62 protein-coding genes (1 of these 62 only partly in view) are annotated in these 54,261 nt (G+C 59.7%); 33 read left to right on the plus strand and 29 right to left on the minus strand.

The genetic code is table 11. The features are described from left to right. Nucleotides 1–576 precede the first annotated feature (576 nt). Nucleotides 577–2,349 carry an SLC13 family permease gene (locus NP503_RS29540; RefSeq protein WP_127266849.1) on the plus strand — a complete coding sequence of 591 codons (1,773 nt, stop codon included), beginning with the start codon at nt 577–579 and terminating at the stop codon, nt 2,347–2,349. A 413-nt stretch (nt 2,350–2,762) separates the two neighbouring features. On the opposite strand, the gene NP503_RS29545 is transcribed toward NP503_RS29540, so the two are convergent. Then, the gene (locus tag NP503_RS29545) at nt 2,763–2,981 is read right to left on the minus strand and encodes a hypothetical protein (protein ID WP_127266848.1); all 219 of its coding nucleotides are present in this window, start codon (nt 2,979–2,981) and stop codon (nt 2,763–2,765) included. Nucleotides 2,982–3,038: 57 nt separating this feature from the next. Further along, complete coding sequence (locus tag NP503_RS29550; protein WP_127266847.1) at nt 3,039–3,416, minus strand: low affinity iron permease family protein; 378 nt, start codon at nt 3,414–3,416, stop codon at nt 3,039–3,041. Between the two features lie 422 nt (nt 3,417–3,838). Between NP503_RS29550 and NP503_RS29555 the strand changes: the two genes are divergently transcribed. Beyond that, entirely contained in the window at nt 3,839–4,138 is a 300-nt protein-coding gene (locus tag NP503_RS29555) for a DUF1236 domain-containing protein (protein ID WP_127266845.1), read from the plus strand. Between the two features lie 189 nt (nt 4,139–4,327). Here NP503_RS29555 and NP503_RS29560 read toward each other — a convergent pair whose 3' ends face one another. Next, nucleotides 4,328–4,645: a helix-turn-helix transcriptional regulator gene (locus tag NP503_RS29560; RefSeq protein ID WP_164748698.1), complete on the minus strand. Its 318-nt coding sequence runs from the start codon at nt 4,643–4,645 to the stop codon at nt 4,328–4,330. Between the two features lie 787 nt (nt 4,646–5,432). Further along, nucleotides 5,433–6,014, minus strand: a complete 582-nt coding sequence (locus tag NP503_RS29565) for an amino acid synthesis family protein (protein ID WP_127266844.1) — start codon at nt 6,012–6,014, stop codon at nt 5,433–5,435. Between the two features lie 163 nt (nt 6,015–6,177). On the opposite strand from NP503_RS29565, the gene NP503_RS29570 reads away from it, so the two are divergent. The 8 genes from NP503_RS29570 to NP503_RS29605 all read left to right on the plus strand — a co-directional run bounded on the left by NP503_RS29570 (nt 6,178) and on the right by NP503_RS29605 (nt 15,464). Next, entirely contained in the window at nt 6,178–7,971 is a 1,794-nt protein-coding gene (locus NP503_RS29570) for a helix-turn-helix domain-containing protein (RefSeq protein WP_127266843.1), read from the plus strand. 176 nt (nt 7,972–8,147) lie between these two features. Continuing rightward, nucleotides 8,148–9,125 carry a flavin reductase family protein gene (locus NP503_RS29575; protein ID WP_127266842.1) on the plus strand — a complete coding sequence of 326 codons (978 nt, stop codon included), beginning with the start codon at nt 8,148–8,150 and terminating at the stop codon, nt 9,123–9,125. A 22-nt stretch (nt 9,126–9,147) separates the two neighbouring features. Further along, nucleotides 9,148–10,659 (plus strand): aldehyde dehydrogenase, encoded by a 1,512-nt coding sequence (locus NP503_RS29580; RefSeq protein WP_127270401.1) that lies wholly within the window; start codon nt 9,148–9,150, stop codon nt 10,657–10,659. Between the two features lie 27 nt (nt 10,660–10,686). Next, the gene (locus tag NP503_RS29585; protein WP_127270402.1) at nt 10,687–11,763 is read left to right on the plus strand and encodes an LLM class flavin-dependent oxidoreductase; all 1,077 of its coding nucleotides are present in this window, start codon (nt 10,687–10,689) and stop codon (nt 11,761–11,763) included. Nucleotides 11,764–11,765: 2 nt separating this feature from the next. Further along, complete coding sequence (locus NP503_RS29590) at nt 11,766–12,590, plus strand: alpha/beta fold hydrolase (RefSeq protein ID WP_127270407.1); 825 nt, start codon at nt 11,766–11,768, stop codon at nt 12,588–12,590. A 269-nt stretch (nt 12,591–12,859) separates the two neighbouring features. After that, nucleotides 12,860–13,693: a transporter substrate-binding domain-containing protein gene (locus NP503_RS29595; protein WP_127270403.1), complete on the plus strand. Its 834-nt coding sequence runs from the start codon at nt 12,860–12,862 to the stop codon at nt 13,691–13,693. Nucleotides 13,694–13,749: 56 nt separating this feature from the next. Next, a complete protein-coding gene (locus tag NP503_RS29600) occupies nt 13,750–14,724 on the plus strand; it encodes an amino acid ABC transporter permease (protein WP_127266450.1) in 975 nt (324 codons plus the stop codon). Further along, on the plus strand, nt 14,721–15,464 hold the full coding sequence (locus NP503_RS29605) for an amino acid ABC transporter ATP-binding protein (protein WP_127266451.1): 744 nt from the start codon (nt 14,721–14,723) through the stop codon (nt 15,462–15,464). Before NP503_RS29600 ends, NP503_RS29605 begins: the two co-directional genes overlap by 4 nt. On the opposite strand, the gene NP503_RS29610 is transcribed toward NP503_RS29605, so the two are convergent. Further along, on the minus strand, nt 15,461–15,658 hold the full coding sequence (locus NP503_RS29610; protein ID WP_127266452.1) for a hypothetical protein: 198 nt from the start codon (nt 15,656–15,658) through the stop codon (nt 15,461–15,463). The two genes, NP503_RS29605 and NP503_RS29610, sit on opposite strands and share 4 nt — an antisense overlap. A 602-nt stretch (nt 15,659–16,260) precedes the next feature. Between NP503_RS29610 and NP503_RS29615 the strand changes: the two genes are divergently transcribed. From NP503_RS29615 to NP503_RS29630, 4 genes are all read left to right on the plus strand, one after another. After that, a complete protein-coding gene (locus NP503_RS29615; protein ID WP_127266453.1) occupies nt 16,261–17,193 on the plus strand; it encodes a lipid kinase in 933 nt (310 codons plus the stop codon). 164 nt (nt 17,194–17,357) lie between these two features. After that, a complete protein-coding gene (locus NP503_RS29620) occupies nt 17,358–17,534 on the plus strand; it encodes a hypothetical protein (RefSeq protein ID WP_127270404.1) in 177 nt (58 codons plus the stop codon). Beyond that, complete coding sequence (locus tag NP503_RS29625) at nt 17,531–18,772, plus strand: hypothetical protein (protein WP_127266455.1); 1,242 nt, start codon at nt 17,531–17,533, stop codon at nt 18,770–18,772. The genes NP503_RS29620 and NP503_RS29625 overlap by 4 nt, the downstream gene beginning before the upstream one ends. Beyond that, complete coding sequence (locus NP503_RS29630) at nt 18,759–19,382, plus strand: hypothetical protein (RefSeq protein WP_127266456.1); 624 nt, start codon at nt 18,759–18,761, stop codon at nt 19,380–19,382. The genes NP503_RS29625 and NP503_RS29630 overlap by 14 nt, the downstream gene beginning before the upstream one ends. A gap of 4 nt (nt 19,383–19,386) precedes the next feature. Here the strand turns inward: NP503_RS29630 and NP503_RS29635 are convergent, their stop codons facing one another. The 3 genes from NP503_RS29635 to NP503_RS29645 are packed head-to-tail and all read right to left on the minus strand — an operon-like array spanning nt 19,387 to nt 21,533. Continuing rightward, nucleotides 19,387–19,851 carry a GtrA family protein gene (locus tag NP503_RS29635; RefSeq protein WP_127266457.1) on the minus strand — a complete coding sequence of 155 codons (465 nt, stop codon included), beginning with the start codon at nt 19,849–19,851 and terminating at the stop codon, nt 19,387–19,389. Beyond that, nucleotides 19,829–20,521, minus strand: a complete 693-nt coding sequence (locus tag NP503_RS29640) for a class I SAM-dependent methyltransferase (protein ID WP_127266458.1) — start codon at nt 20,519–20,521, stop codon at nt 19,829–19,831. The genes NP503_RS29635 and NP503_RS29640 overlap by 23 nt, the downstream gene beginning before the upstream one ends. After that, nucleotides 20,496–21,533 (minus strand): glycosyltransferase family 2 protein, encoded by a 1,038-nt coding sequence (locus tag NP503_RS29645; RefSeq protein WP_127372400.1) that lies wholly within the window; start codon nt 21,531–21,533, stop codon nt 20,496–20,498. Before NP503_RS29645 ends, NP503_RS29640 begins: the two co-directional genes overlap by 26 nt. Before the next feature lie 285 nt (nt 21,534–21,818). Between NP503_RS29645 and NP503_RS29650 the strand changes: the two genes are divergently transcribed. After that, nucleotides 21,819–22,250, plus strand: coding sequence for a hypothetical protein (locus tag NP503_RS29650; protein WP_127266459.1), 432 nt, complete (start codon nt 21,819–21,821; stop codon nt 22,248–22,250). Between the two features lie 258 nt (nt 22,251–22,508). Here NP503_RS29650 and NP503_RS29655 read toward each other — a convergent pair whose 3' ends face one another. Beyond that, on the minus strand, nt 22,509–23,006 hold the full coding sequence (locus NP503_RS29655; protein WP_127266460.1) for a metallophosphoesterase family protein: 498 nt from the start codon (nt 23,004–23,006) through the stop codon (nt 22,509–22,511). A gap of 39 nt (nt 23,007–23,045) precedes the next feature. Then, complete coding sequence (locus tag NP503_RS29660) at nt 23,046–23,351, minus strand: hypothetical protein (RefSeq protein ID WP_236383244.1); 306 nt, start codon at nt 23,349–23,351, stop codon at nt 23,046–23,048. Nucleotides 23,352–23,805: 454 nt separating this feature from the next. On the opposite strand from NP503_RS29660, the gene NP503_RS29665 reads away from it, so the two are divergent. Both NP503_RS29665 and NP503_RS29670 read left to right on the plus strand, forming a co-directional pair. After that, nucleotides 23,806–24,114, plus strand: coding sequence for a hypothetical protein (locus NP503_RS29665; RefSeq protein WP_127266462.1), 309 nt, complete (start codon nt 23,806–23,808; stop codon nt 24,112–24,114). Nucleotides 24,115–24,155: 41 nt separating this feature from the next. Beyond that, nucleotides 24,156–25,001 carry an SIR2 family protein gene (locus NP503_RS29670; RefSeq protein ID WP_127266463.1) on the plus strand — a complete coding sequence of 282 codons (846 nt, stop codon included), beginning with the start codon at nt 24,156–24,158 and terminating at the stop codon, nt 24,999–25,001. A gap of 245 nt (nt 25,002–25,246) precedes the next feature. Here the strand turns inward: NP503_RS29670 and NP503_RS29675 are convergent, their stop codons facing one another. Continuing rightward, nucleotides 25,247–25,756 carry a ferritin-like domain-containing protein gene (locus NP503_RS29675; protein ID WP_127266464.1) on the minus strand — a complete coding sequence of 170 codons (510 nt, stop codon included), beginning with the start codon at nt 25,754–25,756 and terminating at the stop codon, nt 25,247–25,249. A gap of 909 nt (nt 25,757–26,665) precedes the next feature. Here NP503_RS29675 and NP503_RS29680 point away from each other — a divergent pair. From NP503_RS29680 to NP503_RS29695, 4 genes are all read left to right on the plus strand, one after another. Further along, nucleotides 26,666–26,959: a DUF768 domain-containing protein gene (locus tag NP503_RS29680; RefSeq protein WP_127266465.1), complete on the plus strand. Its 294-nt coding sequence runs from the start codon at nt 26,666–26,668 to the stop codon at nt 26,957–26,959. Between the two features lie 684 nt (nt 26,960–27,643). Next, the gene (locus NP503_RS29685; protein ID WP_127266466.1) at nt 27,644–27,844 is read left to right on the plus strand and encodes a hypothetical protein; all 201 of its coding nucleotides are present in this window, start codon (nt 27,644–27,646) and stop codon (nt 27,842–27,844) included. Between the two features lie 9 nt (nt 27,845–27,853). Next, a complete protein-coding gene (locus NP503_RS29690; protein ID WP_127266467.1) occupies nt 27,854–28,075 on the plus strand; it encodes a hypothetical protein in 222 nt (73 codons plus the stop codon). A gap of 256 nt (nt 28,076–28,331) precedes the next feature. Continuing rightward, a complete protein-coding gene (locus NP503_RS29695; RefSeq protein WP_127266468.1) occupies nt 28,332–28,565 on the plus strand; it encodes a hypothetical protein in 234 nt (77 codons plus the stop codon). A 122-nt stretch (nt 28,566–28,687) separates the two neighbouring features. On the opposite strand, the gene NP503_RS29700 is transcribed toward NP503_RS29695, so the two are convergent. The 3 genes from NP503_RS29700 to NP503_RS29710 all read right to left on the minus strand — a co-directional run bounded on the left by NP503_RS29700 (nt 28,688) and on the right by NP503_RS29710 (nt 30,959). Next, a complete protein-coding gene (locus tag NP503_RS29700) occupies nt 28,688–30,076 on the minus strand; it encodes a phosphatidylserine/phosphatidylglycerophosphate/cardiolipin synthase family protein (protein WP_127266487.1) in 1,389 nt (462 codons plus the stop codon). Next, a complete protein-coding gene (locus tag NP503_RS29705) occupies nt 30,021–30,347 on the minus strand; it encodes a low affinity iron permease family protein (RefSeq protein ID WP_127266486.1) in 327 nt (108 codons plus the stop codon). The genes NP503_RS29700 and NP503_RS29705 overlap by 56 nt, the downstream gene beginning before the upstream one ends. A gap of 297 nt (nt 30,348–30,644) precedes the next feature. Beyond that, nucleotides 30,645–30,959 carry a hypothetical protein gene (locus NP503_RS29710; protein WP_245456750.1) on the minus strand — a complete coding sequence of 105 codons (315 nt, stop codon included), beginning with the start codon at nt 30,957–30,959 and terminating at the stop codon, nt 30,645–30,647. 191 nt (nt 30,960–31,150) lie between these two features. On the opposite strand from NP503_RS29710, the gene NP503_RS29715 reads away from it, so the two are divergent. From NP503_RS29715 to NP503_RS29725, 3 genes are all read left to right on the plus strand, one after another. Then, the gene (locus NP503_RS29715; RefSeq protein WP_127266469.1) at nt 31,151–31,399 is read left to right on the plus strand and encodes a hypothetical protein; all 249 of its coding nucleotides are present in this window, start codon (nt 31,151–31,153) and stop codon (nt 31,397–31,399) included. A gap of 110 nt (nt 31,400–31,509) precedes the next feature. Next, nucleotides 31,510–31,794 carry a hypothetical protein gene (locus tag NP503_RS29720; RefSeq protein WP_127266470.1) on the plus strand — a complete coding sequence of 95 codons (285 nt, stop codon included), beginning with the start codon at nt 31,510–31,512 and terminating at the stop codon, nt 31,792–31,794. Nucleotides 31,795–31,891: 97 nt separating this feature from the next. Continuing rightward, a complete protein-coding gene (locus tag NP503_RS29725; RefSeq protein ID WP_127266471.1) occupies nt 31,892–32,848 on the plus strand; it encodes an NAD(P)/FAD-dependent oxidoreductase in 957 nt (318 codons plus the stop codon). 796 nt (nt 32,849–33,644) lie between these two features. Here the strand turns inward: NP503_RS29725 and NP503_RS29730 are convergent. The 3 genes from NP503_RS29730 to NP503_RS29740 all read right to left on the minus strand — a co-directional run bounded on the left by NP503_RS29730 (nt 33,645) and on the right by NP503_RS29740 (nt 35,091). Then, nucleotides 33,645–33,887 (minus strand): hypothetical protein, encoded by a 243-nt coding sequence (locus NP503_RS29730; RefSeq protein ID WP_164748697.1) that lies wholly within the window; start codon nt 33,885–33,887, stop codon nt 33,645–33,647. A 213-nt stretch (nt 33,888–34,100) separates the two neighbouring features. Beyond that, a complete protein-coding gene (locus NP503_RS29735; protein WP_127266472.1) occupies nt 34,101–34,337 on the minus strand; it encodes a hypothetical protein in 237 nt (78 codons plus the stop codon). Between the two features lie 19 nt (nt 34,338–34,356). Next, on the minus strand, nt 34,357–35,091 hold the full coding sequence (locus NP503_RS29740; protein ID WP_127266473.1) for a Crp/Fnr family transcriptional regulator: 735 nt from the start codon (nt 35,089–35,091) through the stop codon (nt 34,357–34,359). 1,114 nt (nt 35,092–36,205) lie between these two features. Here NP503_RS29740 and NP503_RS29745 point away from each other — a divergent pair. The 4 genes from NP503_RS29745 (at nt 36,206) to NP503_RS29760 (ending at nt 38,773) form a co-directional block, all read left to right on the plus strand. Then, complete coding sequence (locus NP503_RS29745; RefSeq protein ID WP_127266474.1) at nt 36,206–36,511, plus strand: hypothetical protein; 306 nt, start codon at nt 36,206–36,208, stop codon at nt 36,509–36,511. Nucleotides 36,512–36,851: 340 nt separating this feature from the next. Then, entirely contained in the window at nt 36,852–37,025 is a 174-nt protein-coding gene (locus NP503_RS29750; RefSeq protein WP_127266475.1) for a hypothetical protein, read from the plus strand. A gap of 139 nt (nt 37,026–37,164) precedes the next feature. Next, nucleotides 37,165–37,374, plus strand: a complete 210-nt coding sequence (locus tag NP503_RS29755) for a hypothetical protein (protein WP_127266476.1) — start codon at nt 37,165–37,167, stop codon at nt 37,372–37,374. A gap of 574 nt (nt 37,375–37,948) precedes the next feature. Then, nucleotides 37,949–38,773 (plus strand): Ku protein, encoded by an 825-nt coding sequence (locus NP503_RS29760; protein WP_127266477.1) that lies wholly within the window; start codon nt 37,949–37,951, stop codon nt 38,771–38,773. A gap of 150 nt (nt 38,774–38,923) precedes the next feature. Here NP503_RS29760 and NP503_RS29765 read toward each other — a convergent pair whose 3' ends face one another. Continuing rightward, nucleotides 38,924–39,304, minus strand: a complete 381-nt coding sequence (locus tag NP503_RS29765; RefSeq protein ID WP_164748699.1) for a hypothetical protein — start codon at nt 39,302–39,304, stop codon at nt 38,924–38,926. 465 nt (nt 39,305–39,769) lie between these two features. On the opposite strand from NP503_RS29765, the gene NP503_RS29770 reads away from it, so the two are divergent. Next, nucleotides 39,770–40,936, plus strand: coding sequence for a beta-glucosidase (locus NP503_RS29770; protein WP_127266478.1), 1,167 nt, complete (start codon nt 39,770–39,772; stop codon nt 40,934–40,936). A 75-nt stretch (nt 40,937–41,011) separates the two neighbouring features. On the opposite strand, the gene glf is transcribed toward NP503_RS29770, so the two are convergent. After that, nucleotides 41,012–42,154, minus strand: a complete 1,143-nt coding sequence (gene glf, locus NP503_RS29775) for a UDP-galactopyranose mutase (RefSeq protein WP_127266479.1) — start codon at nt 42,152–42,154, stop codon at nt 41,012–41,014. A gap of 2 nt (nt 42,155–42,156) precedes the next feature. Next, nucleotides 42,157–43,329 (minus strand): glycosyltransferase, encoded by a 1,173-nt coding sequence (locus NP503_RS29780; RefSeq protein ID WP_127266480.1) that lies wholly within the window; start codon nt 43,327–43,329, stop codon nt 42,157–42,159. A 356-nt stretch (nt 43,330–43,685) separates the two neighbouring features. Here NP503_RS29780 and NP503_RS29785 point away from each other — a divergent pair, with 356 nt between their 5' ends. The 4 genes from NP503_RS29785 (at nt 43,686) to NP503_RS29800 (ending at nt 46,987) form a co-directional block, all read left to right on the plus strand. Next, the gene (locus NP503_RS29785; RefSeq protein ID WP_164748700.1) at nt 43,686–44,603 is read left to right on the plus strand and encodes a hypothetical protein; all 918 of its coding nucleotides are present in this window, start codon (nt 43,686–43,688) and stop codon (nt 44,601–44,603) included. Between the two features lie 552 nt (nt 44,604–45,155). Continuing rightward, a complete protein-coding gene (locus NP503_RS29790) occupies nt 45,156–45,764 on the plus strand; it encodes a hypothetical protein (protein ID WP_127266481.1) in 609 nt (202 codons plus the stop codon). Between the two features lie 51 nt (nt 45,765–45,815). Further along, a complete protein-coding gene (locus tag NP503_RS29795; protein WP_236383248.1) occupies nt 45,816–46,151 on the plus strand; it encodes a phage holin family protein in 336 nt (111 codons plus the stop codon). Next, a complete protein-coding gene (locus tag NP503_RS29800; RefSeq protein ID WP_127270405.1) occupies nt 46,148–46,987 on the plus strand; it encodes a DUF3618 domain-containing protein in 840 nt (279 codons plus the stop codon). The genes NP503_RS29795 and NP503_RS29800 overlap by 4 nt, the downstream gene beginning before the upstream one ends. 78 nt (nt 46,988–47,065) lie before the next feature. Here the strand turns inward: NP503_RS29800 and NP503_RS29805 are convergent, their stop codons facing one another. The 9 genes in view from NP503_RS29805 to NP503_RS29845 are tightly spaced (at most 16 nt apart) and all read right to left on the minus strand, a layout consistent with a single transcriptional unit that may run on beyond the window. After that, nucleotides 47,066–47,482: a cytochrome c family protein gene (locus tag NP503_RS29805; RefSeq protein ID WP_127268124.1), complete on the minus strand. Its 417-nt coding sequence runs from the start codon at nt 47,480–47,482 to the stop codon at nt 47,066–47,068. Then, nucleotides 47,463–48,341 carry a cytochrome c oxidase assembly protein gene (locus tag NP503_RS29810; RefSeq protein ID WP_127268123.1) on the minus strand — a complete coding sequence of 293 codons (879 nt, stop codon included), beginning with the start codon at nt 48,339–48,341 and terminating at the stop codon, nt 47,463–47,465. The genes NP503_RS29805 and NP503_RS29810 overlap by 20 nt, the downstream gene beginning before the upstream one ends. Next, complete coding sequence (locus NP503_RS29815; RefSeq protein WP_236383249.1) at nt 48,338–48,664, minus strand: hypothetical protein; 327 nt, start codon at nt 48,662–48,664, stop codon at nt 48,338–48,340. Before NP503_RS29815 ends, NP503_RS29810 begins: the two co-directional genes overlap by 4 nt. A gap of 16 nt (nt 48,665–48,680) precedes the next feature. Beyond that, nucleotides 48,681–49,286, minus strand: coding sequence for a cytochrome c oxidase subunit 3 (locus tag NP503_RS29820; RefSeq protein ID WP_127268121.1), 606 nt, complete (start codon nt 49,284–49,286; stop codon nt 48,681–48,683). Next, nucleotides 49,283–51,253, minus strand: a complete 1,971-nt coding sequence (ctaD, locus tag NP503_RS29825) for a cytochrome c oxidase subunit I (RefSeq protein ID WP_127268120.1) — start codon at nt 51,251–51,253, stop codon at nt 49,283–49,285. Before ctaD ends, NP503_RS29820 begins: the two co-directional genes overlap by 4 nt. Further along, nucleotides 51,250–52,263 (minus strand): cytochrome c oxidase subunit II, encoded by a 1,014-nt coding sequence (gene coxB / locus NP503_RS29830; RefSeq protein ID WP_236383250.1) that lies wholly within the window; start codon nt 52,261–52,263, stop codon nt 51,250–51,252. Before coxB ends, ctaD begins: the two co-directional genes overlap by 4 nt. Continuing rightward, a complete protein-coding gene (locus tag NP503_RS29835) occupies nt 52,260–52,793 on the minus strand; it encodes a c-type cytochrome (RefSeq protein WP_127268117.1) in 534 nt (177 codons plus the stop codon). Before NP503_RS29835 ends, coxB begins: the two co-directional genes overlap by 4 nt. Continuing rightward, the gene (locus NP503_RS29840; RefSeq protein ID WP_127268116.1) at nt 52,790–53,659 is read right to left on the minus strand and encodes a substrate-binding domain-containing protein; all 870 of its coding nucleotides are present in this window, start codon (nt 53,657–53,659) and stop codon (nt 52,790–52,792) included. Before NP503_RS29840 ends, NP503_RS29835 begins: the two co-directional genes overlap by 4 nt. Next, nucleotides 53,640–54,261 carry the 3' portion of a methanol/ethanol family PQQ-dependent dehydrogenase gene (locus NP503_RS29845; protein WP_127271841.1) on the minus strand. Its footprint extends 1,259 nt past the window's final position, so the window shows 622 of its 1,881 coding nt (coding positions 1,260–1,881); its start codon lies off the right edge, out of view — the gene reads right to left on this strand; it ends in the stop codon at nt 53,640–53,642. Before NP503_RS29845 ends, NP503_RS29840 begins: the two co-directional genes overlap by 20 nt.

Consider the following 54,261-nt stretch of genomic DNA (forward strand, 5'->3'; position numbering starts at 1 on the left):
CAGCCCCACAGATTGCGCTTTATCCGGGCATGCCGGCGTCAGTCATGATCGTCACCGAGGAACGCACCGCGCTCGACTATGTGCTAGGTCCGTTGGTTGTGTCGTTCCACTCCGCCTTTCGCCAGAAGTAACTGAGTCCGTAATCTCTCCGCGATGCCATTCGACAGATGGTCGGGCCTGCAAAGCCGAGACAGGAGCTGCCCGGAATCTGGAGGGTCTCCGCATTCCCATCCGACCTGTGCATTTCTGGCACCTCTATATGTTCCATCCAAGCCAGCCAGAGACGCCGACCCTAACTGACGAATTTCTGCTATCGCTTGTCATTTGCCAGAAGTCGCCGTTCCGCTCCCGTCCCACAAATGCCTGTCAGCAATGCGTCTCAAATCGGTCGTAAGGTCAGTTTTGCCATTGCCTGAAAGTTGACGATCGCAGGCATCTGCGCTGGAAGCCGTGGGCCAGCGGCCATCGCCCGATGGCATTCAGGATCGTGCTGGCAAAGCCGCAATCAGCAAAGCAACAAAAGGGGCGGTTTGGCCGTTCTGATCAGTCGCATTGGCGGCTGGGGCATTCGAAGACATGACGACGCCGCAAATTTTGTCATTTGCCGTAACCTTCGTGATGATGGCAGCGTTCGTGTGGGGTCGCTATCGTTATGATCTGGTCGCGGCCGCGGCACTGTTGCTTGCTCTCGCGGTTGGCATCGTGCCTTTTGACGAGGCCTTCAGCGGGTTCAGCGACGATATCGTGGTCATTGTCGGCAGTGCTCTGCTGGTGAGCGCAGGGATAGCACGCTCGGGTATCATGGAGGCCGCCATCAAGCGCTTTGCTCCGAAATTATCGGGAGTTCGGTCGCAACTGGCGCTGCTGGTGATCTTGGTCACGATTCTCTCTGCCTTTGTAAAGAATATCGGGGCGCTCGCTATCATGATTCCGATCGCCTTCCAGTTCGCGCGCCGGTCTAACATTTCACCCTCGACATTCCTGATGCCTATGGCGTTCGGATCACTGCTCGGCGGTCTCATGACGCAGGTGGGAACATCTCCCAACATCGTTGTGTCCCGAGTACGAGAGGAGCTGACCGGAACCGCCTTCACAATGTTCGACTTCACACCTGTTGGAGCTGGCATAGCCGCTGCCGGAACGATCTTCCTGCTGTTTTTCTATTGGTTGTTGCCGGTGCGCGAAAAGCTTGGCGGATCACTGAACGAAGCCCTCGACATCAAGAACTACCTTACAGAGGCTCGAATTGTCGCCGACTCCACGGTGCTCGGGAAAACCGTCGCAGACCTCATGAAGCTCGCCGGCGGCGATGCAATCGTGACGTCGATTCTGCGCAATCGCACGATGCGGATGACGCCACTGCCCGACGCGATCCTCAAGGTGAATGACATCCTGTTGCTCGAAGGCGACCCAGAAGCGCTGGATCGCCTTGTCTCCCAGGGCAGGCTCAGCGTGACCGGGGATAGGGTCGCTGGTGACGACACCACCAACGAAATGGTCGCTATCGAAGCCGTAATCGGTGAAAGCTCCTCTTTGATCGGCTGGACCGCCCAGCGCCTTGCCCTTTACGATCGCTTCAATGTCAACCTCCTGGCTGTCAGCCGTCGCGGGGAGCGCCTCGACCGCAGGCTGGCCGAAGTCGAGCTGAGGCTCGGGGACGTTGTCGTTTTGCGGGGCAGTGCAGCCAGGATGCCCGAGATACTTCGTGAACTCGGCTGCTTACCGCTGGCAGAAAGGGCTATCCTTCTTGGTAGCGTCCGCAAGGGTATCGTGCCGGTAGTAATCCTTGCTCTCGCCATGGTGGCGACGGCGTTTGGGCTGCTGCCAGTCTCCGTCGCCTTCTTCGCGGCCGCTGTCGCGATTGTGCTTTTCAAGGTCATTCCGCTCCGCGACGTATACCAATCGCTCGATGGGCCTATCCTCGTGATGCTGGCCGTTCTCATTCCAGTGAGCGATTCGCTGCGCAGTACAGGGGCGACGGGAGTAGTTGCCGGCGAGCTTGCTAGGCTGGGGACACTCCTTCCGGCGTCCGGCGCACTGATGCTCATCCTTGTCGCCGCCATGGCCGTTACGCCATTCCTCAACAATGCCGCCACCGTCCTTGTCATGGCGCCTATCGCCGCCGAGTTTGCTGGTGATCTGGGCTACCGGCCGGAAGCATTTTTGATGGCTGTCGCCATTGGCGCCGGCTGTGACTTTCTCACCCCGATCGGACATCAGTGCAACACGCTTGTCATGGGGCCGGGTGGCTACCGCTTCAGCGACTATCCCCGTCTGGGACTGCCCCTATCTTTTCTCGTAGTCATTGTTGCCGTGCCGATGCTTATGATCGTTTGGCCAGTGGACTGACATCCGATATTCGGATGCCCTCCTTGGAAATCCCACATGACACTACATTCGTGAATGAGGTCTCCGCCGCGCAACTGAGGGCGAAAAATCCAACGGTGAAAAGTTCGGTGTGCGATCCGGCAAAGAGCCTGAAGCAGACGCCCGGTCAGAAAAGCACCACAAAGGCGGAAAGACGTAGGTCGCGCCCAGACTCCGCCTAACCGGCATGCCGGCGGGTCGACATGCTTAACCTCCGCCAAGTGATCGCGCGAACGGCCAAAGCACCCGCCGCTGCTCGTTTCTGAGGGTTAAACTTATGAAAGCCCGCCGCCCCATTTGCGAAGCGGCGGGCTTCATCCGCCCCAACTTGTCAATGCAACTTTGGTGCCAAACCTTTTTGGCTCTCTATAGGACAATGGGCTGTCCGACAGCGATCAAACAGACATCCAAAATGCCAGCAGCAGGGCGCATAAGGATGAGACGAGGGCAGCGGTGGCAAAAAGCACGCCCTGCCAATCTGGCGGTGGATCGGACACCAACTTGTCGGGGGGCGGATGATTGTCATTCATGAAAAGCAATTTTGCAACGCCAAGTTTGGTCCCGTAAGCCTTCAGGTTGTCGGCGGAAATGGCCGCCGCCCTACCGAAGGCCAAAGAAACTCAAAATTGCCAAGACGACGACCACCGCACCGACGAGCCAAATGATATTGTTCATGATCTCTCTCCTGTTGCTTTCGAAAGTTCGCGCCTGGCAGCGCCGATCGTTCGGGACGCCTCTGCTTCGAGTTCTACAAGCTTCTCCCTGATCTCCTCCGGCTCGGCGTGCTCCAATCCGACAACGTCATTTCTGGTTTCATTCAGTGAAACGATGATCTCATCGAGTTTGGCGTGAATGGCGGCGGTGTCGCGATAGCCTTGTAGAAGGACAACACCAGTGATCACGATGGCGGCAACCGACAGGGCGTAGGTAACCGCACTTGTCAGACCAAAGGGCACCAGGGCGGTGCACAAAACCATTGCTATGAGAATGACATAGAAGCCCGGCGGCCGAGATAGGAAGTCGGAGGCCGCGAAAAGGAACCGATTCATATCCGGGCCAAAGTCATCAAGGCGACCAGTGCGGTAATCGCCACACAAATAGGCACTGCTGCCAGTAAGCCTGCCTCTAAGATCCGACTCTCTTTGTCGCGCAACATCAGGTCACCTACTCCAAGTTAAAGATATAGGTTCGCGAGCAGCTGGGCGGCTCGCGAACCTGCTATCGGCGTCGTGCTTGGCCAGCACTTTTATCCATCTGCTTTCTCCCAAGTTCGAGAGACAACAGCCGCGGGAGGCAGGCGTTCCAGTCGCTGTCTCTGACAGGACCAATGCGTGTTCTAGGACCAGACTTAGGCCCCAAAGGGACTAGACCTAAGTACCTAAGGCGGAACGTCTAGGGCGGCTCCATGTTCAAGTTGTCGGGCGGCGCGGGACGATGATCGTGTTGCGCCAGTCCCTACGGGAGTGCAGATATGAACATGCTTCTAAAGAACACCGCAGCAGCGATGTTGCTCTTGGCTGGGATCGGCTCAGCCGCCGCGGACGACATCATTATCCAGCCGGAACAAGACACCGTCATCCGCGAATATGTGAAGCAGCAGCCCCTGGCGTCGGTCAAGCTCCCCGGCGTGGAACTGAATGTCGGGACAGCTCTGCCGGACACGGTTGAGATCCATGAGGTTCCCAACGTCAAATACCGCTATGTGGTGGTCGACAACCGCACGGTGCTGGTGGACCCAGGCACCCGAAAAATCATCAAGGTTTACGACTGAACGAACCAATTCAGCCCCGCCGCCATCGCTGGCGGCGGGGCTGAAGCGTATAAATCTCCACATCCGGACGAAGATGAGGAGCCTTAAAGTCGCGACATCGCAAGCGCTCTTGGCACGCCTCTCCGGCACGAATGCGGGAAGCACGTTAGAGCGAAGGCCGAGAGGAAACCTCTCCAAAGGTCTCGGGCTTTATGGATGATGGTCGCGGCCAGGCAGAGTTTTCCTCTCAGCAAGCCAGTCCAGGAGTTCAAGGACCTTCAGGGCACGATCTGTGCACGAGTAATACGCTTTTTGACGCTCCTGCCTCCGGGTGACCAGCCCAAATTCTCGCATTATGCTAAGATGTTGGGAGAGTGCGGAGTTGCTAAGCCCTAATCGCGACGCCAGATCAGAAACGGATATTTCTCCGTCGGCAAGAATGATTAGAGCGAGAAGGCGCTTTTCATTAGCCATGGCAGCGAGCAGCTCGGCGGACGGCGCATAAATGCTGGGCTTTTCGGGATCCATGATGTCTCCCTCACTCACGCGTCGAGCGGGCCTCGCGCAGGCCGAATGTAAAGAACTCGCCTCCCATTTACCGCAGCGGCGGGCCAAGGATGACGTGCCCGGATCGTCGGGCGCTCCGGCGCGTCAGAACTATTAGCGTAGCTTAATGTTCCGTCAGAAGGGCGTCGCTGTCTGACGGTCGGCGTCGGCGGCTAAGCGCCTTAGCTCCTGGATCGCCCCTTCTTCGAAGCCTGGGAACCTTTGGCTTCGGCAGCAAGGCGTTGTTCTCGAAGTCGCGCAGTCTTTAAAAAACGCGCCTCTCTCTCGGCCGCGTTATCAACTTTTGCCTCGCGGTCTGCGCGATCCAATCGGTCATTTGTCGATGCTTCGCTGGGACACTTTGGCCTCCTACCAGAAGACCGTTGAATTTACTTTTCGCTAAATTGTTCCCGCCAATTCGGCGACTGCCTTCCTGACGCTTGCGCACCAACAAAGCGAAAGCCCGCCACCGGCGTAGCGGGCTCTTGAAGAGGCAGGCAATTGGAGGGTACTGGCAAACTAGCTACCGCCATAGTTCCGGCATCAAAGGTGCCGGATCGCAACGCCGCATGTCGACAGCATCGATGGCCGGAGATGAACGGCAAGGACGCCTGTGCAGTTCGCCAAGCACCTTCGGGTCCGGAGAGCCTGCACTGCAGCCTAGCAAGCTCTTCGAAATAGGCCGCGAGATCGTCATCAGCATTCGCCGGCTCTGAACATTGGTGATGCTGTGGTACCCACGGTGATGTTGTGGAACCCAGCGCAAGCCTCACATCGCTGCTTCCTGCTCCATCTCTTTCATGTCCTGAAAGCGGTCCGCAATCCGTGGGTGAACCCGGCCGCCGTCCGCAGCACCGATGGCCACGACAATCTCGTCGGCAGCCGGGCCGTCGGCGATCTGGAAGTTGGCGGTGATGAAATGCGAGCGGCGACCGTTCTCGCTCTTGTGCATCATCGGCAGCGATAGCAGCGCGCCCGGCGCGTTGCGGGTGTTACAGAATTCGAGATAGGTCGTGCCGCCGACGGCGTCGCGGAAGACATTGCCGAAGCGCAGCGTATGGATCATGGCGGAGGCATGCTCGATCTCGCCGGCGGTTCCGACGGCGGCCGCCTTGCCGTAGCTTTCGATGCGTTCCGCCTGCATCAATCCAATCAGGCGGCTCGTGAGTTCCTGCCCCAGCCGGGGCGCTATGGCGACAATCTCCGGCCGCAAATGCTCGACGAAGCCGCGCCCGGCCCATGGATTGCGCAGGACGGCTGCCACCACGATCGACGTTACCGGCCTTGCACCCGCTTTGCCGCCTTCGATGTGCACTTCCTCGATGAAGGTGCTGACTTTTCGCAATTCCATGATTTGGCCTCCCCAGGTGGAAGCTCAAGATAATGCACGCCAACCGTCGGGTATTCCTCCGGTTCGTAGGAAGAAACGGCGTGCGTCCCGCTTGGAAGCGGTGTAGCGTTCGTATATCCGCGACGGCTTAAATTCGCCCTTCGCGAGCGGCGGAAGATCAGGCGTGGACCACGAATCGCAAATTCTCTCCTTGCGGGACGCCGCCAGCCTCATCAATTCGGGCGGCGATCTCCAGTCCGTGCTGCGCCATCTCGTGCTGGCGGCCTGTCGTCATGCCCAATGGACTTTAGGCTCGATCATGGGCATCGACGCCGCCCACGGCCACGCCTATGTCATCGTGCGCCACGACCCGACGCTCATTCACCGCACGTTGCCGGACCGTTGGGAGCTGGCCACCAGTCCCTCGATCGTCGCGCTCAACCGCAACGAGCCGGTCTACATCAGGGACGCGCGCGTATCGGAGGAGTTCCCGGGCTACCGCCGAGAAGCCTTCGAGCGCGACTACCGCAGTGTTCTGGTCATGCCGATGAACTGCGTCGACGAAGACGGCCGGCCGATGGTGCTGACCGTCGTTTCGCGCGAGATCACCGAAGTGACGGCGCAGGATATCGCCTTCATCGGCATGATCGTGCATCTGGGTGAGATCGCGGTCGAGAAGCAGCATCGGCTGCGCCAGGAGAAGCAGGCCGGCGAGCGTCTGCAGCGCGCCCTATCGGCGCACACCTCGCTTCTGCAGCAAGCCTTGTCGGACGGATCGGTGGCCTCGCTCGCCGAAAAGGTCAGCGAGCTGCTACCCAATCCTGTGGTGGTGATCGATTTCCATGCCAATCTGGTTGTCGCCGGCCGTTCCCCGAGCGAGGCGCATTTCGACGCCGCCTCCTGGCAGCAGGCGGTGAGCGGAACGCTCAGCCGGCAGATCTTCAAGATAGCGCGCGGCGTGTCCGACGGGCGTCACACCGAGACGCTGTTCGTCGATGACGGCAAGCGACAGCTCAAGCTTTCGGTGCGCATCGAGCCGCTTAGCATCGACGCCGAAGTGGTTGGCGCACTGATGATTTTCCCGACGCCTCACGAGTCTGGTCAACTCGATCAGATGCTGCTCGACAGCACCAAATTCGCACTCAGCGTGCAGATGATGCGCAGCTTCGTGCGCTTCCGTTTCGAGACGCGCTCGCTGACCGAGCTTTTCCTGGAGGTGGCGGAGCGCCGCTGGCGCGACGAGGCCGATATCGTCAGTCGCGCCCGCCGGCTGGGGCTCGACTTGACCGTTGCACAGAAGATGATCGTCGTCGACCTCGCCGAACAGGACGGTGCCATCGGCCTTGCCGATCCGCATCACGAGGTCATGCGTCTGCTGCAGCAGGCCGGCATTGCCGGCACGGCAATCGCGGTGGAGGATGGGCTTGTCTGTCTTGTCCCGGCCGATACCGGGCAGGATGGCGCGCGCTTCGCGAAATTGCCGCACAAGATTGCGGCCGGGCTTGGCCGCTATTTCGAAGCTGAGCCGGTGGTTGTGCTTTCCGAGGCCTGTGCCGCGCTGGTCGATTATCCCATCGCCTGGGAGCGGTGCCGCCGCATGATCCGGATCGGCCGTTCCTTCGGGCGCACCGGCGTTTTTGCCGGCCAGGATTTCGGTCCGCTGCCGATATTGGTCGCCGCTGCCGACGCTCCGGACGTGCGCGGCTTCGTCGACGAAAGTGTCGGCGCCCTGATCGCGCATGACCGCGAGCACGGCACGCCCTATCTGGAGACGTTATTTGCCTATCTGCGCGAGGGCTGCCGCAGCCAGGCCTGCGCCGACGCCATCGGCCTGCATGTCACCACCTTACGCTATCGCCTGTCGCGCATGGAGGACCTGTTCGGCATCCGTCTCGACACGCCCGAACAGCGCTTCGCGGTTGAACTCGCGATCCGTCTCAGCGGCATCATCGACAGCCGCACGCCGACAGCCCGTTAGACTCTGTTGACCTCGCCACCACTGTTTCGACGCGGCAGCCGCCGCAAGTGCAGGCGCGCTGCGCCTGCACTTGCTCGGGATGGCAGCAGCACGCCCCGACATCTTTCCTACAGACCGGAGGAAGAAGGCCGGCCGTCTCTTGCCTAGCTTTCATCCGACACTATGGGAGGAAAGCAATGGCGGACGCGGTGGTACACAGGACGATCGACCCGATCGCCTTGCGTCGTGCCTTCGGCACCTTCGTCACCGGCGTGACCGTCATCACCACGCGCGACTGCGACGGCAATCCGCGCGGCATGACCGCGAACTCCTTTACCTCGGTCTCGCTTGACCCGCCGTTGCTCCTGGTCTGCGTCGCCAAGGCGGCGGCGAGCTTTCCCGCATTCAACGAAACACGGTCCTTCGCGGTCAATTTCCTCCATGAAGGCCAGGTCGACGTTTCTTCGGTGTTCGCATCCAAAGCGGCGGACAAATTCCAGTCGGTCAACCATGACCGCGCCCACACCGGCGCGCCGATCCTCACCGACAGCCTGACATGGTTCGACTGCACCGTTCACAACCGCATCGAGGCCGGCGACCACATCATCCTGATCGGCCAGGTCCAGGCTTTCGGAACCAGCCCATCGGCGCCGCTCGGGTTTTGCCGCGGCCGTTACGCCAGCGTAAAGGATCCGCTGCCTGCCGGCTGGCTGGCCTCGCAGGACATGATCATCGGCTATCTTGTCGAAGCCGGCGACCGCATCCTCTTGCGCACCGATGGCAAGGGAAGTTGGGTGCTGCCGACGGCGCGGCGCCGCAAGGCCGACAGTCAGCTCGTCCTCGATGGCGGCGAGGCGCTGACCCTCGTCCCTGAAAACACCTTCCTCTATTCGGTCTTCGACGTCGCCGACAGCGACCCGGGCTATCTCATCTACCGCGCCGAACTGAGCCGTGAGAGCGCTGAAGCCGCACTTCCGGAGGGTCACGCCTTCTTTTCCGTCGACGCGCTGCCCTATGAGCGGATCGCCACGCATGAACTGCGCGCCATGCTGCGCCGCTATGCCCGCGAGCGCCAGGACAAACGCTTCGGCATCTATATCGACACCGGCGATGGCGGCCGTGTCGCCATGATCGACGGCCAGTCGCAATCGTGGACGCAGGCCGCGTCCGAATGATGCTCCACGCAGGACAGACAGCATGAAAACGACGGTCGGATCGCTCGAAGGCTCACGCCAGAACCTGTTCATCAACGGGGCGTTCGTGGCGCCGAAAACCGGGCAGTACATCGACAGTTTCGACCCGACCACCGGCAAGCCCTGGTACGAGTTCGCCGAGGCCGGCGCCGAGGATGTCGGCGCGGCCGTCGAGGCCGCACGTACCGCTTTCGCGGCGCCTGCCTGGCGGCGCATGACCCAGACCGACCGCGGCAGGCTGGTGCGCCGGCTGGCGGAACTGGTGCTGGAGCACGCCGACGCGCTGGCGCTGATCGAGACCCGTGACAACGGCAAGCTGCTCAAGGAAATGCGGGCGCAGATGCGCGCCATGCCCGACAGCTACACCTATTTCGCAGGGATGGCCGACAAGCTGCTCGGCGACACCATTCCGGTCAACAAGCTCGACATGCTCAATTTCAACCTGCGCGAGCCGATCGGCGTCGTCGGCATGATCACGCCATGGAACTCGCCGCTGATGCTGCTCACCGGCACGCTGGCGCCATGCCTGGCGCTCGGCAACACGGTGGTCGTCAAGCCGTCCGAGCATGCCAGTGCCTCCACGCTCGCGCTGGCCGAGCTGATCATGGAGGCCGGCTTCCCGGCCGGCGTCGTCAATGTCGTGACCGGCACCGGCGCCGTGGCGGGGGACGCGCTGACCCGGCACCCTGGCATCGCGAAATTCGTCTTCACCGGTTCGACGGCGACGGGCCGGCGGATTGCCGCCAATGCGGCTGAGAACCTCATCCCCTGTTCGATGGAACTCGGCGGCAAGTCGCCACATGTCGTCTTCGACGACGTCGACATCGACCATGCCGTCAACGGCGTCGTGTCCGGTGTGTTCGCGGCGGCTGGGCAGACCTGCGTCGCCGGTTCGCGCTGTTTCGTCGAGGCCAGCGTCTACGATCGGTTCGTCGAGGCGCTGGTCGAACGCACGCGGCGCGTGCGGGTCGGGCTGCCGATGCTGGAGGAAACCGACGTCGGACCGCTGGCGCTGTCGGTGCAACTCGCCAAGGTAGAAGGCTACGTCGCCTCGGGCGTGCGCCAGGGCGCGCGGATTGCGGCCGGCGGCAAGCGGCCGCAGGCGGATGAGCTTGCAGGCGGCTGGTACTTCGAGCCGACCGTGATGACCGATGCCGACAACGGCATGGACTTCATGCAGGAGGAACTATTCGGTCCTGTCGTCGGCGTCATCCCGTTCTCGTCGGAAGACCAGATGATCCGTCTCGCCAACGACACCCGCTATGGCCTCGCCTCCGGCATCTGGACCCGGGACATCAACCGCGCGCTGCGTTTCGCCAGGAATGTTGAAGCCGGCACCGTCTGGATCAACACCTACCGCGCCTCGTCCTTCATGTCCGCCAATGGCGGCTTCAAGGAGAGCGGCTACGGGCGGCGCGGCGGCTTCGACGCCATGGAGGAGTTCTCGCGCCTGAAGAACGTCGTCATCGACTACTCGGGCGCGATGCAGGACCCCTTCATTATCCGCCTTCGCTGACCAAACCGACGCACTGGGGAGACCGACATGAAATTCGCCGTTTCGCTGACCATGGAACGCTTCTCGCCCGACATGCCGATGTCGAAGGTGAAGAGCAATCTCCTCGAGTTGGCGCGCCTGGCCGACGAAGGTGGCTTCGAGACGCTGTGGACGGCCGAGCATCACACGATCGAATGCACGATCTCGCCCAACCCCCTGATGACGCTGACCTGGCTTGCCCAGCATACCGAGCAGATCCGCCTCGGCACCTCGACGCTGGTCGCGCCCTACTGGAGCCCGATCCGGTTGGCAGGGGAGGCGGCACTTTGTGATCACCTGACCGGCGGGCGGCTGGAGTTCGGCATCGCGCGCGGTTCTTACCAATATGAGTTTGACCGCATGGCCGGCGGCATGCCGCAGCAGGAAGGCGTTGCCTATCTGAAGGAGCTGGTGCCGGCGGTGAAGAAGCTGTGGGCACAGGATTATGCCCATGACGGCGATTACTGGAAGTTCCCACTCGCCGCCGGCGTGCCGAAGCCGCTGCAGAAGCCGCATCCGCCGATCTGGGTGGCCGCGCGAGACCCGGGAACCTTCGACTGGGCGGTCGGCATCGGCGCTTCGATCCTGTCGACGCCCTTGTCGGCGCCGGCGGCCGAGATCGCCGTGCTCGGCGAGAAATTCCGCAAGGCCGTCGCCGATCATCCAGAGGTGCCGCGCCCGCGCCTGATGATGCAGCGGCGCACCTGCGTCTACGAACGAGCGCAGGACTGGGAGATCGCGGTCGGGCATGCCATTGACTATGGCCGCGCGTTCGAGAACCTGTTCCAGAACATCGGCACCGTGCAAAACGGCTTTCCCGAAGCTATCCCCTACGAGAGAGTCAAGGGCAAAGACAATTACAATCCCGAGAACATCCGTCGCAACCTGATGTTCGGCACGCCCGACGAGGTGATCGAGAAGCTGCTCGACTATGAAGCCGCGGGCGTTGACCAGTACTGCCTCGGCCTGACGTTCAACCTGCCGTTCGAGCTGCAGAAGAAGACGATCAAGCTGTGGGTCGACGAGGTGATGCCGGTCTTCGCCGCGCGCGAGCGCGACAGGGCGCGCCAGGCGGCGAGGGCGTGACTATGGCGCGCTCCGGCCAGCTCGATGTCGATGGCGTGCTGCTCAACTGGCGCCTTGAGGGTGAGGGTGGGTTGCCGCTGGTCTGCATCCATGGAGTCGGCTCCTATCTCGAAGCCTGGAGTGGCGTGGCGGGCCAACTGAAAGATCGCTTCTCGGTTCTCACCTTCGACCTGCGCGGCCATGGCCGCTCCAGCCGGATCAAGGGCCGTTACGAGATCGACGATTTCGTCAAGGAAACGCTGGCGCTGGCCGACCATGTCGGGTTTGCCACCTTCCATGTGGCCGGGTTTTCACTGGGTGGCCTGATCGCACAGCGCCTGTCGCTGACCCATGCCGAGCGCCTGAAAAAACTGGTGTTGCTGTCGACGGTCGCCGGCCGCACGCCCGAGGAACGGCACGCGGTGCGTGGCCGGCTGGCGGCGCTGATGGCGAGCGATGCCTCAGTGCATCATGAAGCCTCGCTGTCGCGCTGGCTGACGGAGGATTTTCAGGACAGCAACCCGGAGACCATCGCCGAGTTGCGCCGGCGTGACGCTGAAAACGACCGCGACTGCTATGCGGCCGCCTATCGCGTTCTGGCCGAGACCGATTTCGGCGGCATTCTCGACCGCATCACCTGCCCGACGCTGATCGTGACCGGGGAGGACGATCAGGGCTCCAGCCCGCGGATGGCACGGCTGATGCACGAACAGGTGCAAGGGTCGCAACTCGCCATCCTGCCCGGACTTCGTCATTCGATCCTGATCGAGGCGCCGGCTCGGGTTGCCACGCTGATGGGCGATTTCCTGATGGACGCTGACCGCGGGAAAGGGGGGCGGCGCCGATGAATAGCAGCCTTCGCGATGCGAAAGCCAACGCCGGACACCAGGGGCTGCACGACACCTCGCAGGGAGCGGGCCGGGACCTTCCCTGTGATCGGGGGAATGGCGACGGCAAACATCCTCCGCCACATCGGAAGACCGGACCGGCCGCGACGTCGCTAAATCCGCGGGCCTTTGGGAGAGGACGCCGACCAGGTCGGCACGAAATTGCGACGTCACGACCGGCTGAACGGAAGTGACTGCAAGGAACTGAACAACAACAGGGGAATACGGATATGACATTCTGGAACAGACCACAGCTGACGTTGGCCGCGATGGCGCTTGCGCTTGGCGCATATCCTGCTCACGCAGGCGCGGTGCTCGACCGCGTTGTGGCGGCCGGCACGCTCAAGGTGGCGACCGATGCCAACTGGGCGCCGCAGTCCTTCGTGAATTCCAGCAACGAGCTGGACGGCTTCGATGTCGACGTCGCCAAGGCGATCGGCAAGCACCTCGGCGTCAAGGTCGAGTTCATCACGCCCGGCTGGGACATCATCACCGCCGGCCATTGGGCGGGGCGCTGGGACATGCATGCCGGCTCGATGACGCCGACCAAGAAACGCGCCGAGATCTTCGATTTTCCGGCGGTCTACTATTACACGCCGGCGGCCGTTGCCGTGCACAAGGACAGCAAGGCCAAGACGCTGGCAGATCTCGACGGCAAGGTGGTCGGCGCCACCAGCACCTCCACCTTCGAGGCCTATGCCAAGAAGGATCTGACGCTCGACGCCGCCGGCGCGCCGCCATTCGAGTACAAGCTCAACCCGAAGGAGGTCCGCTCCTACGAGAATTCGACGACCGCCTTTGACGACCTCCGCCTCGGCGACGGCGTGCGCCTGGACGCGGTGGTCTCTTCACTGCCGTCGATCCTCGACGCCGAGAAGGCCGGTTACCCGATCAAGCAGCTGGGCGACCCAGTATTTTACGAGCCGCTGGCGATCGCCACCGAACGCGGCGATCCCGAACTCTCCGCCAAGATCGGCGACGCCGTGAAAGCGATGAAGGAGGATGGCACGCTGAGCAAGCTTTCCGAAAAGTGGTACGGGCAGGATTACTCGAAGACCAACTAGCCCCCTTAAAAGGCGCCTGCCCCCCGGGCAGGCCGCCGAACAGCCGGTGCTCAAAGATGCTTTATCCGGATACCGTCGAAGCCGAAGTCCTCGTCCACAAACCCTGGTTCGTGGCTACGATGTTCGGCGTCGTTCTGCTTCTCTTCATGGCTTTCAACATGTCGAGCACCAGCTTTGCCGAACTGATGCGCCCCGTGATCGGCGAACCGTCGGTGAGTGGCTTCTACGGCCGCTTTGCCATTGCTTTCGCCATAGCGGTGATCTTCACCTTGAATGTCGTGTTGATCGGCTTCGCGCCGCTCAAGTTCCAGATCGGCATCGTATGGCTCGAACTGCTGCTCCTGTTTGTTGGCTTCTTCGAGACGTTCCATCTCAGCTTGCCCTTTATCAGAGAGAAACTGCCGTTCCTGATCAGCCAGGGCGTTGTCACCACGCTCTACGTCTCGGCGATTTCCATCGTCATCGCTTCGGTCATCGCGGTGGCGGGAGCGGTCGCCAAGCTCTCCAACAATGGCTTCGCCTACGCCATCGCCAGCTTCTACACCTCCTTCTTTCGCGGCCTGCCCCTGCTGATGCAGGTCTATCTGATCTATCTCGGGCTGCCGCAGCTCGGCTTTGTCATTGATGCGGTTCCGGCCGGCATCCTGGCGCTATCGCTCTGCTACGGCGCCTACATGACCGAGATCTTCCGCTCCGGCATCCAGAGCATCGATCGCGGCCAGTGGGAGGCGTCGCGCTCCATGGGCTTCGGCTTCACGCTGACCATGCGTCGCATCATCCTGCCGCAGGCATTGCCGGTCATCATTCCGCCAACGGGCAACCAGTTCATCTCGATGCTGAAGGATTCCTCGCTGGTCTCGGTCATCGGCGTGTGGGAGCTGATGTTCCTGGCGCGCACCCTCGGACAGAAGACCTTCCAGCACATGGAGATGCTGATCTCGGCAGCGATGATCTACTGGATGCTGTCGATCTGCCTCGAACTGGTCCAATCGCGGATCGAACGGCATTACCACAGGAGCAAGGTGCGATGAGCGCCCCCGCCATCATTGAAGCCAAGTCCGTTTCCAAATGGTATGGCCAATTCCAGGCGCTGAAGGACATCAACCTGATCGTCCACAAGGGCGAGCGGATCGTGATCTGCGGGCCCTCGGGTTCCGGCAAATCAACCCTCATCCGCTGCTTCAATCGCCTGGAGGCGCATCAAGAGGGCGACATTGTCGTCAACGGCGTTGCCTTACATGGCAAGATGACCAACGTTGCCGCCGTGCGTTCCAACGTCGGCATGGTCTTCCAGCACTTCAACCTGTTTCCGCACATGACGGTGCTGATGAACTGCATGGCCGGCCCAATGTGGGTGAAGGGCGTATCGGAAAAGCAGGCGCGCAAGACCGCGCTGAAGTTCCTCGAGCGGGTCCGCATTCCCGAACAGGCGAACAAGTTCCCCATCCAGCTGTCCGGCGGACAGCAGCAGCGCGTGGCGATTGCCCGCAGCCTGTGCATGGAACCGGCTGTCATGCTGTTCGATGAGCCGACCTCCGCACTCGATCCGGAAATGGTCTCCGAGGTGCTAGAGACGATGACGGGATTGGCTCGGGACGGCATGACCATGGTGTGTGTAACACATGAGATGGGTTTTGCTCGTGCGGTTGCCGACCGGGTGATCTTCATGGACGCTGGGCAGATCGTCGAGGAGGGCACGCCCGACGGGTTTTTCGGCCACCCTTGCCATGATCGAACCAAGTTGTTCCTCAGCCAGATACTAAAGCATTAAACTTCCAGAAAAAAATGCGTGGATGCGCTGGACGAACGGCCCGTGCCTTTCCTCGACCAGCAACGCGCCGGCTGCCGCGGTTTCACCACGCCATTTTTCCTGTCCGTTTCTTCCTTTGCGCGCTTCAACGATTTCTCGGCACGTTTGACGCACAACCTTGAACTGCCAAGTTCGAAATCCAGAATTTCAGCCATCGTTCCCCTTCCTATGCGGTTGCGGTCCCTTCGGCTGATAATTACGGCTGTTCTGTTTGGTTCCGGCCAATCGCGACCCGGCTCCAGATTTTACAGGAGCCAGGCCGATCTGGTCCTGCCGATTTAAATCTCTCCGGCAATGGGCTTGAGCGCATCTTCTGTCGCAGGCTCCAGCGGGGCGCGGCAACGTTCCGGAGCAAAGCGGCGCGCCGAAGGACGATCTGAAATCCGCCCCGGGACATATCCGCGATGCGATCGACCGCGCTTTCAAGCTTTCGCGCGATAGATAGGCGCGCCGATGATCATGGAAACCTTCGACCATGTTCACTCCGAGGAGGTTTCAAGTTGTTTGGGGAATGACATGTGCCGGCCAAGTGGCCTATCTCACGCATCGCCAGCACCTATGCGATTGCCAAGACGGCTGTGCCGGCGTGACGGTCCACGAACTCGAATAGCGATCCTGGGGACCGCTGGATGTCGCAAATTGCGCCGTTCGCAACGTCGCGGCGGAGGTAGGTCCGGTTTGAGTCGAAAGCTTCGGTTGCGGTCGAATGAGCAACCGCCCTATGTGCATGCGTCATGACCATCGGATCGATCTTTGAATGAGCAAATTAGCCACAAGGCGCGCATTGCTGCTCCTCAATCCAAAGGCGCGGCGCGGCCAAGAGCTGATCGCCCCGATTGTGGAGCGGCTGGAGCGCGGCCGGCTTTCTGTCGCTGTCGAAAAGTTCGAGGCGTTGCCGGAGATCGCTCGTGACATCGTTCGCTTACGCCAAACGGCCGACCTTGTGGTCGTGTGCGGTGGCGATGGTTCGGTGTCGGCGGCGGCGATGGCTGTAGTGGAAAGCAGCCTGCCGATGGGCATTATTCCTATGGGAACGGCTAATGACCTCGCTCGCACACTCGACATCCCTATGGATCTTCTGCAGGCCGCTGACGTGATCGCGCAGGGCCGACTCCGGCAGATCGATATCGGCACGGTCAATGGCAATGCCTTCTTCAACGTTGCGAGTATCGGACTCAGCACTGAACTGGCGAAGGGTCTGGATCCCACTTTGAAGAAGCGTTTCGGCAGGCTCGGCTATGCGCTGGCGGCGATGAAAGTGTTGACGCGGGCCACGCGGTTCCACGCGAAGATTGTTGAGAAAGGCACGTCGACCGACGTCGAAACCTACCAAATTGCGGTGGGAAACGGTCGTCATTACGGCGGCGGCAACGTGGTGGAAGAGACGGCCGAGATCGATGACGGACATCTCGATCTTTATAGCTTGGAAATGACGAACCTTTGGAAGCTGGCGCTGATGCTCCGCTCCTTCCGGTCTGGAAGGCATGGCGCCTGGCGAGAGGTGCGCACGGCTAGGTGCGTCGAGTTCGACATCGAGACGGAGAAGCCGATGCCGGTCAACACCGATGGTGAGATCGTCACCTCGACACCAGGCCATTTCAAGGTCCATCCAAAGGCGATCTCGGTCTTTGCGCCTCCGCCCGTGGGCATTCGACGTCGCACAGAAGGAGCATTCGGTGCGGACCTTTGATTTGTCGGGCGACCATCCCGGTGTCAAGGCTGCGCGATAGCTCGTCCGGCCGCCGAGGCACGCATGATATCGTGTTCTCGACGCGCTTCAAAGGTGCCTTCCCATCGCCGCTCGAATATTAGCAACCTCTTGACGACCGCCGACCGCGCTCCAGAATCTCTCAAATGGCGCGGGAACAGACTGGCATCGATTTTGGCCACGAGGTGAGGGTGGGCGGCGTCACCCGTCTGGAACTGCTCGACGACGATGAAGATGGCAAGGCCACGGTCGGCGGTTTGGTCACGGCCGAAGCTGGCCCCCATCAGGGCATGGGAACGCGCCCCGCCGGTGCTCGGCGATGAAAAAAGCCAGGACTGACAATCTCCTCACGGCCATCAAAAGCCCCGGCCATGCGCTGTCGATGAAGGATCCAGCGCATGTCGAGATTTTCCCCGACTACATAATCAACAAGCGCCACATGGTAGCGGCAGCGGTGGTGGCAGTCCCGCTCCTGTTCGGTTTCACTGGCCTTGCTATTCGTTATGCCGCTGTTGCTTCAACGTTGGCAGAACCAGGCTTCGAGTCTTATGCTCGTGCGCTCTGCCGATGGGATTGCCACTGGTATCTGGATATTTCCGAACGCGGCTACGAGCGCTTTCCCATCCCAAACCAAAGCAACGTCGGACGATGGGGCTTCTTTCCATTCTATCCGATGCTGGTAGCGGTGATCCGGGCGATTTTCCCCTTCGCCACGATACTGGTCGCGACGATCACTTCGATTGCATGCAGCTACGCCGCGTGTCTGGTGGCATGGCCGCTGTTGGAGAAGAACATGCGGGCCTATGTACTGTACTGCGCTTTTCTGCTTAGCGGCCCGTTCTCCTTCCACTTCACAACTTTCCTTTCCGAACCTCTTTTCGTGCTCCTGACCTCGATTGTCTTCCTGGCACTCAAACGCTCCAGCTATGCCGTCGCTGGCATCTCGTCAGCGCTCCTTTCGGCAACGAGGCTCGTTGGGGTCCTTGTCGTCTTTGCGACCGTCATTCAAATGTTCCAGCAGCATCGAGAACGGGGCGGCTCACCACTCTCCTTTCCGCGTTGGGTGCTCGGTCGACCGGATCTGCTCGTCGCTATCTTTATCTCGCCTGCCGGCTTGTTTGCCTACATCCTGTTTTTGTATGTCACTGTCGGTGACGGCTTTGCGTTTCTGCACGTCCAACGCGCCTTTGGACGAGTGGCTGGGAACCCGCTCCTGTTTCTATGGGACGGGCTCTCAGCATTTCCCAAGACCGGGTGGCTGCCCACGGCGCCGCAATGGAGTGCGCTCGCAGCGATCATCGGGCTGGCGCTATCAGTCGTGCTGGTGGCTCGCAAGCAATATGGCGCTGGGGTCTTCTGCGCGATCTGCATTCTCGTGCCATTGATAACGAATCTGGCCTCCATGGTCAGATACGTCATTGGGCTGGCGCCTCTGATAATGTTGATGGCCGTCCTGTTGTCGGCGTCGAAACTGATCTGGCTCGCCGCTTTGGTTCTCTTCCTGGTCGCCTGCTATTTCATGACGGCGGCATGGATTGGAGGCTACCTTGCTTTGGTCTGACACCCTCAATCCCCGTGGACGCGCCATCTCGCTTGGCGCTTACGCGCTCGCCGCGGTTCTGGCCGTGTCCGAACTCGCCATCCTTGCGCTGGCTCTCCATCCGACTGTCCACGCCGACTATCGTGCCTATTACATCGACCGCACGACGACATGCCTCAACCGCGATGCCATTGGCAGCTACTCACTCGGCCAGACAGTGTCCTTCCGGTCCGATGGCGCCAAACGGGCAGCCGGCATGAAAGTTTGTGGCTGGTCGGGGCCGGTAGCCGACGGCACGCATTCACTGGGCGAGACCTCGCGGCTTCGCCTGCAGATACCGCCGCTTCGCGACGGTCTCAAGGCAACGCTACAAATGGCCGCTGTCATTCGTCCGCCACAGACGACGCAGAGGGTAATAATCTCGGTGCATGGCGTGTCCGTGCATAAGGTCACACTGTCGGGCAAGCAACCGATGACCGTCTCGTTCGTCATTCCGCATGCAGCTTTTTCGAACGCCAGCACGTTCGAAATGACCTTTGACTATCTCGACGGGATCCCGCCCAGCCAGGCCGCCAGCGACATTTACAAGCGCTCCATCAAATTGGTGTCGTTTCGACTGGACGCCATTTAGAGCATTATTGCCTCTGGCGGGAGCGATTGCCGTGCCGACCGGGAATGCGTCCGGCAAAAACCCACCGGTCAAGCACGAAGAAATTGATGCCGGGGACAAGCAAGCACGTAATCAGCACGGGAATGATGAGCGGCAAGCCCAGCTTTACCGTCAGCAACGCCGGCGCCCCATAGGCAATGGCCAAGCCTGTTGCCCCCAGCAGGAGAAAACGCGGAGCTTCAGTTCGATGCGATCGGCCCGACACGAACGTCAGGGATTTGTGAGCCAGATACGAAAACAGGGTGGCTGCGGCATATGCCCCAAGCGAGGCATGGATGGGCGTTAAACCGAGCCACTCCGATTTGGAAAAAGCAGCAACCAAAGCGGCATACAGAAGTGTGGCAGCGATGCCGACCAGGCCGAAGCGTGCCAGTAGCTTCAGGGAGTCGTCGCCGGCAGGCCGATGCTCATGCATGCGCACTACACGCATACTGTGCCCCCAGCGGCAGGGGGGCGAGCGCGCGTTCGACTTTTCGGGCCAAGGACCTGCCCGACGGCAGCAGCAGGAAGTGCTCGGATCGGATGTTGCTGAAGCCTGCTTCTTGAAGGAGGGACGCTGTTTTGGCTGCGCTGAGCAGCACCGCGTCATGGTCGAAGGGACACCGGAACACAGCCAGACGCGTCAGCGGGTTATAGGGATTGTGCTCGATGATGCAGGCGACACCGCCCGGGCGCACGACGCGCCGCATCTCGCGCATGAACCCGAGCCAGGAAGCTGGCGGTACATGATGGACGACGCAGCTGGCGAAGGCCAGATCAAAGACCCCATTGTCGTATGGCAGGTTCAGGCTGGTGCAGGCCCTGTATGTGACGCTCGGATTTTCCTGCCTCGCACGCAGGATCGATTCCTGCGAGATGTCACAGCCGTCCAGGCACTCGAAGGCGCCTTTGAGATAGGGATGGAGCACACCTACGCCGCAGCCGACATCAAGCACCCGTACTTCCGAGCCGGCATGACGAAGCCCCCGCTCGATCACAACGCGTCGCAGCAACTCGGCCTTCGCCATGAGAAAGAAGTCGTGCTTAAGCCCTGAAAAGCGGATCGATCCCTGGACCGTCTCACCATAATTGAATCTATAGCTGTCGAAGGGTTCGGACATTGGCCGGGACTCCAATCCGGGATTTTCGAGGCGAGCGGCGGCTCTTGCCCGGGACGGCAGACATCGGCCGGTCGAAGCCGGTGAGGCGATCGATCACGTAAAGCGGGCGCCGTTTTACTTCGGCGTGGATGCTGCCGACATACAATCCGACCACGCCGGTCATGAAGAGGTTGATGCCGCACAGGAGCGACACGATCATCACGGTGGATGTCCAGCCGGCAACAATGCCGGTTTCAAAGGCCCAGGCGTAGATGGCGTAGGCACCAAAGGCTACGGCCAGCGCAGAAATGGCCAAGCCACCCCAGAGCGCCAGGCGCAGCGGCTGCTCCGAGAAACTGACGATGGCGTGCACAGCAAGATGCACCATCTTCCAGAATGGGTATTTGGTCTGGCCATGGGCTCGTGCCGGGCGCTCGAAAGACACCGACGCCTGCTTGAACCCCATCCAGCCAAACATGCCCCTGACGAAGCGATCCTGTTCGGGCATCTGCCTGAAAGTTCTCAGCGCTTTCGGACCGACCAACCGGAAATCTCCAACGTCGCGCGGAATGTCAACGGTCGTCATCCTTTCCAGCAAGCGATAGAAGAGACTTGCCGTGAAGCGCTTGAACCAGGATTCGCCCTCGCGTTTAACGCGCCGGGCATAGACAATTTCGAAACCTTCCTTCCACTTCGCCACCAGATCGAGAACCACCTCGGGTGGGTCTTGGAGATCGGCATCCATGACGATGACGGCATCCCCCTGGGCGGCGTCCATACCGGCTGTGATTGCTATCTGGTGCCCAAAATTGCGGGAAAGCTCGATCAGCCGAAAACGAGGCTCGGCGGCGACCACACGCCGAAGGTAAGTGACGCTGCCATCGCGGCTTCCGTCATCGACGAAAATAGCCTCTGTCTCACCGTCCAGCTGGTGGATTAGCAACCTGATCCGCTCGATCAGACGAGGCAGCACTTGTTCCTCGTTGTATATCGGCAGAACCAGCGAGTAGCGCAGCGACACGTTCGCTCTCATCCCGGCACTTTGGATTACAGAGGCCTCCATGCCGATCAAATGAAACGCCAGCCTCAAAGTTCCATAAGGCATTACTAATTTAATTTGTTGTTGTAGGCGGGTGGCGAGCTGTTCGTTCTGAACGGCTTCGGTCTGATTTGGCATGGGATATCGTTTCGCGCGCCGGCGGAGCAATGCGCTGTTTCGCAATCATTGTCGGGCAAGTGGCCGCCTTACCAGCTCTTGTCAGCGCGTCGGCGCGCGATAATTTTTGAGGGGAAGGGACTTCGACCAAAGGAGCCGACGATGGAACACCAAACTTTAAGCCAACTGCAGACAATTGCAGAAGTAGAACCCCTGTCGACATACCCGATCATGACCCGGCAACAGCGCATTGAGCGCTGGGCAGAATTGCTGGAACAACATCCCGAGCGACGCCTGACAGCGCTTACCGGCACTGAGCATCTGAAGCGGGAAGCTCGCGACGCAGCGCGCGGTGAGGGCTCGCCAATTACAGTGGCCTTCGAGGACCCGCTACTGCGTGCGTTAGGCCTGAAGGATGACACCTATGGGGCAGCAAAGCGCTTCTTCGAACTGTCTGACGGGGAGTTGCACGACATCGTCTGCAGTTGCCATGTCGGAACCACGTTCAGAGGGCAGTGGGCTGCCGCCAGAGTCCGCCGGTCAATCGGAGGGAACAGGTTTCTTAAGTGGCTTAGAGAGAGAATGTGGCACTGAGGTCGCCAAGGACGGCGATTGAAGCTCGTTTCAAGCGAGGTGGATGAACGATTGGGGCGCCAGTGGAGCGCCGTGTTGACGACGGGGGTCGGCGCCGTCCCACGGCTGTGCAGACGGGTGGGGCGCTCCTCGGTCCCAGTTTACTCGCGGTGCGTTCCAGCATGGCTGCAATACTCCAGGGGCAGGATTCTGGAATCCTGTTTGCGGCTAGCATCACCACGTGAAGACATCGATCGTTCGCCATCTGCTGCGCTAACCTCAATCTCGGCGGCGCCTGGCCTGTATGGCAGCAAAGGTGACTGGGCGAAAATCCCAGGCGTCGACGCCGACGTCGTGCTGGCGCGTCATTGGCTTCAGCCGGCCATGAGAATGGCCGTGCAGGTTTATCGATTTCTTGCCGATCTTGTTCCAGGTGCGGAACGGGTAGTGGCAAAGAACCAAGAAACTGCCCTCGACAGTTAGCTCCTTGTAGTGTTGCACGCTAGCCCAAGCCGAAGCGCGGAGCGTTACCATGCCGTCGTTGTTGCCGATGATCAGGTGTTTGGTGCCGTGGAGGCAGGACAGCAGCGAAGACACTGTCTCGGCCGATCCCTTGGCGAAGTCGCCGAGGTGCCAAACCTCGTCATTTGGAGCAACAGTCTCGTTCCAAAGTTCAGTCAGTGCCTGGTCGTGCGCCACCAATGAACTGAAGGGGCGGGGGTCGAGCCGCAGAATGCGGGGATCGTTGAAATGCGTGTCGGAGGTGAAGAAGATCATGCGCCGCCGCTGGCTGAGATGAGCGCTCGACGATCGCTTTTAAGTTCGGTTGCCGGAGCGGCTTTTGGGTCCATCATCGATCCTGATTTGGGCTTCCCTGAGCATCTTGAGTGCCTCTTCCTTGGTGAGGCCGCACTTGCGCGCAAAGTAGAGAGCTTCGATCGCCTTTTCACGATCTGTGGCTTCTGTGTGCTGTTTAAGCTTTTCACATCGTTCTCTATCACCTTTTGATGCCACCGAACCATCACGGTGCCGGGTTGTTCCCATCCATCGGATCTGCTGACCTGCGGAGCGCCGCTGCCTGATGTCGCCGATAAACGAGATCCCGAGACCTGTAGCAGGCATCAGCTTGGTCGTTTCTATGTGGCCCGTCTGGGAGGCACTGTCGGAGCTCTAAAGTTGCCGAACGCTTTGCGGCGGTTGCTTTTGGCTACGAGCGGGCGCGGCAGGCATCTACTGCCGAAGGCGGCTCGAGCTCGCGGAGGAACCATGCATCGCGCTTTTTGAATCGCAGTCTGAAGACCCAACCGCGATCACCTGGTGCGCCCGACGGTAGGACAGCGAGAAGCCTTGCCTCTGCCTTTGCAAGGTTGCCATGGCGATCCGGAACCTCGAGGCATGTGGAGAGTTGTCCAGCAGCCCAGCGGAGATCCAAGGGCGCCATCAGATGCCAATCCCGGCGTCGCCGCGCAGCCGAAACGCTCTAGCAAGCCGGCAACTCCATCACCGGCACGGCACAAGGCCTCCGGAGCAGGATTATCTATCGACGGGCTCCCAATGGTATGAAGGACAATGGCCCATGAACGTCGCCAACCTGCAATTGGAAGGTTTGCTTATGGCGGTCGCGGCCGTCAATAACGCCTTGGTCCGCAGAGGCCTTCTCTCGGTCGATGATATCGACACGGCGTTGAAAAACGCGGAAGCCTCCTTCACGGTTGATGAGCGCCTCTTCGAGGATATGTCGCCGGCTAACCGCGACGCAGTGTGTTTCCCTTTGCGGCTTTTGCGGCTGGCTAACACCGAGCAGTTCGAAGCGAGTGTGCCACCGTTTTCCGAGCTGGCCAGGCAGGTGGGGATCACCAAGGAGCCTAATAACGACCAGATGTGAGGGAGGAAGGTCGACCTGCGCGGGTGGCCTCGAAAGACGTGATGAACGATGACCCTGTAGATTCGCTCGCCAACGCAATTCGGCATCGCAGCGCAATTCTGTTTGTTGGGGCAGGGGTTTCGATCAGCGTTGGATTACCCTCCTGGGAGAAGCTGATAGAGCGAATGGCAAAGGAGCTCGGCGTCGACGACGAATTTTCCACGCGACGCGATCGTTTTCAAACCCTGGCCGAGTACTATCGCATCAAGCATGGCAGCATCGGGCCACTTCGCAGTTGGATGGACAGAAACTGGTCCGTCCCCAAGGACCGGATCGAGAAATCCGAGTTGCATCGTCTCATCGTGAGGCTCGACTTCCCTGTCATCTACACAACTAACTATGATCGGAATCTGGAACTGGCTTATGAGATATACGGTCGGGACTACGTGAAAGTGGCCAATGCACGCGATGTGGCGCAGGCCCGCCAAGGCATTACCCACATCGTCAAGTTCCATGGTGATTTCGACGAGGATTCGTCCCTCGTCCTCACCGAAACGGACTACCTCGATCGTCTCTCCTTCAATTCTCCGCTGGACGTGCGTTTTCGCTCGGATGCGCTCGGCAGCACGATCCTCTTCATTGGCTATAGCCTTTCCGACCCAAACATTCGGTTGCTGCTGCACCGTCTCTGGCAGACGTGGCATCGGTCCGGCTATGAGAAAGATCGCCCGCCCTCGTTCATCTTCATGACCAGCCGAAACCCTGTGGAGGAGGCCGTGCTTGGACGTTGGGGCATTTCGGTCGTGGTCGGCGAAATCGACGAGCCGCAAGCTGCTTTGGTGGACTTCCTCAGCCGGCTGGCGGAGATGGTTGGGGATGGGGAACTGTCGCCAAAAAGTGGGCGATAGCAACATCCGTATGATGGGCAGTTCGGCGGGCTCTCAAGGAGCGGCACATGGCAGAGAATTCCGTCCGGAATTTCAAGTTCAATTGGCCTCAAGGATACTATCGCGGCACGGAGAGCTAATCGGAAAACTTACTCACGCACTGCCTACTTTGAAGTGCCTTTCAGCGGTAACGGCTTACCTCGATGCGCCTTGCGCCGAGCTTCGGCGCAAGGCGCGAGCTTGTTTAGCGATACGCTACCGGCTGATCAACGCTTGGCGTTTTCACTCTCCGAGTCGGCCCGCGCCAGGAACTGCTCGGTTGTCGTTGGAATATGGCTTTTCAACCAGTCCGCCATTGCGACTTCCTCACGCAGGTTCTCTTCGCAGACCTGGGCGACCTCTGCTTCACGCAGCGATTTGGCAGCGGCGATAAGGATTGTGTAGGAGGCGATTTCCATGTGCTCGAACGTGTAGCTTGCAAGCGATCCTTTCATCACTTCGTCACCGGCGAAGACACCGCTGAGCGACTGCGCCATTGCCGTCAGCTTGCCGCCGGCATCCTTCAGTGTGGAAGATCCTTGTCCGATGCGGTCGAGACAGGTTTCCAGCCGAGCAGCCTGCTGCCTGGTCTCCTGGACGTGCTGGCGAATCCGTTCGCTGAGCTCAGGATAGTTCTCAATTCGGTTCAACTGCCCATTCAACATGGTCTCGGCCTGCTCTTCCATGGCGTGAGCATCCCTGAGCCATTGGACAAGCCATTCGCGCGATTCTGACATTTCATATCTCCGTCATGGGTCGGCCAGAACTTTCAAAGGGAGATATTGTTCCTCATCGGTTGAACCGCGGAGTCAGCCTGTATCGCGAGCCTTGCTGGTCGGCGCTGCAATCAGGCTCTTGGCACCAGGAGAGAATATCGCGGTGCGGGCACTGCCGCTGTGTCTCAGCTGGCAAACGCATTTCTGCAGAAATGACCGGACCTGCTGCCTGTCGCGGGTTCGGCGACGGATGGATCTCTGTTTCGCGTCGGCTCGTATTCTGATGCCCGCGCTGCCATGTAGGGCTATGCTGTATCTCTCCCGAGCGGCTTGGCATTTTACGGTTCACTTGCGAAATCTACCCGTAGCTGATGCGCTCCAGGGTCGAGGCATGTTCACCTGCGGAGATCTTATCGCACGAAGGGATCGCAATGGAACGTCAGGGCATTTCGGAGGTTGGTAAGGAAGTTTCGCAGCTAAGGAAACGAGCCATGACTTCTTCAGACAATTCTTCAGCTGGCATATCACCACGCCCCGAAAAATCGGACAGCCGGACCTCGTCTAAGCCGGCGACACCGTCACCGGCCGCAGAGAAAGTCTCCGGAGCAGGCCCTGCGATGGCCGAGCATTCGAAAGACGCCAAGGCGCCCAGAGGCGGTCGTCAGCCTGGGGCATATGTCAAGGATTAGACGGCCGAGCTGTTGAGTTTCGGCTGCCCGCTACAGTCGAAGGAGGTTCCTATGCAGATGATGGGAATTTTCGTCAGCCGAGACCAGGCTTCGATCGTGGAATTTCGAGCGATCGTCTGACGAGTTGTCGCCGCGCAGACGAATTATCGGGATCATCAGCCAAGCCCACCATGAGCATACCCCATGGGAAAGTGAAGGCGTGGCGGAACCGCCGCGCTTAATCCGGCGGAGGAGTTATCCGGTGAACGCGACCAAAGAGTTTTTTGAAACCTGGCTGCAGGAGAATGTCGGCACTCTTGCTGGCAAAGAGGATGTGAGCTTCGCCGTGCTGGCCCAGCAATTCGAGCAGGACGCCGAAGCGGCCGGTTATGGTCGCGAGGTGCGTGAGGACGAGCTCGGAAACATTGAACATGCGATCGAGCAAGCGCTAAAGAACGCCCGAAGTGACGTGCAGGGTGGCGCCGATGGCCAACCCAGCGATGCGACAGCCCTCATGGATGCGCTGGAGGTCGAAGATGCCAAAAGTGGGCCGTAGGCTTTACCAGATTAGCTCTATTCGTTTGTCGAAGTTGCCGGGGTAGTCCTATGGAGCAGTTTCGCAAGGACATGGCCGCCTTGGCAGAGCCAGCTTTCTGGGTGACGATAGGCTTGCTTCTGGTTCCGTATGCGCTTGGAACCGTGCTCCTCGTTTTGACCTGCGGCTGCCTGTAGGTTGACTGCAGAGACCCCCGGTAGTGGTTCAACGACCCTAGGGCCGAATTCTATGCAATACCGAGCTTATAACGTTTCCGTGGGGTCCCTTGCTCCAGCAAAGTGTGAACGATCGCGTCGCGAGAAAAGTTCATCGTCGACACCAGGCTCTTTGCGAGAGGGGAGAAGGCCGCCGTTCATGTTCAGGCGCCGACGCTATCTGTGCTCTCATAGTTCCAGCTACGGCCCCCTATCACAGTGCTCCGATCACACTTAGCATCCGCGCGTTCCTTACATCGAAAATAGCCCTGCAGCTTGCGAGTTGCCTTGGAACACTTGTGTCATATCGAAGTTCGGCCCCCTAGGAGAACCAAGATGGCCATGACACAAGCTGCCAACGACAACCAGCCGGGCGAGAAACCGGAACATGCAACCGAAACGTCACTCAAAGCGGCAATAGACCAGTTTAGGGCGGGACGCAGGTGCAAAATGGCACTACGGGCGACAAGAATCGGGGCGAGGCACTGAGATGCCGCGGATCAATCATGACGGTCGCAACGAGAATACCACATCCGCTGCAGCACTCATTATCGACAAGGAACGTGCTGAGCGCGCCGCCAAGACGGCGCGGTTGAAGGAGGCTCGCCTCGCACAAGCCATCACGCCCGGTCCCAGCCAACGCAAGCCGCGTGTCACCAAAAAGGTTCGCAGGATTTTTGTTGCTGGCTAGGAGGTGTCCGTGACTCGCAATCACGACAAGGAAAGATACGACCGCGCCAAACGTATCAGCCAAGAGATGCTGGACGCTGAACGAGCCGAACGCGCCGAGAAGACGGCGCGGCTGAGACAAGCAAGGCTTGCACAGCATCCGGTGAAATCACCGCCGGCGCAGCCGCGAATGCATCGCAAACCCATCCCGGCTCTCAAAAAGAGAAGCCGTAAGGTGATTGAATTCTTTTAGGCTCTCTCGCTCGCCTGCAGCACCATGCAGGAACACCGTCCGGACTTAACAGGCCTGGCGGCAGGGGCTTTCACGACTTGCTCCAGCTCGATCCGTACACATGCTGCCCTTTGTTGGTTCATCCCCCTGCAGTTGGTGAATCCGGCGCCATGTTCGAACTTGCATAAGTTAATGACCTCTTCCCAGAAACGAGTCATGCATGGGCTCGCCGCCCAGCATCTGCGGCCTTGATTTAAGTCGAGTCAAAGGGGCGTACATGACCTACGACACCGCCAGTGATCAACCTATCTATCCTGAAGGGTTGAGATTGCTGGAATCGGTCCTCAAGAAGCTTTGCGGGGAAGCAGAGATTCAACTGATCTCTTACAACGCCGAGCAGATTGCGGCCGAGCTCATAAAATTATTCCAGAGTGGCATGAAAGACGAAACGGTTCTGCTGGTCGTCATGCGGGCGCGGCTGCGAAAAAGGCCGGTCTTGGCGGTCGGCTAGTCTCTCTCACCGTCATTCCACGATCCACGGCTCAGCGTTCGATGGCGACTTGGCGAGCGTCTTAAGCGTACGATGCCGCGCGATCTCGCGGAGACTTCTGCATCTCTGGAACCTCGCCATCGTTAGAGCTGCGAGCGTAGCCTGCTGGCAAAGTAGTCGGTGACCTTTTCGCTTAGTGGACGCGCTTGCCATTCTTCCAGACTGACTGGCCTTGATCGTTTCAGGTCCTCGTTGAAGATGTCTATTTGCGTTCGCGCGAATTCCATGCCGTAGACGTTCAGGGTGGCCTCGTCATTGAGGCGCAGGGAACGCTCATCCAAATTGGCCGAGCCAACGCTCACCCAGACCTCATCGACGATCAAGAGCTTCGGGTGGTACATTGTGGGTTGAAACTCAAAAATGCGCACACCGGCTTTGAGCAATTCGCCCCAGAAATAACGTGAACCCTTTCGCACTATGGGCACATCCGTCAGCCAATTGGGAACGATGACATCGACCGAGACGCCTCGCTTCCTTGCATCAAGAATCTGCTGCAGGGCTATGTCGTCGGGCACGAAGTAGGCCATGCCGATGCGCAGATGATCCTTGGCCGCGGCTATTGCTGCCAACATCATCAACTCCATGTTCTCCGAGCCGTTTGGCTGCGAAGAAAGTATCAACTGGGCATCGATCCCACCAGCGGGCGCAACTGCAGGGTAGAACTTCCCGCCCTGCAATGTCTCGCCGGTCGTCTCAAGCCAGTTTTCCGCGAACGCCGCTTGGAATGCGGACACGGCGGGTCCTTCGATCCGGTAGTGCGTGTCGCGCCATTCATTCGAGTTGCGTGCGTTCCCGCGCCAATTATCGGCAATGCCGACGCCGCCAGTGAATGCTATCCGGCCATCGACGATCAGCAGTTTGCGATGGGTTCGGTTGTTTACTCGGTCCAACGTATACCAGCGTAAAGGCCGATAGCGTTCGAATCTCACACCGGCAGTGGTCATGATGTGGATCAAGTCCTCGTCGAAGGGAAGGCTGCCAACCCAGTCGACGTTCACACGGACTTCCACGCCTTCGCTGGCCTTCGCCGCCAATGCGATCGCGAACTCGTAGCCGATGGCTCCTGACCAATAAATATATGTTTCCATGTCGACGCTGGATCGAGCCGCCCCGATTGCTTGCAGCATTGACGGAAATATTTCGTCTCCGTTGATGAGAGTTTGGACCGCATTGGAATCGAACATCTGCCCTTGCGAATAGCTGCTCATCGTCTTGGAAAATTGGGGATCCGTAGCGTCGAAACGATGGGGAACGATTGATCGTAGAACGCGCGGCTCTGGAGTAAGATTTATGATCAACACCGTGAGCAGGCTGGTCATGGTGGCGATGGCCAGATAGATGAGCACCTTTCGCCAAAGCTCAATGCCGGAGGTCTTCTTGCGGGCGCCTGACGCCACGGAACCGAGAGGCTGCACGTCAATCGCCCCGCTGCTGGCGATGGCGATGCTTTTCGATCTCCTCGGGCTCTTCATCATCGATCCGCGTGATGTTTGAAGCCGCGTGATCTGACCGCAGAATCTCGTCAAGCTTGGCGTGGATCGCTTGAGTGTCGCGGTGCTCCGCGCGCTGGATGAACAGCGTCATCGCCCAAGTAAACAATGTTGCGGCTCCGTGCCAATCCAAGCTCTGTCGCTCGAAGATCATCCAAAGGATGGCGTAAGCCAACAAGACCAGGAATGCAGCGGGACGGGAGGTCAATGTGCCAATTGAGGTAAGCACGCTTGTGACCGAATGATTTGCCATTCCAAAGAACTCGCGGCAGTGCCCCTGGTTCCCACGAGGCATCATACCGCCCCGCCGTGATTCAACAAAAGGTACAGTTGAGCAGCGCGCGTTTTCCAGGTGTCCTGCATCGACCTTCACATGTCATGGTCTCGCAGCGAGCACGGTCTCGATTTGGATAGTCTCGCAGCGGTGGGTTCAGCAATTCGCTCATATCGGAGACGTGGCGATTCGGATTCGGCCGCTTCGGCCCCAGCGATTGCTGGCGAGAAAAAGGCAAGCAGTCGCTTGGTAAGTTCCGCTGCACGTTGTTCCCCATCAATCGCGCCGGTTACGAGTTGGTGGACGTTTTGCTGTTCTGAGCTTGCGCCGCACAAGGACCGAGCCGCCGATGATGACGGCTGGCATATTGTTGCGCGATGCCATGGTGAGCTGTCCGACACCATCTCCTGTGTCCGACGCGGGTGCTCTTCTGCTTCCTTCGGCAACTTCGTCTATGTCACGTTGTTCAGCATGAGTGTCAGCAGCATGAACGATCTCGTGAGTTGCCCCATTTTGCCCGCGGTTTGGTCGGACTAAATAATGCGGCCAGTCGCGAAGAGTTATAGGCGTTGGAGTATAGGGCTTCGCCATCAACATCCTTGCGCGAAGGTTAAGCGATGAATGGGCCATATGGCGATTTTCATGCATGAACACCGGCCGAGTGCATCATAGTTTAATGACAATTGGTGGGCTGCCCCGCATAAAGCCGTGGTCAGCGGCTGTGTAACGGGTTTCGCTGCTTGGGAGCGACGATCGCACTCTCGCCCATTCGGAGGAGCCTGATGCTTAATCGAACCATCCGCATGCACACGGACGCTCTCTACCCCAGTGACCTGAACATCCTTCGCGCGGCATTTGACGCGCTGTGCCAGGAATTTGCTATTTTGCCTGACACGGCGGCCGCCTATGCCGTGGCCAGAGAGCTGATCAGGCTATTCCAAACAGGAATGACCGAAGCGGCCACGCTGATGATTGCCGTGCGAGCACGTTGGCGGGACGATTGGGAGATGGCAGGCAGCAACGCTGCCTGACGGTAGATGGTGATGCGCACACCACCCGCTGCATCCTTTTCGACACCGCCGCGTTGACCATCAAACCTGCCAGAAATGGCCGATCCGCTGGCACGTGACTGGAGCAACCGATGCCGAAATTTCGCTTCGAGTTTATCGAAGGCATGTCGCAGCCAGCAATCTTTGCCGATATGGCTGATCGAGACGAGGCTATCAGAGAGGCCAAGCGCGCTGCCAAGGAGGCCATGCTCGACGGAATTGTCGATGGCGTGGACCCGACCAGTTGGGTGACGAAGGTTTATGATGAGGCAGGCTATCTCGTCGCTACTCTCGGATTCCAGGATCTGGTCGCCGCGCCCAAGGATACGGAAGAGCTCAAGGAAACAGAGGAGCCTGGCGTCTTGCGATCGGGTTGAAGCCTGATTTCTACGCTGTTGCCATCGAGTCAGATGTCCCGAGACCGCCCTTTGAACATCGCACGAACGAAATCGTTCGCCGTTAACGCGCCGCACTATGCACAACAGCCACGTCAGCCGACCGACCGCCGAGACCGAAGATGTCCTGATCGTTGGAGGCGGGCCGGCGGGATTGACCGCCGCTCAATATCTTGCGCGTTTTCGCCATCGCGTGCTGGTGATCGATGCCGGCGATCCTCGTGCCGCCTTGATCCCAACGAGCCATAACTGTCCTGGCTTTCCCGAAGGGATAAGTGGAGCCGATATTCTGGATCGCCTTCGACGTCACGCCACCTTGTATGGAGCCACTCTGGTTGAGGGGCAGGTCTACTCCCTCGCCCCTGCCTATCGGGGGTTCGTCGCTGAGACCTCGATCGGCGCAATCCGGACACGCAAGGTGTTTATGGCGACAGGGATCACCGACACGACACCTGTCATTCCGCGTCTACGCGAAGCAATTGCCGCAGGTGTGGTTCGACTCTGCCCTGTATGCGACGGGTATGAGGCGATCGACCAGAAGATTGCGGTCGTCGGGCACGACGAGAGAGCCTTTAAAGAGGCTATTTTCCTCAGTCGGTTTACACCACTTATAACGGTGCTTGGAAGCGACGCATCCGACTTTTCGCCCAGCACTCGTCGTGCCGCGAGGGCAAGAGGCATAGTCATCGGTGACGCTCTCGACACACTCTGCCCGACAGCAGACGGTTGCGAGGCGATTTTGAAAGATGGGACGTCATCCCGCTTCGATGCCATTTATCTGGCACTGGGGTGCAAGGTACATTCTCAACTCGCCGAGGTGGTAGGCGCAAGATGTTGTGAAGAGGGCTATGTCACAGTCGACGAGCATCAGCAGACTTCCATCCAAGGCATGTACGCCATTGGTGACGTTGTCAAAGCGTTGAACCAGATAGCCGTCGCTTTTGGACAGGCTGCCATTGCCGCGTCGCATGCCCATAGAGAGCTTGAGAGCGCCGAGCGGACTGGATTTGCGGATCAGCCTTCTCAACGAACATGAAGACCACGCGGCTGATCGAGCTCTTGGCTGCCTTGATGGCGCGTGCCAACATCTCGACGGCCGACAAGGAGTTGCCGTAACTGGCCGAGAATGTCGATCCCGAAAGGTCATGATACTCCCACCGACAGTTTACAGCCGCGGAACATTCCCTGCGGTAAGAGGTTTGGCTGCAGGCCTACAATCCTTTCTCATTGTCTGGGCCTCGAGGCTGTCGATGCAGCTTCGGCCCGTCTCGGCTTTGTCTGGGGCGGGCTTTCGTGGCTCTGGCAACTCGGCGCGCCAAGCCATTCTTTCTGTCCAAGATCATAACTGCCATTCTCAACTTTAAACGCACAGCAAGCCCAGAAATTCCCGTCAAGGAAGAGGCTTTCCGGATATGGTTGAAGGAGATCACACGTAGACCGGTAAAAGGCCGTTGCTGGCTCGGGCTGGGCCTTTTTGTTTAGTGTCCGAAAAACGCGCGGAACATTCTTTCTTGTCTAGCGTTAGCGCGCGCCGGACGACCCGTTCTGCGATCTCTTGCTGGCCGGCGTCAGAGGCTGCAACCACAGCTTCAGCCCGCCTCGGCCCCCTCTAGAGACGGTGGCGCACGGGAGCTGAGATGCGATGCATAGAGACGCCTTCACCCCATCAGAACTTGCCCTGCTCAGTCGCGTCTTTGCACGCAGCAAAATTAAAAACGAAACCGCAACAGAGGGAACGGCGCGCATCACGCATTCTGGCTTACTACCAGGCGGGAATCACGGATGAGGATGAGCTGGAACAGCTTTCTCGCCAACCGCTGGGAAGGTGACGACTAGTCTTCCTTCTTCAGAGCTTCCGCCTCGTCTTTGAGCTTCGGCCAATCGGCTCCATGCTTGCGAAGCAGCGTTCGGGCCTGCTCGGGGTCAATTTCCGTGACCTCGACAAGATGTTCGACCTCAAGCTCCTGGCCTTTCGCAACCCGGCTTGCTTCATTCGCTTTTCTTTGCACGTCGACACCCACCCACTGCTGAGACAACATGAACGAGCGCTGAGAATGCGCGTTCCAGAACTTCATACAAAAATACGCGACACCGATAAAAAATCGGTTGGATGGGCCATGTATGAGACTGTGAATTGCCGATTTCTTCGTGTGGGAGAACCCGAACTTGTTCGTCGGTCGAAATGGCGGCGTCTTCGGGCGATAGTCCGATCACGCGGCGTTCCTCGCCGCTCATGCCATTCGATGTGCCGGCACTCGGCAGCATTCTGACGTAGCAAGTCAGGCACGTTATCTCATCAACTTGATCTGAAGCGAGATGCTCAGCCGCAGAATCCTGTCGCCGTTTTCGTTCCGCACTTCAACAAATACTTGCTGCCCGTCCACCTCGGTAAGCACATCTCTCGTAAGGTCGATAAGGCCCTCGAAGCCCGCGCGGCGCACCTCCTCCAGACCGGCACATTCGATGCCGATTTCGTCCTCGATGACCACATCGTGATCGCCACTATCAAAGAAAAATCGTGCCATCCGAGAGCTTCCGTCACCACTAAGCTGCGGGGGTCCTTTGGTGCAGGTAGGTCGTGTCGAAATCACCTGCACGAGTGAGGCCGGGCCAATCAAGAGCATGCACTCTTGACCCCGTCGTGGCGATGAGGCCCCTACGTCGAAGTTCCTGAAGCATTCGGTTGACGTGGACTGTAGACAAGCCCAATGCATCGCCAAGTGCTGCCTGGGTAATCGGAAGATCCGCGACGTGATCCTGAATGCGTCCAACCGAGCGCAAGCGAAAGATCAGTTCGCACAAGATGTGAGCCATGCGCGTGTATGCCTCGCGTCTTCCCACATTCGTTACCCATTCTCTGTAAATCGCTGCATCGATCAGCGTCGACCGCCAAAAAGCCGTCGCGATTCGAGGATGCTGTTCGCAAATGGTGCGAAGAGCGTCATGTCGCATGAAGCCGAGTCTGGCTGCTGTCAGGGTCGTAAAATTGCAATCCATGACCGACAGATGCAGTCCGTGCAGATCGGGAATATCTCCAGCCACAAAGAAGGATGTAATCTGCCGTTTGCCATCGCCGGTAAGTTTGGTTGAACCGAGCAGGCCATCCAAAACCACGAACGAATTGACAGGGCGGTCACCCTCACGCACCAGGTCGTAGTTGGCCAAAAAATCCTTCTCCTGAATCTGGATGCCTTTCAAAACCTCGATATCGCCCTCTCGGAGATCCGAGATGCTCTGGAGCTTGCGAATAAGGACATCCAAGGATGAGGTGGGTGACAAATTGGCTACCTAGCTGATGTTGATTATCGAACTTGCATTCGCTTCAAAAGTTCCGAGTAGCCGTAAAGAGGCGCCGGACTGATGGTCGGCAGTTGGGAACTCAAGACGCGAACGCACCCAGGACCTTGGCCGGGACCTCAGTGCCCAGCGCCAGAGGGTTGAGGCCCCGTTCGGTTGCTCGCTTGGGGTGCGGCAACGCTCCCGACGTGAATATGCCGCACCCTTAAGGGAGCCGCCCGAGCCGCGCATTAACCTATGACATAGGCTGGGTTCGAATTTTTGACGTCACATCAGGGGCTCCAGCTCCGTTGAGCCCGCCAGAATTCCGCACAAGCCACAAGAAAGAAAGCGGCAGGCGAGAAAGGGGTGATAATCCCTTAGCCATCTCGCGTTTGGCTTGCGATTGACACGCACCCAAACCGAGGCAACGCGGTATGTGATTATGCGGTAGCCGAAGGGAGATAGCGAATGAAGAAGACCTATCAGGAGGCTCATTTTGACAAGCGTGAGCGACTGTCGGCGGTGAGGGCTTCGCCCAGCTCATCGCCCCTCAGCTCGGGGCCGACTGACTAAAGGCGGCACTAATTGGTACTACAAAAGGAAGCTTGTTGGGGCCGGCCCTTCTCCAAGTTGCCTGTCTCTCAAGGCCCCTGCCTCCCGGTAGCGGGCTTTTGCATTGCTGGTTCCCCGGAAGAGCCGGGAAGTCCGCCACATTGCGTGGAACATGCCGTATCGCGGGGAACATTTTAGCAAACTGTAAATTCAACGGTCTTCTGGTAGGAGGCCAATGTGTCCCGGCGAAGCGTCGACAAAGACCGATTGGAGCGCGCAGACCGTGAGGCAAAGATTGCTAACGCGGCCGAGAGAGAGGCGCGAGATACAAAAACTGCGCGACTTCGAGAACAACGCTTTGCTGCCGAAGCCAAGGCTTCGCAATCATTCAAGAAAGGTCGATCCAAGGCCTAGGTCGCTTACCCGCTGACGCTCGCCCCGACGCGCGCAAGTGGTGCGGGCCCGTCCAAACGTGAGGTGCGTGCGATTGCGAATTTTTCTTGGAACCGTCTTTTCGCAGCGAAGTTCGGTACCGAAGGGACATTCCAATATGGAGTTGATCATGAAACAGGTTCTTTTGGCTTCAGCCATTATGGTACTGTCAACTGGCCTCGCTGTTGCGCAATCGACCACCACGACCACAGGCGGATCGTCGACCTCGACGACCCAGACAATGCCGAGCACTACGACCGATCAGGGAACGGATTCGACCACCACGAGTGGAACGAACTCTAACTCGAACTCCGCCAAGGACTGCGCTCCAGGTCAACAAACTGGCAGCGCCAAGCAGGCCGCGCCAGGTCAACAGGATACCGATGCTAACTCGGCTGCTCCTGGCCAGATGAAAAAGACCACGGAAGGCTGCTGACGTGTCTTGGAACTGTTGCCCTGTTCCAGATTGATGCAAAGGGGTCGACTCTCAGGGTGTAGCCGCTCTCGAACGCCCGTCGTGCTAGGTCGGCACGGGGGGTCGATACCAGACCAAGGTCTTGTCGTTTCGCGGCGAGTCGCCCGCGAGGTGTGCCGTGTTGGTTCACCCCAGGTGGCACCTGCTTTGCACCGCCCGCGACAGCAGGGGAAACCAACACCCCAGCGAGTCCCATTATCCCAGGGACGGCCCGCCGCTGCCGCTAATGGGACGGCGGGCTTTTTTCTTATTCCATGAAACGAAAGGTCATTCCGTAAGTTGGCTTCCCAAGGAGGAACCAATGAAAAAGGATGGCGACGGCCGTGTGAAGAAGGGCAATGAGCAATTGCTTGCCCGACGTTTGTCTGAAGAAGTCGGCATTTCGGAGCCGGATGCGCGCGGTCTGATCAAGCTTATCGGCACGGATTGGAATTCGCTGCTTCGTGAAGCCCGATTTTTGAAAGAGCGGCATTAGAATGCTCCTGCCTGTCGTGACTAAATTATTATTCAATCGACTCTCGCCAATATGAGCGTAGTCTACTCTCATCGGCGGTAGTTTCAGGGCACCGCCGGCTGTGAGCGAAGAACATGCTTCCGCCCCAACGGAGGAAGCCATGACCGCTCCCGCTACCATCGGCGTTGCAAATCCCGAAGAACTCGCCCTCCTACAGCAGGTGTTTCAGCGGGCCTGCAAAGAGCGTGCGCTAGCAGAAGGCAGCGTCGAGGCCGAGGCACTGAGCGCCCGTCTGATGTGGCTGTTCCAGCACTCCGGAGCCTACTTCGATGAAGCTACTTTCGAAGAGATGCTGCGGGGTGAAGGCTGATGAGCCGCGCACCTTATCTGGACCGCCTGGATGATCTTATTCGCCAGCACAAGGAGCTTTCTGCGCAAGGGGAGATCCTGCGGGCGGAATGTCGACTGAGTTGCTATGTCTTGGAGGAATCGGCCGATGACCTACGGGGAATAGTTGGCAGGGCTTGGGACGCCAGAGTAGCACGGCTTCGCCGTGATACTATTCGGTCCGGGAACGTGATTACCGTTGCAACTCGGGTATAAATTGCGCCATGTTCACAACAAGTCCTCCAGGCTTAATTGTAGCATTCCCCTTATGCCGGTAGCGTATGCGTCAGGTCATTCGGCCCACGCTTGTGTCCAGTTAAGGTCGGCACGGTCACTCAACCCGAGCTTGGTCCGCTTGATCCTGCCGACTCCCTTACGCGAACGCTTTTTGTCGCACTGAGCCAGAGCTCCGATGCATTTGAAGCACCCTTGAGCACCTCGTGTGCTTGTGAAAGCAACGTCTGCTCCTGCGATCGGGTGGAAAGACGCCGGCGCACGTCGCGGAACAGAACCGTGTGCCTGACGTTGTGCCGAGATCGAGGTCTAGGAGAAACGGCATGGTTGCGCCACGCGCTGTGTGGAAGGGCTTTCTGAGGGTCGGTTCCGTGTCATGCGGGGTGAAGATAGTTGGTGCCACAAGTGAGGCATCCAAGATCCACTTCAAGATTTTGAACCGCAAGGACGGTTTACCCGTCAAAAGCGCTTATGTCGATGAAGAGACCGGCGATGTTGTCGAAGCCGAGGATCAGATCAAAGGGTATGAGGCGGACAAGGGTGATTTCATTCACGTCGAGCCGGACGAGATAAAGAAACTGAAACTGACGTCGCAGCATACACTTGACATCGATTCCTTCGTTCCGGTTGCCGAAATCGACACACGCTTTCTGGAGAAGCCATACTACTTGATCCCGGCAGACGGTGCCTCTCTGGAGGCCTTTGCCGTCCTGCGCGATGCGATGGCCAAGAAGCGCGTTGCGGCACGCTCCTGCGTCGTACTTTATCAGCGCGGGCGCGAAGTATTGATACAGCCCCTTGGAAAAGGGATGTTGCTGACCGAGCTACGGACCCACAATGAGATGACATCGGAAGACACCGTCTTCAATGACGTGAAAAGCCCAAAATACGATGCGGATCTGCTCGAAATCGCGGGGCTTCTCATCGACAAGAAAGTAACAAAGTTCGATCCTTCGAAATTCGAGGACACCTACGAGGATGCGTTGATTGCCATGATCGACGCCAAGCGCAAGGGCAAAAAACCGCCGAAACCAGCGCCGAAACCCAAGGAGAACGTGGTCGACCTGGCCTCGGTTCTCCGAAAGAGCCTCGCCAAGGAAGGCATCGGCCAAGACCGGCCAAAGGCCAAGAGCCGCAAATCAGCATAGTCAAAGATAGCGATCACCAACGCGGCGGTGCTGAAAAGAACCAGTGCAATTGCAGTGCTAGGTTAGAAGCGTACTGGGTGTGAGCAAAGTTCATGTTGGCGCCGAAGCGATGCGCGATAAAGAGGCGCAGGCCCAACGGCCGCTGGATCTTCAGGCCGTGAGCCCAGCCTCACGCCTCAAACGTTGAAGCCGTTCGCTCGGCACTCGACGCCGTGCATGCTGCCCGTCGGAGGCGTGAGCGTTGACCGCGCCTTCATCTACAGTGACTGGCAAAGGTACGATCGTCACAGCCGGCACCATATCCCTCCATAGAGCTTGCGGCTTGCTCGGGACTGCGACTGATTCATGCCGATCGTCGGTGCGTTGCGATGGCACTTGGTAGGAAGGGTCTGCCCTGATCACCGGCTCCAGATCGTGGGGGAAGTTCGGCGCATGGACGGGCAGTGCTTCGGCCGAATTTTCGCCCTTTTGAGTGATGGCCGGAAGCATTTCAGCGATCTCGATCAGGATATCTTTGACCAGATGTCTCATCTGTGCGCCCGCCCGCTGCGGCCATTGCTATGGCGATCAAACTTGCTGAGGCAACCAATGTTCCCGCTTGAAGCGAATGACGGGCTTTACCGGGAAAGATCGGCGGAGCGGCTCCTGAGATACTCCAGGCGACGTCGCTGCGATCCTCTCGCCTGGCATGATCGATGTCGGAAAGTCGAATTTGAACGTACTGTTCCTTGCCTTCGTCGGAGCGGTGGATGATCCGATGACGGCTGTGTGCCTCGCCCCCCGACTTCCCTTGCCAGCTTCTTCCCTGGCTGCTGTCTGGCCTCCGGTGGGTTCGATCGGGAACAAAGGCTCGACCATCCGGTTTGGTACCATCCCGTTAAGCACAAGACTAATGTGCAGCCTGACGGATGAGAGACGGCTGCCGGATTGCTATGGCTGTTCCCGATCTGCATTCGGCAGCCGAGATTGAGCCCAAATGCCCTAAGGAGACTTCGCATGAGCGAAGCAGGACACAGCGCAGGCAATGAGGTGACTTCGATTGCGGGCACGTCGCCGTTCGCCAGTTTTTTCATGGCTGGCTTCGAGTGCTCGTCGCACCGGCGCAAGGACGGCGTTCGCCTCGATCTTATCCGCGCGACGTCGCATTATTTGCATGCCCTGGGCGACTACCGCAGTTGCGCCGAACTCGGTCTTCGTACCATCCGCGACGGCTTGCGCTGGCACCTCATCGAAACCGCTCCTGGAACCTATGACTGGTCAAGCTGGACGCCGATGGTCGAAGCAGCGCAATCGGCAGGTGTCCGGATCATCTGGGACATCTTCCACTACGGATCTCCCGACCATGTTGATCAGGGATCGATGCATTTCATCGATGCCTATGCCTCGTTCGCCGCGGAAGCTGTGAGGGTTCATCGTTCAATCGCCGGTACAGCGCCTCTGTTGTGCCCGATCAACGAAATTTCGTTTTTCGCCTGGGCTGTTGAGGTCGGCTATTTCCCCCGCGTCGGCCCGAAGAGGCGGGGATGGTTCAAGCGGCACCTCGTGAAAGCAGCAATAGCCGGCGTTCGCGCGATGCGGGAGGTCGATCCCGCTTGCAGATTTGTCTGGGCCGAGCCGCTTATCCACATCGCTCCTCGCGACCGGACCCGCACCGAACGGCGCCGGGCCGAAAATGCCCGTCAGGGACAGTTCGAAGCTTACGACATGCTGCTGGGCCGGGCCGAACCTGAGCTGGGTGGGAGCGAAGATGTCGTCGACGTCGTTGGCTTGAATTTTTATCCACACAATCAGTGGTACCTAAACGGGCCGACGATTCCGATGGGGCATCACGAGTACCGTGCCCTATCGGAGATGCTGATCGAAGTCGCGCATCGATACAGCAAGCCTATGTTCATCGCCGAGACCGGCTCCGAGGGGTCTGGCGGGCCGGCTTGGCTCCACTATGTCTGCGACGAGGTGCGTGCCGCAGAAAGCCTCAAAGCCCCGATCGAAGGTATTTGCCTTTACCCGGTAACCGCCTATCCGGGCTGGGACAATTCGCGGCATGCGGAGGTGGGATTGTTTTCAGTCGTCCAGGCGGACGGCAGCCGACACGTCCACAAGCCCGTCGCGGACGAATTGGCCCGCCAGCAAGCTTTGTTCGCGGCGAACCCGACGCGTTAAATACATGAGCTGCACGAGGGACTGCGCGAGCGCCTGTCGGCCCCGCGCCGATGCTCCCGGGTCCAGGTGGGGGAGCTACAGCGCCCCTTCGGCCAACGACGCATTCCCCACGCCCGCCCATTCCGGGACGCTCTTTTGAATGCGTGCGAAGGTTGCCAGGGCCTGCCCGACCACCTGATCCATGTTGTAGTAGCGGTAGGTTGCCAGGCGGCCGACAAACCACACGTCGGGACAGGTTGCGGCGAGCGCTTCGTAGCGCTTGTAGAGCTCTTCGTTTTCGGCCCGCGGCACCGGATAGTACGGGTCCCCGATATCGGTGGGATATTCGTATGTCAGGCTGGTCCGCACGCTCCGTTGGCCGGTCAAATGTTTGTATTCGGTGATGCGGGTGTAATCTTCCGTCTGGGGGTAGTTGACGACGGCAACCGGCTGAAACTGCTCTTGGTCGAGTGTGACGTGCTCGAAACGGAGCGAACGATAAGGAAGACGCCCTAGCTGCCAGCCGAAATATTCGTCGATCGGGCCGGTATAGATCAGGCGGTTGAAGGGTATCTTGTCACGAATTTCGCGGAAGTCGGTCTGCAGCATGACCTTGATGTTCGGGTGACCGAGCATGCGCTCGAACATCCTCGTGTATCCACCGGCAGGCATCTTCTGGAAGCTGTCGCTGAAATAGCGATCATCGCGGTTGGTCCTGGTCGGCACTCGTGCCGTCACTGATTTGCTCAGCTGGTTCGGATCGACGCCCCATTGCTTCCTTGTATAACCACGGAAGAACTTCTCGTAGAGCTCGCGTCCCACGGTGCTGACGACAACATCCTCGGCCGTTCGCACGTCCTCTACCGTCTCGCGCCGCGATGCGAAGAACTCCTCCAACTGTGCGGAATTCAACTCGAGGCCATAAAGGCGGTTTATCGTGTCGAGATTGATCGGGATGGGAAGCAGTTTCCCGTCAACCGCCGCCAGAACCCTGTGCTCGTATGTGCGCCATTGGGTGAACTGCGAGAGGTAGTCCACGATCGACTGGCTGTTGGTGTGAAAAATATGGGGCCCGTAACGATGGATGAGGATGCCGGCTTCATTGTAGCAATCGTAGGCGTTGCCGCCGACATGGCTGCGGCGGTCGACCAGGAGAACGCTTTCATGACGCTGGGAGGCTATCCTTTCAGCAAGCACGCTGCCGGCAAACCCCGCGCCCACGATCAGCCAATCGAACATGGCTATGCGCTCCTGCGGAGCGGGACGACCTTCTTGCGTCGGTAGGCGCCCTCAATGTGAGCGGCCATGGCCTTCCATGTTCTTTCCCACGACATGTCAGCCAGATAGGCATCGACTTGCGGCAGCAGCATCTCGCGCGGTCGCAAAAGCAGGGAGCGCAGCTTGCTGTCCAAGTCGTCAATGTCGGCGATCTCCACCAGCCCAGCAGCGCCGTAGCTGCGCACAACGTCAACGATTGCCGTCGAGATCACCGGCAGGCCCGCCGCCAGAAACTCTGGCGTCTTGGTTGGGCTGATGAACCGGGTCGCTTCGTTGAGCGCAAACGGCATCCACCCGGCATCCCAATGGCGCAGATAATCGGGCAGGTCGCAGTAGGCCTTCGCGCCCAACCAATGCAGATTGTCGGCCTTCGGCAGGATTGCAGGATCGATTTTGACAACGGGGCCGATCATGACGAAATGCACGTCCGGCATGGTCCGCGCCGCTAGCGCCACGAGGTCGACGTCCAGCCGCTCGTCGATGACGCCGAAATACCCCACCCTCGGGTGAGGAATGCCGGCCTGATCGATGGGGTCCTTTCCTGGCAGCCTTGCCTTGTGAAAGTGTTTGACATCGATGCTGCTCGGAAAGGGGTAAATGGCCTGATGCAGGCGGCGCTTGGTCTCGAACAGGCTCAGGCCACCGGTGAAAACGAGATCGGCGCGGCGCAGAAGTTCCTTTTCCATCTGCGCCAGTTCGGGCGGTGCATTCTTGAAGGCGGAGAGTTCGTCCATGCAGTCGTAGACGCATATGTCTGGGTCAAGGAACTCCGTGAAGCGAAGAGCCATCGGCGTGTAGTACCAGGCGATCAGCCGGCTGTGCGGCATAGAAGCTATGATCTGCTGAACAAATCTCCGCTGGACGGCATCTGATTTCGCGGCCGACGCGCCGAGCGGAAGCACTGGTGTCACAATTAGAATGTTTGGCGACGCCTCGCTCGTCCGCATCAGCGGCTGTGGCAGTTCTTCAAAAACAGGCTCTTCAAAGTAGATCACTCTCTGCTTCATGGATGCAAGAGTGAGGATATGCTGCGGCCGTTGATGAACGAAATTCCATCGCAAATGGGAGAAGCAAACCAGTAGATTTTCCCTGCCAACGTGTTTACTGGCGGATACCCTGCCCAAGGCTGCTTCCATTGAGATGTTCCTTCTCGTAATCTTTGGTTTATGTTACGACTAACATTTGTTAATAGCGGGTCGAGGAGAAATAGACTTCGATGCCAGCTCCTAACTTTCCCGCGCGTGAGTTGTTCCAAGGTGAAGTGAAGTGCTCTCAGTCACCGCTCGGATGACGAATGCGACGACATTTCCGCGGAGCTGAGAACGGCCACCACGCGTCGCCGGGCTTTGAAAGCGTGAGCGACGGGGGAATGTCGGTGGAGAACTGACCTGCCGTATTTGCGTTTAAGTCGCTGGTTATAAAATGTGCAGGACATCAAGTTGATTCGCCCGCATCACTGGCGAGTCCGTGCCAGGCGAATTCCGGGGCTGATATGAAGATCGACTTTTCAACCAATGTTTTTCCGCTGTTTCATCCGCAAAGCGTGGATGATCTCAAAGACCCTTGCCCCGTCTTTGATGGCAGCCTGTGGCACGTCTTCGGCTCGAGCGGCACGGTGACCAGCGAGACGTGGAGGATCCTGCATGCCACGGCGCCGGAACTTTATGGGCCGTGGACCGAGCATCAGTCGATCGAGCTTCCTATCAATGGGAGTGGTGTTGCGGCTCCGGGGGTCATTCACGAAAGTGGCGTCTTTCACATGTTCATCCAGACCGAGTTCATGAAGTCTGGTGGCCGCTGCGAGCATGCGGTTTCCAATGACGGGTTCCATTGGGTGGTTCTTAGCCCGGCAATCCTCGCCATCCCGGACACGGAGGAAGATGGCATTTACGATCCGCATCCCGCAGTTATTGGCGGCAAGCGCTACCTCGTCTATTCCGCCATGCCAAAATTCACCAGGGTGCCACAGCCCGACATCTATCTCGCGCGTAGCCAATCCGATTCATGGTTCGGCCCTTGGAAGCGGATCGGCAAGATCCTCGACCATAATGAAGTTCCTCACCACAACACGAGAGAGGATCCCGACTACGAATGGGGGATAGAGGGCGCACAACTGGTCGAATTGCCGGATGGCCGCGTGCTTCTCAATGCCACTTGCTTTCTCCCGAATGGCCTTCGGGGAAACCGGCAACGCGTGTTTTTTGCCATCGCCGATGATGTTGCTGGACCCTATGTGTCGATGGGACCGGTGCTGGAACCAGGCCAGCCGGGAGAGAACGGCCACTCGACCGTGATGATCGAAGGGGGCCAACTTTCGCTGTTTTACCAAAGCCGGGTCGCCACGACCGATCATCGGTGGCGCTACGGCTTGGCCAGATGCGACGTCGCCCTGTTTTCCAAGGTTGCATGATTTAGGTGTTGCTCGGACGGAACAATCCGTCGGAGCGCGTGCACACGACACCATGCAGCAGTCGCTCGCGGCGTTCGAAGACATGGGCGAACTGAATATCTCTGCTCCTTCCCGCAGGAGAATGAAACATCAGCACGTATTCTATGCCTTCATCCTCGCTTCGTTGAAGGCGTCTAACAGCGCAGGGACGTGCCGGGCGTCCAGAGCGAGCAGATGATCGACAGGCGGACAGCCGAATAGACAAAGGTCAGCCAAAGCCGAGGCAACCGGCGGCCTTCCGCTCGACCCGTGCGCAGTCGGGAGCACAAGGTTTGTACTCGAGCCACTGAAGCTCCGCACGAGGGGCAGCTCAGCTCATTCCTGATTGTTGCGTGCCTGACGAGCTCTCCGTTTCAGCCTGATCATAAATGCTTTCACCTAGTGGAACATCGGAGGTTCCACGAAGTTGGGAAGCCACGGAGGACGTGCACATGAACAGTGTCATCTATCTTATCGGCCTTATCGTTGTCGTGCTCGCGGTCCTCTCCTTCCTCGGTCTTCACTAGGTGGCCCATGCAGCATGAGAACGATCAGGGCGGACAGCCCACCGATTTCGACAAGGCGAAAAGCGACGTTTCCGACAGGCTTCGCCAGGAACAAGAACGTGCCAGCGAGCTGCTTCACGACGCGCGTGACACGGTGACCCGTAAGGCTGGCGATTATGCATCTGAAGCCAGGGATGCGATTTCCGACAAGGCGGAGGAAGCTCAGCGCGACATCGGATCGAGTCTGGCGGCGCTGGGCGGCGCACTGCGCGCGGCCAGTGACCATCTGGCCAACAACGATGAAAGGAACGCATCGAAGTTCGCATTGGATGCCGCCGGTGGCTTGGAGCGGCTTTCATCGTCATTGAAACAGAAACCGTTCGGCCAGGTCCTGGAGGACGTGCAGTCCTTTGGCCGGCAAAATCCCGGTGTCCTGCTTGCCGGATCGGTATTGGCCGGATTGGCTCTCGGGCGGTTCATCAAGGCTTCTCCGCCGGCGGGTCCAGAATTCCAGGATGCTGCGGGAGACCTCAAATCACACACCGATCAGGCACAGGGTTGGTCCGTTGATCGTTCGCAGGATTCGGGCCTCGTCGGCGATGATGGGGCCACGCAGAACGCGGAGCAGGACAGATGAACACCCAGGACAATCCCAGCCTTACCGGACTGATCACCGACTTGGCCCAGAATGTCACCACTGGTGCAAACCGAGGCAAGGCTGTTTCGGGCGGAGCTCTCTGAAAAGCTTGCCAAAGCCGGAGCAGGTGCCGCGGAAGTACTGGGCGGCGCGATTTGCCTGCTCGCCGCGCTATTGGTGTTGCTGCAGGCACTCGTTATCGCACTGACGCGGGCAGGGCTAGGCGCGGGGTGGTCTTCCCTGCTGGTCGGTGTGGTCGTGGCGGTCCTCGGCGTCATCCTGCTGCGGACCGGGATGGCCAGCATGGCGCCTTCGGAACTTACCCCCGACCGGACCCAGGAACAGCTTAAGCGCGACGCGAGCGTGATCAAGGAACAGGTGAGATGAAAGAGAAATCCGCAGCCGAACTTGAACGCGAGGCCGAGGCAGCCCGCGCCCGGGTGATGGAGACCGCCGAATCCATTCGAGGCAAGATGACGCCCGGACAATTGCTGGATGAGTTCACCGGGCTGTTCTCGGGAGGGGAGAGCTCGGCCATGCTCAGCAATCTCAGAACGCAGGTCCGAGACAATCCTTTGCCGGTCACCATGGTGGGCGCAGGTCTGGCTTGGCTGATGTTCGGCAGCGGTACCTCAAACACCCCCCACGGTTCGGCTGGATACTCCATGCCTTCGGCGCCGGGACGACATGATGACGGGGAGCGTGGAGGCCTTGGCAGCACGCTTTCCGATGCCGCCACATCGTTGTCGTCGGCTGCTACCAGCGTCAGCGATACCGTTTCGAGCGCGGCAAGCAACGCCGCCGAGGGTTTGACGGGCAGCACGGCCACTGCAAGATCGGTGACCGGCGAGATGGCGGCGAAAACCACCCGCTCTGCCCAAGAACTGTTTGAGAACCAACCCTTGGCCGTAGCGGCCGCCGGTCTCGCCATCGGCGCCGCCATAGGTGCAATGCTGCCCCATACCGCAACGGAGGATGAGCAACTAGGCGCCTATGGCGACAAGCTTCGCGACACCGCCGAAACCATGCTCGACAGGGGTCTGGATGAAGCCAAGCAGGTCGCCGCCGACGCCTATGAGACCATCAAGCAGGAAGCTGGCCGGAAAAATATGGAAGCAGGCACGATGGCCGATCAGCTCGGCGAGGTCGTGAAGTCCACGGCAGACAAAACCGAGCATGCCGTGCGTGAACGGATTTCCGATCCGTCTCAGCGTCAAACCTAGCTTGAATGATCCTGGATCAACGATAGTCGGTCTCTTCAGAAGGGCCGGCGTTGTTGTTCAAACGGTGAACCGCTCGAGTCATTTCAGAGCGTAGAGGTAAGCCGCGATATCGCGCGCCTGCTGCTCTGTTATCCGGGTCGACGGCATGGCGGTGTGCGGATTGATTTCCCTGGCCGATCGTATCCAGCGGATCAGGTTCTCTGGATTGTTGGCCAGCCCGCCGCCGATAAAGACGCGGTCAGCAAGACTGGCATCCAGGCGAGGACCGACCTGCCCTTGCGCGCCCGGCACGCCCGTAATCGTATGGCAGCCGGAACAGCCATTCGCAGTCATGATCGGCAAGGCCCTCGCAGTGTCACCGCCTGTGGCCGCCTCCGCCTCGTGGCGGACGCGCGCGGCCCGATCGGACCACCAGGTCATTCCGGCCACGGCCGCGACGAGCAGCACCAGCGCGGCGATGACGGCGGCAAGCAGTTTAGACACGCTCGTACGCATGCGCCGCCTCCCTCCTTCCGCTCGCCTTGATCCACAACGCGGCCAGCAGCAGCGCTGCGCCGCCATATATCAATCCAGCCGGAACCCACATCACCAGCCCAGCAAGTTGCTGGTCCTCCAGGGGGCTCAAATTCCACAGTGCCGCTCCCACGGCGTTCTCCGGGTACCAGAGGCGTGGCGAGAGCAACAGGAGAACGCCGAGCAGCCCGGTATGCAGCGAGGTGACAAAGAGGTGCATCACTGCGCTCCCATAGGCATGCTGGCGGCCGGGACGCGGCAAGAGGACCCACCAGAACAGCAGCCCTGTTCCGAAGAAGCTCGCGTGCTGTGCATAGTGCAGTACGCCGCGTTCGAGCGCGGCCTCGAACAACACCGGAATGTGCCAAATCCATATAGCAATGCCGTGGATAATGGTCGCGCTGATCGGCCGCGTTGCGAAGGCCCAGACCACCCTCAGCCAATTGGCGTGTCCGGCAATTCCCAGAACGCGCCGGAACCGGATGGGTAGGCCCCACATCAAGGCCGCAGTCGGGCAGGCAGAGACCAACAGCGGCGCCGCCACGGCCATCAGCAGTTCATGCTCGATCATATGCGCCGCAAAGACCTGCTCGCCGAGCACATGAATCGGGCTGACCAATGCGGCTGTCAACACGCTCCATCCGGCCGTGAACAGCAGAGCCTGGCGCAGCCGCAGAGTCCTGCCGCGGCTGCTGCGCCGCCAAAGCCGGCCAGCGCCAACGACATATATCAGGGCAAGCACGGCGAGTGGCAGGGTGATGGGCAGCGCGAGCGTCCACCCGGCCCCGGGCGCGGCGGCGCCGTAGCAGATGGAAGTAGGGAACAGCGCGTCCAGGTTCATCGCAGGCACTCATCCAGGATCAGCGCCGCGCTGCCTTGCATGAGGATCACAAGCGCAAACAGCAACGCCGACAACATCCCGAGATTGGCGACGAAGCGCTCTGTGCCGCGCGTACGCTCCGGCTTGAATGCGGCACCGCCTCGCTGCTTCGCCCGCCACGACAGCGCCCCGCCGAGCAGCGACAACAAGACGAGCAGCAGCGCCACGGGAAGCACGACCGGCACCTGGCGGTTGCATTGCCAAGGCACCAGCGCATAATTCAGCTGTGTCGAGACCGCCCAGGCCAGCGGACCTGACAGAAGACCACCCCAAGACGTTCCCAACCGTAACGCTCGCATCTCAGCCTAGCCTCGGCGCCCAATAGATGAGCACGTAGATCGGGATCCAGGTCAGGACCACGAAATCCCAGTAGAAGACATTGTCGCCGACATCGCCGAAGCGCCGGCCGCTATAGCCGTGGCGCGTGAACATCAGCACTGTCAGCACGATGGTGTCGCCGACATCGGTTATAAGGTGCGTGGTGTGCAGGCCAAGCAGCACCCAGAGCATCGATCCATAGGCGTTGGTGTCCCAATAGATGTTGAGGGCGGGGAATTCGAACCAGCGCACGACGAGCGGAGCGATGCCGAGCAGCGACATAACCACCAGGCCGATCCGCACCGGAACCATGGAGCATTGCTTGGCGTGGCGGTGGAGGACGTGGTTGGGCACAAGGCTGACGACAAACAAAATCGTCACGATCGTTCCGGGCCAATGGTCAGGCTGCGGTGCGCTAAGCCGCCACGCTGGCCACGACAGCGCAAGATAGAGATATGCGCCCGCTGCCAGCGCGAAACCGGTGCCTTCCAAAGCCATGAAGCCGAGCGTGCCCCACCAGGTGGGGCTGCGCGGACCGTGCCCGAAGGTCGGCAGGCCAGAAAGATCGGCGGCGGCGCGCTGCTTCATTCCTGGTCCTCCGGATCGCCCTTGGGCCAGAACCAACCGATCAACGTGATGGCGATCGGCGCGGCGCCCCAGACGATCGCCCAAGGCGTGAAGATCGAATAGAGAAACGTGCCGCCGACGGCTAGCGCCGCAAAAAGCGGCCAGATCGACGGTGTGGCCGATTTCTCGCGAATATCGGGATAAGCTTCGGCCAAGGTCGAGATGAGGAGTTCGCGCGCATCGACGCGGAGCCCGGTCGCTACAGGGAGCGCCTCGCGCTCGGCCCAGAGCGGCTCGATATGGGTAACCATGGGAATGCGTGCGAAATTATAGCTCGGCGGTGGCGAGGACGTTGCCCACTCCAAGGTTCCTGCGTCCCACGGGTTGTTGCCGGCCAGGGTGCCTTTGAGCGCGCCATGCACCAGATTGAAAGTGAACAGGACAAAGCTCAGGAAAAAGAGCAGCGCCCCGGCAGAGATGAAAAGGTTGATGTTGCCCCAGCCAAGCTCGGCCGGATAGGTGTAGACCCTTCGTGGCATGCCCCATAGGCCGACGAGATGCATCGGGAAAAAGGCCGCATTGAACCCGATGAAGGCCAGCCAGAAATGCCACCGTCCAAGGCGTTCGCTCATCATGCGGCCGGTGATCTTCGGGAACCAGAAATAAGCCGCGCCAAGCAGCGGGAACACCGAGCCGCCGATCAGCACGTAATGGAAATGCGCGACGACGAAATAGGTGTCGTGCACCTGAAGATCCAGTGGCACCGAGGCGAGCATGACGCCGGTTAGCCCGCCGATGACGAAGATGAAGAAGAAGCCGAAGACGAACAGCAATGGCGTCCGGATCACCGGCCGGCGGTCCCAAAGTGTTGCAAGCCAGCAGAAGATCTGCACGCCGTTTGGAATCGCGATCAGCATGCTGGATGCGGTGAAGAAACTGGCGCCGAGCTTAGGCAATCCCGTGGCGAACATGTGGTGAACCCAGAGCCCGAACGACAGGAAGCCGACTGCGATAAGCGACAGGACCAGCCCGAGATGACCGAATGTCGGTCGCCTGGCGAAAACAGGAATGATCGCGGACACCATGCCCGTCGCCGGCAGGAAGATGATGTAAACCTCCGGATGGCCGAAGAACCAGAAGAGGTGTTGGAACAGCAGAGCATCCCCACCTTCCGCCGGGTTGAAGATGTGCGTGCCGACCAGCCGGTCAAGGATCAGGAAAGTCGAGGTGATCATCACCGCCGGCATCGCGAAGATGACGACGAAAGAAGTGACCAGCATCGCCCAGACATAGAGCGGGATCTTGTCCAGCGACATCCCGGGGGCCCGCTGCTTGAACACCGTGACGATGGTTGCCACCGCGACGGCCAGTGACGACACTTCGGTATAGGTGATCATCTGCGCCCAGACATCGGCGCGCTTGCCCGGTGCGAATTCGGGGCCGGACAGCGGCACGTAAGCGAACCAGCCCACATCAGGAGCCATGTTGAGGGCAAACGACACCCAGGCGAAAGCGCCGCCCGAGACGTAGATCCAATAGCTGAACGCGTTCAGGCGCGGAAACGCGATGTTGCGGGTGCCCACCATCAGCGGCACCAGGTAGATCCCGGTCGCCTGCACGATGGGCACGGCGAACAGAAACATCATCGTAACGCCATGCATGGTGAACAGCTGGTTGTAGAGGTCGGGCCCGATCAGGCCGCGTTGCGGTCCCGAAAGCTGGATACGCATGGCGACAGCGTTGAGACCGCCAAGACCAAGGAAGACGAAAGCGGTGATCAAATAGCGTCGTGCGATCACCTTGTGATCGACGCTCGAGAGCGCTCCGACGATGCCGGACGGCGTCCGCCAGGTGCGCTCGAGCCAGCGATGCAGGCTGGCATCATCCATGCCGGTATCGCGGGGGCCGTCACGTTCGGGAGCAAGGTCGCCCTTGGCGGGGTCTGGTTCCGGGATGTGGCGGTCGCCTGTGACATCGGCGCTGCTCATTTCAGCCCCTCGAGATAAGCGACGATTGCGTTGAGCTCGTCGCCGTTGAGATCTGCCACTGGCATGTGGGAACCCGGCTTGATGCCTTGCGGGTCGGCTATCCAGGCGGCGAGATTGCCGCGGCTCATCGTCAGCGTTCCGGCCGCCAATGTTTTCCGGCTGGCGATGTGGGTGAGGTCGGGAGCCACCGTTCCGCCGGCCGGCGTTCCCCCGATCCTGTGGCACATCACGCAGGGGCGTTTGAGGAACAGGTCTGCGCCGGCCTTGGCTTCGCCGCTCGCCGGCGCGCCGGCCGGCTGCAACTGGTCGTTCAGCCACGCATCGAATTTCGGGCGCGGTTCGGCGATGATGAAGGTGCCCATATTGGCGTGCTGCGCACCGCAGAATTCAGCGCATTGACCACGGTAGACGCCCGGCTTGTCGGCCTTGATATCCAACACGTTCATGTGGCCGGGGATAAGATCGAGTTTGCCGGCCAAGCTTGGGATCCAGAAGGAATGGATCACATCGGTCGAGGTCAATAGCAGCCGCACCGGCTCGCCGGCAGGGATATGGATCTCGTTTGCCGTCGTCAGGATACGGCTCGGCGTAGCATCCTCGTAGCGCAACTCCCACCACCACTGGTGCCCGGTCACCCTGATTGTCAGCACAGCCTCCGAGCCTATCGCAGCCAGCGTCCTGTTGGCGAAAAAGCTTAGCAGCGTCAGTCCGATCAGGATGATGGCGGTCAGCCCGACGGCGGACGCGACCACGCGCATCTTGCGGCGTTCGGCCGCTTCGTCGAGTAAGAGGGGTTCATCGCCGGGACGCGATCGCATAACCAGCGGTGCTGCGAGAGCGATCATCACCAGCACCCACACAACCGCGCAAAGCGCGGTGAAGAACCAGATCAGCCAAGCCAACTCGCCGGCTGCGGGGCCTTTCGGATCCAGCGCCGACTGCCAGCCTGCGCATCCCTGCAGAAGAAGCAGGACACAGAGGGCGAAGGCCACCGAGGCCGGGCGCTTCACGGTGATTTGCCCAGTGTCGCGGCATCCGGCAGACGGTTTTCCGAGGGATGCACCATCATGCCGTCATTGCGTTGCGGCGCGGCGGAGGAGGGCGCGTTGCCGCCCAGTGCACGCACATATGCCGCCAGCTCCCATATCTGGTCATCGGGTATCTTCTGGCCGAAGCTCGGCATCCCGTTCGGCCTGCCGTCGCGGATCGTGGCGTGGATGCTTTCGATCGAGCTGCCGTAGAGCCACTTCTCGTCCATGAGCGCCGGGCCCATGCCGCCACCGCCATTGGCATGGCAGCCCGAGCAGTTGAACCAGCCGAACAGGCGTTTGCCCTCGCTCATGTGGAAGGCGTTGGCCTCGAAGCTCGCCGCCTTGTTATCGGTGGGGGAGGGTCGCTGTCCGCCCGGCTCCAACGTGGTCACGGGCGTCGGCTGCTCACCTGAGCCGAGTGCCGATTGCGGTCGCGTGTCGCGCTCCTCGCGCTGGCAGGCGACCAGGGCCAGCGTCAAGGGCAGTAACATCGCCAGAGCCTGCCTCATCGCGCCGGACTCCCGGCCATGTCCAGACGCGGTACGCCGTATTGCGCCAGAACCGCGTCGATCTCGGCCTTGTGTCTGGCAAGCGCGCTATTCACATCGCCACGCAGCGCATCGTCCTCGCGCCGAACACCCATTGAGATGTCGTACATTAGCGGCAGTTGCGGTCCGTCGATGCGAGGCGTGACCGGCGTGATCCGGAGCGACACCTTTTGCCTCTCGGCGAAATAGCCGGCGAGCGGACCCCAAACCACGGCAAGATCGATCTCGCCGTTCGCAACAGCTTCGACGATGCGCGCCGGAGGGTTGGGAGCGGAGTAGTCGCCATAGACGGGGTAGCCGATGAGGTGCCCGACGATGCCGCGGCGGCCAAGCGCCTGGACAGGCGGCGAGTTGGCGCCGTCGTCGCCGATGAGCTGAACACCGATACGCAATTCTTGCAACCGCGGGTCGTTGAAGGAGGCCACGTCCGGGCCGTCCTGGCGGGTTACGAAGACATAAGACGAACGGTAGTAAGGCGTGGTCGTGCGCAGCATTTCGAGATTGGCAGGCGTGCCGGGCACGAGATCGCAAAGGCCTGCCTTCAGCGTGTTGCGGATGAAGCCACGCCGCTGCGCCCACCAAGTGTACGTCAGCTTGGCGCCGAGATCAGTGGCGATAATTTCCGCGATCCTGTTCTCGAAGCCTTGACCGGCCGCGTTGGAAAACGGCATGTTGTTCGGGTCGGCGCACACTCTCAACTCACGTGGACTGGCAATAGCCGGCAAGAGCAACAAGGCGAGCCCGGCCATGCCGATCGCCACCCGTTGGAACGCCTTTCGCGCCGGACGTACGGTCAAGTCCGATCCATCAAGGCAGCCGGAACACATAAAGCGTGCCTCCCGCCGTGGTAGCGTTCTTTAGATCCTTCATCGCGTTGACGAAGCCAAGTGCCGCGGTGGCATCGCGTGGGTCGAGGTCGCCGGAAACGATGGCACCGGCCCAGCCACCGACGCCTGACAGAATTGCGACATATTGGTGCCCATCGGGGCCGCGATAGGTTATCGGCTGGCCGATGATGCCGGACGATGTCTTGAATTGCCAAAGGAGGTCGCCAGTCCTGGCGCTGACCGCCTTGAACCAGCCTTCCATGGTGCCGTAAAAGACGACATCGCCGGCAGTGACGACGGTGCCGCTCCACACCGGAAAGTTCTCCTTCAGGACCCAGGCCGGCTTGGCGGCGGCAACATCCCAGGCGGTGAAGGCACCACGATTGCCGCCCGGCCCGGGGATCATGCGTACGTTCATGCCGACATAGGGCGTGCCTGCGATGTAGTTTACCTCGACGCCTTCTTCATCCATGCAGAGATTGTTGTGGGGGATGTAGAGCAGGCCGGTCCTCGGCGAAAAGGCCGATGGCTGCCAGTCCTTGAGGCCGGACGCTGTCGGGCAAATGTCTCGCACCACCTTGCCGGTGCCGGTTCTCTTGTCG

This window comes from Mesorhizobium sp. SEMIA396 (assembly GCF_024518615.1).
In the GTDB taxonomy this organism is placed as follows: domain Bacteria; phylum Pseudomonadota; class Alphaproteobacteria; order Rhizobiales; family Rhizobiaceae; genus Mesorhizobium.

What these genes read in the sequence shown, in the direction of transcription:
- NP503_RS29760 (WP_127266477.1), top strand. Translation starts at nt 37,949, where the DNA reads ATGGTTGCGCCACGCGCTGTGTGGAAGGGCTTTCTGAGGGTCGGTTCC.
- NP503_RS29540 (WP_127266849.1), top strand. Translation starts at nt 577, where the DNA reads ATGACGACGCCGCAAATTTTGTCATTTGCCGTAACCTTCGTGATGATG.
- NP503_RS29750 (WP_127266475.1), top strand. Translation starts at nt 36,852, where the DNA reads ATGAAAAAGGATGGCGACGGCCGTGTGAAGAAGGGCAATGAGCAATTG.
- NP503_RS29655 (WP_127266460.1), bottom strand. Translation starts at nt 23,006, where the DNA reads ATGATCTTCTTCACCTCCGACACGCATTTCAACGATCCCCGCATTCTG.
- NP503_RS29585 (WP_127270402.1), top strand. Translation starts at nt 10,687, where the DNA reads ATGAAATTCGCCGTTTCGCTGACCATGGAACGCTTCTCGCCCGACATG.
- NP503_RS29615 (WP_127266453.1), top strand. Translation starts at nt 16,261, where the DNA reads ATGAGCAAATTAGCCACAAGGCGCGCATTGCTGCTCCTCAATCCAAAG.
- ctaD (WP_127268120.1), bottom strand. Translation starts at nt 51,253, where the DNA reads ATGAGCAGCGCCGATGTCACAGGCGACCGCCACATCCCGGAACCAGAC.
- NP503_RS29565 (WP_127266844.1), bottom strand. Translation starts at nt 6,014, where the DNA reads ATGGAATTGCGAAAAGTCAGCACCTTCATCGAGGAAGTGCACATCGAA.
- NP503_RS29805 (WP_127268124.1), bottom strand. Translation starts at nt 47,482, where the DNA reads ATGCGTACGAGCGTGTCTAAACTGCTTGCCGCCGTCATCGCCGCGCTG.
- NP503_RS29550 (WP_127266847.1), bottom strand. Translation starts at nt 3,416, where the DNA reads ATGAATCGGTTCCTTTTCGCGGCCTCCGACTTCCTATCTCGGCCGCCG.
- NP503_RS29670 (WP_127266463.1), top strand. Translation starts at nt 24,156, where the DNA reads ATGAACGATGACCCTGTAGATTCGCTCGCCAACGCAATTCGGCATCGC.
- NP503_RS29835 (WP_127268117.1), bottom strand. Translation starts at nt 52,793, where the DNA reads ATGAGGCAGGCTCTGGCGATGTTACTGCCCTTGACGCTGGCCCTGGTC.
- NP503_RS29700 (WP_127266487.1), bottom strand. Translation starts at nt 30,076, where the DNA reads ATGAAGAGCCCGAGGAGATCGAAAAGCATCGCCATCGCCAGCAGCGGG.
- NP503_RS29610 (WP_127266452.1), bottom strand. Translation starts at nt 15,658, where the DNA reads ATGGCTGAAATTCTGGATTTCGAACTTGGCAGTTCAAGGTTGTGCGTC.
- NP503_RS29590 (WP_127270407.1), top strand. Translation starts at nt 11,766, where the DNA reads ATGGCGCGCTCCGGCCAGCTCGATGTCGATGGCGTGCTGCTCAACTGG.
- NP503_RS29660 (WP_236383244.1), bottom strand. Translation starts at nt 23,351, where the DNA reads ATGCCTGCTACAGGTCTCGGGATCTCGTTTATCGGCGACATCAGGCAG.
- NP503_RS29730 (WP_164748697.1), bottom strand. Translation starts at nt 33,887, where the DNA reads ATGAAGTTCTGGAACGCGCATTCTCAGCGCTCGTTCATGTTGTCTCAG.
- NP503_RS29685 (WP_127266466.1), top strand. Translation starts at nt 27,644, where the DNA reads ATGCCGCGGATCAATCATGACGGTCGCAACGAGAATACCACATCCGCT.
- NP503_RS29605 (WP_127266451.1), top strand. Translation starts at nt 14,721, where the DNA reads ATGAGCGCCCCCGCCATCATTGAAGCCAAGTCCGTTTCCAAATGGTAT.
- NP503_RS29770 (WP_127266478.1), top strand. Translation starts at nt 39,770, where the DNA reads ATGAGCGAAGCAGGACACAGCGCAGGCAATGAGGTGACTTCGATTGCG.
- NP503_RS29780 (WP_127266480.1), bottom strand. Translation starts at nt 43,329, where the DNA reads ATGGAAGCAGCCTTGGGCAGGGTATCCGCCAGTAAACACGTTGGCAGG.
- NP503_RS29580 (WP_127270401.1), top strand. Translation starts at nt 9,148, where the DNA reads ATGAAAACGACGGTCGGATCGCTCGAAGGCTCACGCCAGAACCTGTTC.
- NP503_RS29725 (WP_127266471.1), top strand. Translation starts at nt 31,892, where the DNA reads ATGCACAACAGCCACGTCAGCCGACCGACCGCCGAGACCGAAGATGTC.
- NP503_RS29635 (WP_127266457.1), bottom strand. Translation starts at nt 19,851, where the DNA reads ATGCGTGTAGTGCGCATGCATGAGCATCGGCCTGCCGGCGACGACTCC.
- NP503_RS29755 (WP_127266476.1), top strand. Translation starts at nt 37,165, where the DNA reads ATGACCGCTCCCGCTACCATCGGCGTTGCAAATCCCGAAGAACTCGCC.
- NP503_RS29695 (WP_127266468.1), top strand. Translation starts at nt 28,332, where the DNA reads ATGACCTACGACACCGCCAGTGATCAACCTATCTATCCTGAAGGGTTG.
- NP503_RS29675 (WP_127266464.1), bottom strand. Translation starts at nt 25,756, where the DNA reads ATGTCAGAATCGCGCGAATGGCTTGTCCAATGGCTCAGGGATGCTCAC.
- NP503_RS29810 (WP_127268123.1), bottom strand. Translation starts at nt 48,341, where the DNA reads ATGAACCTGGACGCGCTGTTCCCTACTTCCATCTGCTACGGCGCCGCC.
- NP503_RS29595 (WP_127270403.1), top strand. Translation starts at nt 12,860, where the DNA reads ATGACATTCTGGAACAGACCACAGCTGACGTTGGCCGCGATGGCGCTT.
- NP503_RS29800 (WP_127270405.1), top strand. Translation starts at nt 46,148, where the DNA reads ATGAAAGAGAAATCCGCAGCCGAACTTGAACGCGAGGCCGAGGCAGCC.
- NP503_RS29560 (WP_164748698.1), bottom strand. Translation starts at nt 4,645, where the DNA reads ATGGATCCCGAAAAGCCCAGCATTTATGCGCCGTCCGCCGAGCTGCTC.
- NP503_RS29600 (WP_127266450.1), top strand. Translation starts at nt 13,750, where the DNA reads ATGCTTTATCCGGATACCGTCGAAGCCGAAGTCCTCGTCCACAAACCC.
- NP503_RS29650 (WP_127266459.1), top strand. Translation starts at nt 21,819, where the DNA reads ATGGAACACCAAACTTTAAGCCAACTGCAGACAATTGCAGAAGTAGAA.
- NP503_RS29840 (WP_127268116.1), bottom strand. Translation starts at nt 53,659, where the DNA reads ATGTGTTCCGGCTGCCTTGATGGATCGGACTTGACCGTACGTCCGGCG.
- NP503_RS29735 (WP_127266472.1), bottom strand. Translation starts at nt 34,337, where the DNA reads ATGGCACGATTTTTCTTTGATAGTGGCGATCACGATGTGGTCATCGAG.
- NP503_RS29665 (WP_127266462.1), top strand. Translation starts at nt 23,806, where the DNA reads ATGAACGTCGCCAACCTGCAATTGGAAGGTTTGCTTATGGCGGTCGCG.
- NP503_RS29640 (WP_127266458.1), bottom strand. Translation starts at nt 20,521, where the DNA reads ATGTCCGAACCCTTCGACAGCTATAGATTCAATTATGGTGAGACGGTC.
- NP503_RS29705 (WP_127266486.1), bottom strand. Translation starts at nt 30,347, where the DNA reads ATGGCAAATCATTCGGTCACAAGCGTGCTTACCTCAATTGGCACATTG.
- NP503_RS29625 (WP_127266455.1), top strand. Translation starts at nt 17,531, where the DNA reads ATGAAAAAAGCCAGGACTGACAATCTCCTCACGGCCATCAAAAGCCCC.
- NP503_RS29720 (WP_127266470.1), top strand. Translation starts at nt 31,510, where the DNA reads ATGCCGAAATTTCGCTTCGAGTTTATCGAAGGCATGTCGCAGCCAGCA.
- glf (WP_127266479.1), bottom strand. Translation starts at nt 42,154, where the DNA reads ATGTTCGATTGGCTGATCGTGGGCGCGGGGTTTGCCGGCAGCGTGCTT.
- NP503_RS29785 (WP_164748700.1), top strand. Translation starts at nt 43,686, where the DNA reads ATGAAGATCGACTTTTCAACCAATGTTTTTCCGCTGTTTCATCCGCAA.
- NP503_RS29820 (WP_127268121.1), bottom strand. Translation starts at nt 49,286, where the DNA reads ATGAAGCAGCGCGCCGCCGCCGATCTTTCTGGCCTGCCGACCTTCGGG.
- NP503_RS29575 (WP_127266842.1), top strand. Translation starts at nt 8,148, where the DNA reads ATGGCGGACGCGGTGGTACACAGGACGATCGACCCGATCGCCTTGCGT.
- NP503_RS29555 (WP_127266845.1), top strand. Translation starts at nt 3,839, where the DNA reads ATGAACATGCTTCTAAAGAACACCGCAGCAGCGATGTTGCTCTTGGCT.
- NP503_RS29790 (WP_127266481.1), top strand. Translation starts at nt 45,156, where the DNA reads ATGCAGCATGAGAACGATCAGGGCGGACAGCCCACCGATTTCGACAAG.
- NP503_RS29765 (WP_164748699.1), bottom strand. Translation starts at nt 39,304, where the DNA reads ATGAGACATCTGGTCAAAGATATCCTGATCGAGATCGCTGAAATGCTT.
- NP503_RS29745 (WP_127266474.1), top strand. Translation starts at nt 36,206, where the DNA reads ATGAAACAGGTTCTTTTGGCTTCAGCCATTATGGTACTGTCAACTGGC.
- NP503_RS29645 (WP_127372400.1), bottom strand. Translation starts at nt 21,533, where the DNA reads ATGAGAGCGAACGTGTCGCTGCGCTACTCGCTGGTTCTGCCGATATAC.
- NP503_RS29795 (WP_236383248.1), top strand. Translation starts at nt 45,816, where the DNA reads ATGTCACCACTGGTGCAAACCGAGGCAAGGCTGTTTCGGGCGGAGCTC.
- NP503_RS29620 (WP_127270404.1), top strand. Translation starts at nt 17,358, where the DNA reads ATGGCGCGGGAACAGACTGGCATCGATTTTGGCCACGAGGTGAGGGTG.
- NP503_RS29710 (WP_245456750.1), bottom strand. Translation starts at nt 30,959, where the DNA reads ATGGCGAAGCCCTATACTCCAACGCCTATAACTCTTCGCGACTGGCCG.
- NP503_RS29715 (WP_127266469.1), top strand. Translation starts at nt 31,151, where the DNA reads ATGCTTAATCGAACCATCCGCATGCACACGGACGCTCTCTACCCCAGT.